Raw genomic sequence first — 52,256 nt, forward strand, 5'->3', positions numbered from 1 at the left:
GACGGCCGAGGCGACCTGCGCGATGATCGGCTGCTGGTAGTAGCCGGGCCCGGCCGGCCGGCCGTTGATGATGACGTGGGTGGCCATGACGGCCGGGTCGGTCAGCTTCACGCCCGACTTGAGGCCGAGGAAGATGATCCCGCTGAACATGACGACCGCGATGAGGCCCATCATCAGCAGCGTCGTCGCGGCGTTCCTGCTCTTGGGCTTGCGGAACGCCGGCACGCCGTTGCTGATCGCCTCGACGCCGGTGAGCGCGGCGCATCCCGACGAGAAGGCGCGCAGCACCAGGAACGCCATCGCGAATCCGGCGAGGTTGGTCTGCTGCCCGAGTATGTGATAGTCCGCGGTCGGCGCGCGCAGCTCGTCGCCGAGCACGACCAGCCGGAACAGGCCCCACGCCACCATCCCGATGACGGCGATCATGAACGCGTACGTCGGGACGGCGAACGCGACGCCGGACTCCCGGATGCCGCGCAGGTTCATGACCGTCAGCAGCGCGACGATGGCCACCGCGACCAGGGGCCGGTGCTCGGCGACGAAGGGAATCGTCGCGCCCACGTAGTCGGCGCCGTTGGCGACCGACACGGCCACGGTCAGCACGTAGTCGACGAGCAGCGCGCTCGCGACGGTCAGTCCCGCGGTCGGGCCCAGGTTGGTCGTCGCCACCTCGTAGTCGCCGCCGCCGCTGGGATAGGCGTGCACGGTCTGGCGGTAGGAGGCGACCACCGTGAGCATGACGAGGACGACGCCCGCGGCGACCCAGGGGCTGAGGCTGTAGAGGCCCCCCCCGCCGATCGACAGGATGACCAGGATCTCCTGCGGTGCGTACGCCACCGAGGACAGGGCATCACTCGCGAAGACCGGCAGTGCCACACGCTTGGGCAGCAGCTGATGGTGGAGCGCCGTGCTCCGCAGAGCCCGCCCCACGAGAAGCCGCTTGACAAGATCTGGCACCTTGGACACGTCTGATGAGCCTAGTCCCCCGGTGCCGCTCCCAAGTCATGCGGTGTGGGGCACTGGCGACATACTGTCTCCATTAGGAGACCGCCACAACCCACGGCGGGGGAGCATGCATATCGTGATCATGGGATGCGGACGGGTCGGCTCGACCCTGGCGCACATCCTTGAGGACAACGGGCACTCGGTCGCCGTGATCGACCGCGACCCGCAGGCCTTCCGTCGGCTGCGGGCGGGCTTCCGCGGCCGCAGGGTGACGGGCATCGGCTTCGACCGCGACGTTCTCGAAGAGGCCGGCATCGCCTCGGCCGCCTCCTTCGTCGCCGTGAGCAGCGGCGACAACTCCAACATCATCTCCGCCCGGGTGGCCCGCGAGATGTTCGGCGTGGACAACGTCGTCGCCCGCATCTACGATCCCCGCCGGGCCGAGGTCTACCAGCGGCTCGGCATCCCCACCGTGGCGACGGTCCGCTGGACCGCCGACCAGATCCTGCGCCGGGTGCTGCCCGAGGGCGCCGAGCCTCTCTGGCGCGACCCGACCGGCACGGTCGTCCTGGCCGAGGTTGCCTTCCACCAGGGCTGGATCGGCGTCCGGGCCAGGGAGATCGAGAACGTCACCGGCGCGCGCGTGGCCTTCCTCAACCGCATGGGCGAGGCGCTCGTGCCGAAGGACGCGACCGTCGTCCAGGAAGGGGACATCCTCCACCTGGTCGCCACCGAGAACGACATGGACCGCATCAACAAGACGCTGTCCGCCCCGCCGTCCGACGAGGAGCACTGATGCGCGTCACCATCGCCGGCGCCGGAGCCGTCGGCCGCTCCATCGCGGCGGAGCTCCTGGAGAACGGCCACGAGGTCCTGCTCATCGACATCGACCCGCACGCCATCAAGATCGACAGCGTGCCGCGGGCCGAGTGGCTGCTCGCCGACGCCTGCGAGATCTCCTCGCTGGACGAGGCCGGGCTGAACAGCTGCCAGGTCGTGATCGCCGCCTCCGGCGACGACAAGGTCAACCTCGTGGTCTCGCTGCTCGCCAAGACCGAATATGGCGTGCCTCGGGTGGTCGCCCGGGTCAACCACCCCAAGAACGAATGGCTGTTCAACGAGTCGTGGGGCGTGGACGTCGCCGTCTCCACCCCGCGCCTGCTGTCGGCCCTGGTCGAGGAGGCGGTCAGCGTCGGCGACCTGGTGCGCCTGATGACCTTCCGGCAGGGCCAGGCCAACCTGGTGGAGCTGACGCTGGCCGAGGACGCGCCGGTGGTCGGCCAGCGGGCGGGCTCGGTGCCGTGGCCCGTGGACTCCGCCCTCGTGGCGATCCTGCGGGAGGGCCGGGTGCTGGTGCCCTCGGCCGACGACCCGCTGGAGGCCGGCGACGAGCTGCTGTTCGTGGCCAGCCAGGAGGTCGAGCAGGAGCTCACCGAGCTGCTGTCGGCACACGAACGTCCCTGACCCGCGGACGTCCCTGACCCGCGGACGTCCCTGACCCGCGGACGGCTCAGGCCCCGGGCGGTGCGCCCGGGGCCTGAGCCGTTTCCGCGTGATCGTCAGACGGACGGCTGCGGTGGCGGCTGGATCGGGGTGCGGCCACGGGCGAGCACCCACACCATCGCGGCGAGCCCCGCGACCTGCAGCGGCCAGCCCAGGGCGATCTTGGCCACGCCGAGGGCGGTCACCTGGTCGGCCCAGTAGAGCGGCAGCTGGATCACCACCCGCAGCAGGCAGGGCAGGATGAGCAGCCACGTGAGCCGCGAGCACAGCCGCACCAGCGCGCTGTCGTTGTGCCAGGCCGTCGGGTCGCCGGTCACCGAGCCGATCAGGAAGCCGACGATCGGCCAGCGGACCACGATCGACAGCAGCATGCCGGCGGCGTAGGCCGCGTTGTAGAGGATGCCCGGCAGGAACACGTCCTTGGCGTCGCCGGTGCGGGCCGCGAAGAACGCGCCGATCCCGATGCCGACGAGGCTGTTGAGCACGAACTGCGGCGTGCTCCGCTGCGCGATCCGCACCAGCAGGAGCACCACCGCCGAGGCGATGCCGACGATCAGCGAGGTCTTCAGGTCGTGGGTGCCCATCCACGTGCCGGTGAAGGCGAGTGTGGGCACGGCCGCCTCGACGATCCCGCGTTTGCCGCCCAGCGCCTTGCTCATCTGTGCGCGCACCGCCGCCTCGACGGTGGCGTGCGCCGCGGGGGCCGTCATGTCCGCTGTGCTCATACGGTCTCCTGAGAGATCAAGGGCCACCGGCCGGGCGTAGCTCGTAGCGGGGATTGAACATCACTTTACGGCCGTCCTGGACGCTGACCAGCCCCTCGGCCCGCACCACCCGGCCCGGCTCGATGCCGGCGATCTTCCGGCGGCCGAGCCAGACCAGGTCGATCACGTCCGACCCGTCGTACAGCTCGGCCTCCAGGGCGGGCGCGCCGCCGCGCGGGCGGAGGGTCACCGTGCGCAGCGTGCCCGCGACGCACGTCCGCTGGCGCTCACCGCACCGCGCGATGGGAGTGGCCCCCTGCTCCTCCAGGTCCTCCTGGAGCTCGGCGGCCTCCAGCTCGGCCTGGCTGGTGGTCAGCCGTCGGAAGAAGCCCCGCAGTCCGCCGCGTTTGGCAGGCTCCGGCGTGCCCATCGGTCACTCACCCAGTTTCCTCGTTCGCGATCCCCTTCGGGGAATCGTCGTCCTGGCTTCCAGCCTAGGCCGGTCGTTTCCCACCGCAGCATACGTGAGCCGCTCAGAGGCCAGAAGGACGGTCAGGCAGGGCTTGCCTCCCGATTCGGTCAACCGGCACATCCCGGACGGATATCAGCGGATCTCGCTGATCTCCGGACCGCGTTCGAAGGGCCGGAACTCCTGCTGCCGGGACGCCTGCTGCTCCTCCATGGCCTGCCGGGCCTCGGCGGGCAGCCGGAGCTGGATCGCCTCCTTGGGCGGCATCGGCTCGTCGCCGCGCACGACGACGATGCCGCGCACGACGTCCTCCAGGGTCCGCGCCGCCTCCGGGTCGACCGCCGCCCTGCCGCTGATCACGGCGCGGAGGAACCAGCGCGGCCCGTCGACGCCGAGGTAACGCACCGGCTGCCGCCCCTGCGGCTGTCCCTGGCTCTGCACGGGCACCTCCGCCGCGATCTCGGGCCCGAACGGGCCGTCGCGGTCCTCGGCCGAGCCGCCCGCGGCCACCACCTCACGGGCGAGCTCGGCGCGCACCTCGTCCCAGATCCCGCTGCGCTTGGGCGCGGCGAAGGCGTTCACCTGCAGGGCGCTCTCCTCGACCAGGACGATCACACCGTCGACCTGGTCGCCCGCCATGCTGAGCTGGATCTCGAATCCGGGACCTACGGGCAGGCGCAGGCCCCCCAGGTCCACGCGCTCGGCCTCCGGGTAGTCGTCCGCGGCGTCCCAGGGGCCCGTCGTCCGCGCCGGGGCGTGGCTCTCCTCCCGCACGAAAGCTGGTGCGGTCTCCTCCTCCGCGCGTCGCCGGCGTCGCAACACTTCTCTCACTCTCCTCGCATCGTGGCCCGGTGTTCCCGGGCCCCGGGGTGTCAGCTCCCCGTCGAGCCGAACCCGTTCGTGCCCCGTACGGAGCCGGGCAACCGGTCGACCTCGTAGAACGCCGCCCGCTCCACCCGCTGGACGACGAGCTGGGCGATGCGGTCGCCGCGCCGGAACCGCACCGGGTCCTTCGCGTCAGTATTGATCATCGTCACTTTGATCTCGCCCCGGTAGCCGGCGTCGATCGTGCCCGGCGCGTTGACCAGCGTGACACCGTGCCGGGCCGCCAGGCCCGAACGCGGATGGACGAAGGCGGCGTACCCGTCCGGCAGCGCGATGGCGACACCGGTCCGCACGACCGCCCGCTCGCCGGGCAGCAGTTCCACGTCCTCCGCCGCGTACAGGTCGGCCCCGGCATCGCCCGGATGCGCGTACGACGGGAGCGGAAGGTCCGGGTCGAGCCGGTGGATCAGGATCTCGACGCTCATCGGGCGGCCTCGATCCCGCGAGCGGCGGCCGCGGCCCGTCTCGGGCCCGGCAGTCCGGAGTTCGGCAGTCCGGAGTTCGGCGCAGGGCAGCTCATGAGGCAAGACCCTACCCGTTGCGCTGGGGGGACACCGCCTCTCCGGTGCCGGATGACGGGCGCGCCGTTTCCTGCTTCCGCCCGCCCTCGTCGGAGGCGGCGGGCTGGGAGGTCGCGGGCTCCTCGGCACCGGGCTCCGTGGCACCGCTCTCCGCGGCACCGGACTCGATGGCGCCGGATTCCGGGCCCGGGGGTACGCCCTCGGGCGCAGGCTCGTCCCCGGCACCCGGTTCTCCGGTTCCAGGTTCTCCGGTTCCAGGTTCTCCGGTCCCCGGCTCCCCGGTCCCCGGCTCCCCGGCGCCGGGCGGGCCGCCTTCGGCCGCCTCGATGGCGCGCGGCCGGCCGCGGCGCAGCTCGGGCAGCGCGCGATAGATGACCGCCGTGAGCGGGACGGCCACCACGGCGCCCGCGATGCCGCCGAGCACGCCGCCGACCGCGAGGACGAGGATGATCGCGAGCGGGTGGAACTCCAGGGCCCGGCCCACGATGAGCGGCTGGAGCACGTGGTTCTCCAGCTGCTGCTCGACCACGAGGATGCCCACGAAGATCAGTGCCAGGAACCAGCCCCGGGAGCCGAAGGTCACCAGCGTCGCGATGGTGCCCGCGAACAGGATGCCGACGATCGGGATGAAGCTGGCCAGGAAGACCAGCACCGCGAGGGGCGCCCACAGCGGCACCTGCATCCCGGCGAGCACCACGCCGATCACGAGCCCGTGGATGGCCGCGACCGCGACCGTGCCGTGCACGTAGTGGGAGATCGTGGCCCAGGCCGCGCGGCCCGCGGCGTCGACGCGCGGCGTGGCGCTGCCGAAGGCGCGCAGGAACCAGGACCAGATCCGGTCGCCGTCCTTCAGCAGGAAGAAGGTGACGAACAGGATCAGCACGATGGAGGTGAGCACCTCGACGACGGCGGTGGCGCCGCTCAGCAGCGTGCTGGTGATCTGGGTGCGATATTGGGTGATCTGGCTGCTGAGCTGGTCCACGAAGTCGGCGATCTGCGCCTCCTTCAGATGGAGCGGCCCGTGGAGCAGCCAGTCCTGCACGTTACGCGCGGTCACCTGGATCTGCAGGACCAGCCGGGGGAACTCCTCGTTCGCCCGCACGCCGATCAGGAACCCGATGCCGACGATCAGCGCCAGGCCGAGCAGCATCGTGATCCATGTCGCATAGATCGGCCGGAGGCCGGTGGCGCGCAGCCGCCGGGTCAGCGGGTGCAGCAGGGCCGCGAGCAACAGCGCGACGACCACCGGCATGACGACGAAGCTGATTCTGTCGATGATCAGCCACAGGACGTAGATCATCCCGCCGAGCAGCAGCAGCCGCCAGCTCCACGCGGCCATCGTCGCCAGCGTCGGCGGGACTCTCTCGGTGGTACTGCGGTTAGACGGGATCACGGATCCAGACTGGCATGTCGGCGGGCGGGACGCGCAGCCGTTTTACGCGCGCCTGGCGGTCGTTTCGCCCTCAACCCTACGCAACCCCCGGGGCACGTGCCGGAACGCCCGGAAACGTCCTGGAACGTCCCAGAACTTCGCCGGCCGCCGTCGTCCCGACGGAGGGACGACGGCGGCCGGCGGTGGCCTCACACGATCAGCTCGGCGGCCTCACGAGGTCAGCTCGGCGACCGCGTCGAGCGGTCCTTCACCGGATTCGAGGACGAACTCCTCGACGTTGCCTGCCGCGCACAGGTCGTCCTGGGCCTGCCGGACGAGGTCCGCCTGGGCGCCCGACACGGTGAGCCGGGCGACCTCGGCCCGCATCGACAGCCGCGCCTCGGACTTGGCCCGCCGCACCCGGCGCAGCACCTCCGCCACGGCCTCCAGCACCGCCGGATCGCCGTGCCGCGCCTCGGGCAGCTCCTCGGGGGACGGCCACGGCGCGCGGTGCACCGAGCCCTCCCGCCACCACGACCAGACCTCCTCGGTCACGAACGGCAGGAACGGCGCGAACAGCCGCAGCAACACGTCGAGCGCCCGCCGCAGGGCCGCGACGGCCGAGGCGTCCCCGTCGTACGCGCGGGCCTTGACCAGCTCGACGTAGTCGTCGCAGAACGACCAGAAGAAGCGCTCGGTCCGTTCCAGCGCCCGGGTGTAGTCGTACGCCTCGAACGCCTCGCCTGCCTCGGCGACGACCGCCGCCAGCGAAGCCAGCATGGACAGGTCGACCGGCTCGGTGACCTCGCCGCCGCCCTCGGACCGGAAGCCGAGCACGAACTTCGACGCGTTGAGGATCTTGATGGCCAGCCGGCGGCCGATCTTGATCTGCCCGGTGTCGAAGGCCGTGTCGGTGCCGGGACGCCCGTTCGCGGCCCAGTAGCGGACCGCGTCGGAGCCGTACTCCTCCAGCAGGCCCATGGGCGTGACCACGTTGCCCTTGGACTTGGACATCTTCTTGCGGTCGGGGTCGAGGATCCACCCGGAGATCGCCGCGTGCCGCCAGGGCAGCCCGCCGTGCTCCAGGTGCGACCGCACGACCGTGGAGAACAGCCAGGTGCGGATGATCTCGTGGGCCTGGGGCCGCAGGTCCATCGGGAACACGCGGCGGAACAGGTCGTCGTCGCGCTCCCACCCGCCGGCGATCTGCGGAGTCAGTGACGAGGTCGCCCAGGTGTCCATGACGTCGGGGTCGCCGACGAAGCCGAGCGGCTTGCCCCGCTGGTCCTCCGAGAAGCCGGGCGGCACGTCGCTGGACGGGTCCATCGGCAGCGCCGACTCGGGCGGGACGATCGGCGCCTCGTAGACCGGCTCGCCGTCGGCGTCGAGCGGATACCAGACCGGGATCGGCACGCCGAAGAACCGCTGGCGGGAGATCAGCCAGTCGCCCGCCAGGCCCTCCACCCAGTTCTCGTACCTGACCCGCATGTGCGGCGGGTGCCACTCCAGCTCCCGGCCGCGCTCCAGCAGCTCGGCGCGGAGCTTGGCGTCCCTGCCGCCGTTGCGGATGTACCACTGGCGGGTGGTGACGATCTCGAGGGGCCGGTCGCCTTTCTCGTAGAACTTCACCGGCCGCTGGATCTTGCGCGGCTCGCCGTCCAGGTGGCCGGACTCGCGCAGCATCTCCACGATGCGCTCGCGCGCGCTGTGCACGGTCTTGCCGGCCAGCTCGGCGTACGGCTCGGCCGGCACGCCCTGCGGCGGCTCGGGGAGCAGGCGGCCGTCCCAGCCGATCACCGGCCGGGTGGGCAGGTCGAGCTCGCGCCACCAGGTGACGTCGGTGACGTCGCCGAAGGTGCAGATCATCGCGATGCCGGAGCCCTTGTCGGGCTCGGCGAGGTGGTGCGCCACGACCGGCACCTCGACCCCGAAGACCGGGGTGCGGACGGTGGTGCCGAACAACGGCCGGTAGCGCTCGTCGTCGGGATGGGCGACCAGCGCCACGCAGGCCGGGATCAGCTCGGGCCGGGTGGTCTCGATCCAGACCATCTCCCCGCCGGGCCGCTCGAACCCGATGCGGTGGAAGGCGCCGGGCCACTCCCGGTCCTCCAGCTCGGCCTGGGCGACGGCCGTGCGGAACGTCACGTCCCACAGGGTCGGGGCCTCGGCGACGTACGCCTCACCGCGGGCGAGGTTGCGCAGGAACGCCCGCTGGGACGCCGCCCGGGCGTTCGCGTCGATGGTCGCGTAGGTCATCGACCAGTCCACCGACAGGCCGAGACGGCGCCACAGCTCCTCGAACGCCTTCTCGTCCTCGGCGGTCAGCCGCTCGCACAGCTCGATGAAGTTGCGGCGCGAGATCGGCACCTGCCGCTTGGCGTCCGGCTTCTCCGGCGGCGTGAAGTCCGGGTCGTACGGCATCGAGGGGTCGCAGCGCACGCCGAAGTGGTTCTGCACGCGGCGCTCGGTGGGCAGCCCGTTATCGTCCCACCCCATCGGGTAGAAGACCTCGCGCCCCCGCATCCGCTGGTAGCGGGCGATCGTGTCCGTGTGCGTGTAGGAGAAGACGTGCCCCACGTGAAGGGACCCGGAGACGGTGGGCGGCGGGGTGTCGATGGAGTACACCTCGTCCCTGCTCCGGGACCGGTCGAACCGGTAGGTGCCCTCGGCCTCCCAGCGCGCTACCCATACCGCTTCCAAGCCGTCGAGTGTCGGTTTCTCGGGCATGGCTGCGTGGAGTCGCTGTTCGGTCATGCCACCACATGGTATGGCGTGGACCGTCACCCCGCGGGGAGACACTAAGGTCGTTATCGAGGAGGAATCATGGCGGACAAGGCGCGGGAGGCCGAGCGCGAACTCAGCGCGACGGACAAGCCCGACATGCAGTGGCGGATCGTCGGCGGCCTGCTCGGCCTGGCGGTCGGCTTCTGCTCGCGCAAGGTTCTGGCGTTCGCGTGGGAGAGGGCGACCGGCAAGAAGCCGCCGGCGAGCGTCGACTCCCCCGAGATCGGGCTCGGCGAGGCCATCGCGTACGCCGTGGTGATGGGCCTGGGCATGGAGATCACGCGAATCGTCGTCACGCGCTCGGCGGCGAAGAAGTGGCGCTCCTGGAAGGACGCCGCCCGGGACATCACTCCCTAGAGGCGGCAGGCTCCCCCGACTCCAGGGCCTGCAGGAAGTCGCTGGCCCACCTGTCCACGTCGTAGGTCGCGACCCTGCGCCTGAGCGAGCGCATCCGGCGCGCCAGCTCGTGCGGGGTCGCCCGCATCGCCGTCAGCATCGCCCGCTTCATGCCGGCGATGTCGTACGGATTGACCATGTACGCCTGGCGCAGCTCGTCGGCCGCGCCCGCGAACTCGCTCAGCACGAGCGCCCCGCGCAGGTCGTGGCGGCAGGCGACGTACTCCTTGGCGACGAGGTTCATGCCGTCGCGCAGCGGCGTGACGACCATGACGTCGGCCGCGCAGTAGAGCGCCGCCAGCTCCTCCTTGTTGTACGACTGGTGGAGATACGAGATCGGCATGCGGCCGAGCACGCCGTGCTCGCCGTTGATGCGCCCCACCCTCAGCTCGATGTCGTTGCGCAGCCGGATGTATTCGGCGACCCGCTCGCGGGTGGGCGTGGCCACCTGCACGAAGACCGCCTCGTCCGGCTTGATCGCGCCGTCGTCGAGCAGCTCGCCGAACGCCTTGAGCCGCTGGCCGATGCCCTTGGTGTAGTCGAGCCGGTCGACGCCGAGCAGCACGTGCTCGGGATCGCCCAGCTCGGCCCGGATCTCCTTGGCCCGCTGCTGGATGCGGGGCTCGCGGACGAGCTGGTCCATCTCACTGAAGTCGACCGAGATCGGGAACGCCTCGGCGCGGACCGTCCGGTCCTCGAGCTGGATCGCGTTGCGGAGGTGCGGCAGGCCGAGCAGCCGGCGGCACAGCCGCAGGAAGTTGTGGGCGCCTCCCGGCCGCTGGAAGCCCACGAGATCTGCCCCGAGCAGCCCTTCGAGGATCTCGTTGCGCCAGGGCAACTGGTAGAACAGCTCGCCCGGCGGGAACGGGATGTGCAGGAAGAACCCGATCTTCAGGTCGGGCCGCAGCCTGCGCAGCATCGCCGGCACGAGCTGGAGCTGGTAGTCCTGCACCCACACGACCGCGCCCGGCGCGGCGGCGTCCGCGGCCGCGCGGGCGAACCGCTCGTTGACGGCCCGGTAGGCGTCCCAGAGCACGCGCGAGTAGACGGGCGTGGCGACGACGTCGTGGTAGAGCGGCCACAGCGTGGCGTTGGAGAAGCCTTCGTAGTAGAGCTCGACCTCAAGCTGGGACAGCGGGATGGGGATCAGGTGCATCCCGTCGTGGTCGAAGGGCTTCAGCTCCTCCCCTGCCGCCCCGGTCCAGCCGAGCCAGGCCCCGTCACGCCGTTGCATGACGGGCGCGATGGCGGTGACGAGCCCGCCCGGGCTGCGCCGCCATTCGTTCTCGCCCACACGATCGACCGGCAGCCGGTTCGCGACGATCAGAAACGAGCTGGTGCCACGCATGAATCCCCTCCAGGTGGTCGCCTGTGACCACCATACGGAAAGTCACCAGTGCCCCCCATACCCGTAAGAACATGCACAATCCACGCCCATCACTGTGAGAATGATCTCATGCAGCTCATACAGGGTCGCCAAGAGGTTTAGACCAATCGGTGACACTTCTCTATCTGGAAGATCAGGGCGACCGGAGACTGCCGATTGGGACGGACGCCGGGGCGTCCGCCGGGCGGCGAGGTGCGCCGGGGGTGCCGGCCCAAGTCTGCCGGGGTGTCGATTGCGCGGGCTCGGGAATGTCGGCCCGGGTGCCTCGGGGATGTCGGCCCGGGTGTGTCGAGCGTGTCGGCTCGGGTGTCGCTGCGGAGGCCTCGAACGGGCGGTTCGGGGTCTTCGGGGATGTCGGCCCGGGTGCGTCGGAGGTGTCGGTTCGCGGGCTCGGGTGTCGGTACGGGGCCTCGAACGGCCTCGAACGGTCGGTTCGGGGGCGTCGGGGGCGTCGGTCAGCTCGGCGGCAGGGTGCGCTGGCGGCGCAGGTCCGCGCGCACCGCGGCGGCGAGTTTCCTGGTCGCGGCCCGGTTCAGCGCCCCGCCGGCCACGGCGCCGGTGAGGAAGGGGCCGAGGGTGGTGAGATGGCGGCCGAGCGTGCGCATCAGGCGGTTGCGCAGGGCGGTCTTCGCGGCGGTCCCGAGTGCGATCGTGGCCGAGCCGGGGGCGAGGGGGTTGACGCCCCGCTGCTTCGACCAGGCGAGCGCGAACGCGGCCGCCCTCTGGGTTCCGTTGCCGGGGACCTTCACGCCGTACACCTCGTGCAGCTCGGCGAGGAGCTTCACCTCGATGGCCGCGACGACCAGCGTCTCGGCCACGATCTGGGCGGGCGCGGAGAGCAGGAGCGGCGGGGCGGCGAACTCCGCCGCGGCGAGCGCTCCGCCGACCGCGCCGACCGCCGTCGTCGCCTTCGCCGCGGTGCGGACGAGATCGTCGGCGAGCTGCTCGCCGGTGAGCCCGTAATGGTGGTCCCGCAGCGTCTCGTAGTCCCTGACCGGTAACCGCGGGGCGATGTTCATGAAGACGTCGGCCAGCCATCGCCCCCGGCCGACGCCGCGTTCGCGTGTCTTCGCGGCGGACCTTGCCAAGGCCCCGCTGAGGCGGCCGAGCAGCCGACGCCGCTCGGCCCCGTCCGTCTCCTCAGGGGCGACGAGTTTGCCGACAAGGTCGGCTACCTCGTTGTTTGATTCATCCGCTGCTGAAGTCACGGACCCTCCCAAGGGTCTCCTAGGCGGCGCACTCGCGGCAGACCTGCTGGCCGTTCTTCTCCGAGGCCAGCTGGCTGCGGTGGTGCACCAGGAAGCACCGCGAGCAGGTGAATTCGTCGGCCTGCCGAGGAATCACCCGCAGCGAAAGCTCCTCGTTCGACAGATCCGCCCCCGGCAGCTCCAGCGACTCGGCCAGATCGGTCTCGTCGATGTCGATGCTGCCCGACGACTTGTCGCTCCTACGCGCCTGGAGTTCCTGAAGGCTGTCCTCGTTCAGATCGTCGTCGGTCTTACGCGGGCTGTCGTAGTCGGTAGCCATCTGCTACTCCATCCCCCTCATCTATCTGCCTGCGCCTGTGTCGCGCGTGGATAACGCTCGGAAGGCCGGTGTTGTGCCCGCGGGGGCCGCTAAATTGTGCATTCGGTACCCGCTTGAACGAACACTGAACCTCCCGACACGCGAGGGGCATCCCACCTGGGGCTGCGGTTAGCCAAATATGGCGAAAACCACAGTATCGGCGGTATCCCCACCGCGTTCGACGGCACATCCAACCACATGTACGGCGTGCACGCTCCATCAGCGCGCCGACTGTGGTGTCCCCGGAGACGCCCCGGCTCCGGAGAGACGCACCGTCACCACGAGACCACCCCCGTCGCGGGGGACGGCGGCGACCGTTCCGCCGTGCGCGCGTACGATCGCGCGCACGATGGACAGGCCGAGACCCGCGCCCTTGGCGGATTGAACCCGGTCGGCATTCAGCCGCCGGAACGGCTCGAACAGGCTCTCCACCTCGTACGCGGGAACGTGTGGTCCCGTGTTCGCGACCTGAACAACGGCACCCCCGTCCACAATTCCCGTCCGGACCCATACTTTTCCGGACTCGCCAAGGTTGTGCTTGATGCCGTTCTCGATGAGGTTGGACACGCAGCGTTCTATGAGAACGGGGTCGCCCGTCGTGGCCGCCGGGTGAAGGTCGTGCTCGACCGTGACGCCCTCTTCCTCGGCGAAGGGGGCCAGCTGCTCCACGGCGGTCCTGGCCACCTCCCGGACGTCCACGGGCTTTCGCACCGACAGCTCACGCTCGCTGCGGGCGAGCAGCAGCAGGCCCTCGATCAGCCGCTCGTTGCGCGCGGTGGTGCCGAGCAGCGTGCGTCCGAGCACCTTGAGATCCTCCGACGCCTCGGGGTCGGACAGCGCCACCTCCAGCACCGTACGGTTGATCGCGAGCGGCGTCCGCAGCTCGTGTGAGGCGTTGTCCACGAACCTGCGCTGGGCGTCGAAGGCGGTGTTGAGCCGGGTGAGCATCGCGTCGAAGGTGTCGGCCAGCTCCTTCAGCTCGTCGTCCGGGCCCTGGAGGGCGATGCGCTCGTGGGCGAGCGAGGTCTCCGACAGCTTCCGCGCGGTCGCCGTCATCTTCATGACGGGCCGCAGCGCCCGGTCGGCCACGAGATAGCCCAGCATCAGCGCCAGGATCCCCACGCCCAGCAGGGCCAGCAGGGCACGCTTCAGCAGCTCGGCCCGCGCCACGGCGGTGACCTCCGCCTGCGACTGGGCGAACTGGTGGTTGGCCTCGTCGATCCACTCCTGCGGCACGCTCCCGCGCGGCAGGAAGATCTGCGGCACGCTCTGCCAGCCGATGTCGATCGCCTGGCCGATCAGCACGTACATGACCATCACCAGCAGCGCGCCGGCGACGAAGACCAGCGCGGCGTACGTGAGGGTCAGACGCCACCGGATGCTGACGCGGTTCTGCAGCGACCTGATCTCGTTGAGCAGGTTGCCCCGCTGCACCGGATGGGCGACCAGGGGCGGCGGGCCGTCCCAGGCGGGCGGGCCGCTGGGCGGCGGCGGCACCTGGCTGCGGTAGGGACCGGTGCCCATCGGGCTCGACATCCGGCGGGTGGGACCCGCCGGGGCCGGGCCACCGGCCGAAGCCGGCGCGTCCGGAGCCGCCAGGTCAGGCGGGGGCACGTCCGGCGAGGACGCGGCGGCGTCCGGTTCCCCCGGCGGCGGAAGGATCTGGGGCGTCCTCCTCTCGGAGGCGTCACGCGGTTCGCTCACAGGGCCCCCTCCCCCGGGACATGACGGTGGCGCGGGTCGTCACAGCCGGTATCCGACGCCGGGCACGGTCTCGATGACCGGTGGATCGCCCAGCTTCTTGCGCAGCGTCATCATGGTCACCCTGACCACGTTGGTGAACGGGTCGATGTTCTCGTCCCACGCCTTGTCGAGCAGGTCCTCCTGGCTGACGACGGCGCCCTCGGCCCGCATCAGCTCCTCCAGCACCGCGAACTCCTTCTTGGTGAGGTGGACCTCGGCCCCGTCCCTGGTCACCTGCCGCCTGCCGGGGTCGAGCCGGATGCCGGCGCGTTCGAGCACGGGCGGCAGCGGCGGCGCGGACCTGCGGCCGAGCGCGCGCACCCGGGCCACGAGCTCCATGAACACGAACGGCTTGGCCAGATAGTCGTCGGCGCCGAGCTCCAGCCCCTCGACCTTGTCGTCCACGTCGCCCGCGGCCGTCAGCATGATGATCCGCGAGGCCGACCGCTGGGCGACCAGGCGGCGGGCCACCTCGTCGCCGTGCACCTTGGGCAGATCACGGTCGAGCACGATCACGTCGTAGTCGATGTAGGCGGTCTTCTCCAGGGCGGCGGCACCGTCGTAGGCGACGTCCACGGCCATCGCCTCCCGGCGGAGGCCGGTGGCGATCGCGTCCGCGAGCACCCGCTCGTCCTCCACCACAAGCACGCGCATCAAGTCCTCCTAGCTGGTACGAGGCCCCTCATTGTGGACTCACCCGGCGTAAGCCGCCGGTAAGCGGTTCCCGCGCTCTACGTGACGTAGAGCACAGAAATTCACAGGTTTACGGTCGCTCCGGACATGGGTAAAGCCCGTGACACCCTCCATTGTCGTGTGCCGGGGACGGGCGCGCCTCTCCACAGGATCCGTGCCGGAGCCCCCGTGACACGTTTCGCCCCCTGAGAAAGAAGGTGAGATGGGCGAGTTCACGACCACGATCGAAACCAGGCTCGACCAGGCCTACAAGGGTCTTGAAGAGGCCACCACGAGCGGGGACGACTTCCTCGCCGACACCCTCACCGCCGAGATCGAGGACCTGCACCGCCTCGCCGAAGATCACGGCATCGACATCCAGCGCTGACCGGAACCGAAACTGACGAGGGGGCCCGCCGCAAGGCGGGCCCCCTCGCCTGTACCCAGGGCGAACGCACCGCGAACTCCACCGAACTCCCCCGAACTCCCCCGAACTCCCCCGAACTCTCCCGAACTCCCCCGAACTCTCCTCGAACCCTTCTCGAACTCGACGCGAATTCACGCCGGCGGTCGAGGACGTCGCGCGGAGCCCGGCCCGGGCGCCAGGCAGCAACGCGATCAAGCTCCGCGATCGAGCGCCGCGATCGAGGCCGCGGTCGAGCGCCGCGATCGAACAGCGGCCCGGGCGGCCGACCGGCAGGCCGCCGCGCGCCATGCCCGGACGGCTCCCCGCCCCCCGGTCCGCTCCCGCGTCGCCATTCGTACGGAGGAGAAGCCGGGGCGCAGGAGTAGCCGGGGAAGAGGGCGCGGCCCGGGTGAACGCGTCAGTCGCGCTCGGGGTCGAGGGGGACGAGCAGGTCGTGCAGCTCCTCGAAGAGGCCCGGGGCCGCGCTCAGCGCCATGTCCGGGCCGACCGGTTTGCCCTTCAGACCGGCGACGCGGGCCCCGGCCTCCTGGGCGATCAGGCCCGCCGCCGCGTGGTCCCAGTAGTTGGTGCCGCGCTCGTAGTAGGCGTCTACCCGGCCCGCGGCGACCGAGCAGAGATCGATCGCGCACGAGCCGCCGCGCCGGATGTCCCTGACCTGGGGCAGCACCTGCGCCAGCACCTCGGCCTGCACCCGGCGCCGGCCGGCCGCGTAGCCGAACCCGGTGGCGACGAGGGCCTTGGCCAGCGGGACGCCGGTGTTGCAGCGCAGCCGCTCGCCCCTCAGCCAGGCGCCGCCGCCCTTCGACGCCGTGAACACCTCGCCGCGCGGCACGTTGTGCACCACTCCCGCGACGATCTCACCGTCCACCTCCACGCCGATGCTCACCGCCCAGTCGGGCAGGCCGTACAGGAAGTTGACGGTGCCGTCGATGGGATCGACGACCCACCGGACGACGCCCTCGCCGGGGGTGTCTCCGCCCTCCTCGCCGAGGACGGCGTCGTGCGGCCTGGCCTCGGCGATCCTGCCGCGGATCAGCTCCTCGGCGGCCCGGTCGAGCGCCGTGACGACGTCGGTGGGGCTCGACTTGGTGGCGAGCACCTCCGGTCGCGCGGGCCGCTTGGCAAGGAGCATCTGACCGGCCTCCTCGGCTATGCCGGTCGCCAGCTCCAGCAGCTCCTCCACCCGCGCGCGGTCATGCCGGTCCTCCCGCTGGTCCATCCTGGCCTGCCCCCTCCTCGTACGTGCTCACACCGAAACGGCCGGCGCGGGGCGCCGGCCGCACGGGTGACATCCTCCCAAACCAGGATGTACCGCCATTCAACGGTCAGCCCAGGGACGGCGGACGGGTCCACTCCTTGCCCAGGACGTGCTGCGCCAGGAAGGCCAGAACCGTCTCATACCAGGCGACCGCGTTGCCGGGCTTGAGCACCCAGTGATTCTCGTCGGGGAAGTAGAGGAACTTCGACTCGACCCCCGAGCGCTGGAGATCCCACCACAGCCGCAGGCCCTCGCCGATCGGCACGCGGTAGTCCTTGTCGCCGTGGATCACCAGCATCGGCGTCCTGATGTCGCCCAGCGACCGGTTGGGCGACAGCCGCTCGTAGCGGGCGGACCCGGGAGCGCCGAACTCACGCTGCCAGAAGTTGGCGCCGTCGGTGGTGCCGGCGAACTGGTCGAGGTTCCACAGCGAGGCGTGCGTCACGATGGCCCGGAACCTGTCGGTGTGTCCCGCGACCCAGTTGGCCATGTAGCCGCCGAACGAGCCGCCCATCGCCGCCGTCCGCTGCTCGTCGATCTCCGGCCGCTTGAGGCACTCGTCGGTGATCGCCATGAGGTCGGCGTGAGTCACCGGCCCCCAGTCGCCCCAGCCCCGCCGGATCATGTCCTGGCCGTAGCCCGTGGACATGCAGGGGTCGGGCAGCAGCACGGCGTAGCCGTGCCTGGCCATGATCCAGGGGTTCCAGCGCCAGCTCCAGTCGTTCCAGCTCGACACCGGGCCGCCGTGGATCCACAGCAGGAACGGCGCCGGGTTCTCGGCGGTCGCGTCCGCGGGGACGACCAGCCAGCCCCGGATCTCGGTGCCGTCCTCGGCCGTGGCGGTCACCTCGGTCAGCGTGCCGGGCAGGTCGAGCGGCGGCGTGGGCGAGGGCAGCGTGGTCACCGACCCGTCGGCGGCCACGCGCACCGGACGCGGCGGCGAGTCGATCGCGCCGCGCAGGGCGTAGACCGAACCGTCGGGTGCCGGGCACAGCTCGGCGTAAGCGCCGTCGTCGGAGGTCAGCCTGGTGACGTCGCCGTCCAAGGTGACGTGGAAGACCGGCCTGCGGCCCCGGTGGTCGGCGGAGAAGAACAGCTCCCGGGAGGAGGGCGCCCACGCGACAGACCCGGGGAAGATCTCCTCGGCGACCGCGCGCCCTTCGCCGGTGGCCAGGTCGACCACCCACAGGTCGAGCGCGATCGGCGTCTCCTCGGTGCCGTGGTGCTCCCGCAGGCAGGCGACGTGCCGCCCGTCGGGCGACACCCTGATCGGCCCCATGAAGTCGTGCCCCTCGGACGTCGCGAGCGTGCGCCGGGATCCGTCTTCGGCGTCGATCGCGACGAGGTCCCAGCGGAGGTCGCCGTTCCCCAGCGGAACCCGCCAGGTCGCGATCACGGTGCGGCCGTCCGGGGTGACGTCGAACGACATGTGCCCGTCCAGCGCGCCGCCGGGCTCCGGCGTGAGGTCGCGCACGTCCTCCAGGCCCTCGCCCCCGGCGCGGCCGGCGAAGAGCCTGGTCTGCGCCGGGCCGAGGTCGTGGTCCCAGTAGCGCACCGGATAGCCCTCGTGCAGGATCGCGCTGACCCCGGCCTCGTCGCGGGCCTTGCGGCGCTCCTCCTCGGTGGCCTCGTCGCCGGGCAGCACCTCGGAGGCGTAGACGACCGTGCCGCCGGCCGCCCGCACAGCGGAGACCCCGCCGGGGCGGGTGGCCACGCGCGCCGGCTCGCCACGCTCGGGCAGCAGCCACAGGGCGGCGGTCTCGCCGCCGCTCTCCTTCACCGTCTCGTCGGGCCTGCGGGAGACGAAGAACAGGGTCCCGTCGGGGGCGAACTCGGCCCCCGCCTCGCCCTTCGCCGACCGGGTCAGCCGGTGGGGCTCGCCCCCGGGCTCCTGGGGGATCTCCCACAGCGCCGTGCCGTACGACTTGCCGTCGGGGTTGAGGGACTGGACCACGGACACGAGCCGGGTCCCGTCGGGCGACAGCCGCAGGGAGTTCACGCGCGGCAGAGCCGTGTATTCGCGGATGTCCGGAAATTGGGTCACCGCTCGAACCTACTCTCTGACGCACGCACCACCCAAGCCGTCAGGCGCGCACGGAACCGTCGTACCCGCCGCGTAAGGTGTGGCGCATGGTGAGCACCAACGGATACGACGCCCTGCTCGTCGTCTCCTTCGGCGGGCCGGAGAAGCCCGACGACGTCATGCCGTTCCTGGAGAACGTCGTGCGCGGCCGGGGCGTGCCGCGTGAGCGGCTGCTGGAGGTCGAGGCGCACTACCAGGGGTTCGGCGGCGTCAGCCCGATCAACCAGCAGTGCCGCGACCTGATCGCCGCGCTCGACGTCGACCTGCCGGTCTACTGGGGCAACCGCAACTGGCACCCGTTCCTGGAGGACACGGTCCGGCAGATGAAGGAGGACGGCGTCCGCAAGGCGGCGGCCTTCGTCACCGCGGCCTACAGCTCCTACTCGTCGTGCCGGCAGTATCTCGACGACATCGCCCGTGCCCGTGCCGCCGTCCCCGACGCTCCGGAGATCGTGAAGCTCCGCCACTACTACGACCATCCCGGCTTCATCGCGGCGATGGCCGACCACACCCGCCAGGCCCTCGACCGGCTGCCCGCCGACGTCCGGGAGCAGGCCCGGCTCGTGTTCACCGCGCACAGCATCCCCGTCTCCATGGCCCGCACCGCCGGGCCCACCGGGGGCGCGTACGAGGCCCAGCTCAGGCGGGCCGCCGAGCTGGTGACCGCGCAGGTGGACGAGGGGCGGTCGTGGGACCTGGTCTGGCAGAGCCGCAGCGGCCCGCCGCAGGTGCCCTGGCTGGAGCCCGACGTCTGCGACCACCTGGAGGCGCTGCACGCCGAGGGTGTGCCGTCGGCCGTCCTGGTGCCCATCGGGTTCGTCTCCGACCACATGGAGGTCGTCTACGACCTCGACGTGGAGGCGGCGGCCACGGCCGAGAAGCTCGGCATGGCCCTCACCAGGGCCTCGACCGCGGGCACCCATCCGCGGTTCGTGTCGATGGTGTCCGAGCTGCTCGCCGAGCCGGAGCCTGCCCCGTGCGCGGCGACCTGCTGCCCCGCCCCCGTCCGGCCCGCCGCACGCCCCGGCCAATAGCGGCTCCACGACGGAACGGCCGGTGGCGGCCGCCGCGGCGGGACCCTCCGCCGGCAGGGGCTGTCAGGTCCCTCCGCCCGCAGGTCCGTCAGGTCCCCCGCGTGTCAGGACCCGCAGGTCCCCCGCGCGTCAGGAGGCGTACGCGCGGGCGTACGCGTCGGCGAGCGACAGCACCTTGTTCACGTAGTCCCAGGAGTGGTTGTAGAACCAGACGGCCTTCCTGAGCTTCTCGCCACCCGCGCCGGCCCCGTTGGCGCACAGGTATTTGGCGGCCGACGGCACGGCGTCGTAGGGGCTCCAGATGTCCGCCTCGCCGTCGCCGTCGCCGTCCACGCCGTACGCCTTCCAGGTGGCGGGCATGAACTGCATCGGCCCGAGCGCCCCCGCCGACGAGGGGCCGTTGTTGCGGCCGTGGCCGCTCTCGACCTGGCCGATGGCGGCGAGGACGGTCCACGACAGGCCGGGGCAGACGGTGGCGGACCGCTGGTAGAGGTCCAGGTAGCTCGTGGGCCGTCCCACCAGGGCATGTCCCGGGGTCGCCTGCGCCTGCGGCCGCGGCCGTACGGCAGCCGCGCCGACCCGCACGACCTGCGCGCTCTTGCCGAGCAGACGCGCGACCGACTTGTCGCTCACCTTGGCCGCGTCGCCGTGCACCAGCACCACGACGCCGGAGGGGAAGCCGAGCCTGCGGCCCAGGTCCCGGCTGACCAGGCCGTCCACGCCGGGCAGCCCGAGCGAGGCCGAGGCCGCCACGCGCAGCCTGGGGCCGCCGTCGATCTGGTATTCCGCGCCCAGCACCATGCCGAGACGTTTGATCGCCGCCGGGTCCGCGACCAGCTCGCCCCGCGCCAGCGCGCTCCACACCTCCGGGTGGTCGGCCACGTTCTTCGGCGTCCACGACCGGAACGTGGCCGGGTCGACCGCGAGCAGCCGCAGGGCCGTGCCGGACACGCGCACCTGGCCGCCGTCGGCGACCGCCACCTTCTGCACGTGCCGCAGCTTGGCGATCTTCAACAGCGTGCTCTGCGGCACCTGCTTGGGGGAGATCGCGATCAGGTGCGGCAGCGTGACCTGCACGCCGGGCCCGCCGATGACGGGCGCGCTCGACGGCAGCGTGCGGTCGGGCACGAGGCTCTGCGCCGTCGCCCGCGCGGCGGGACGGGGATCGCCGCCCCGCGCGCGGTCTTTCTCCGCCGGGCCGCCACCGGCCGCGAGCGCGCCGTCGCCCGGCCAGGTGGCCAGAAAGGCGGTGCCCGCGGCCATAACAGTGAAGATCACGACCGCGAGGCCGGTCACGATCGGGCGCAGCCGTGTGGAGGCGGAATGAGTGGACGACCTCACCTCAGACCCTCCACCCCCGGTGCGGAAAAATCACTTGCCTCATGATAAGCGGGTACGCGATGGTCAAACCGGAGACAAACGCCGTCCGCGTGTCCCGGGACCACTCGGGGCCGCCGCCGCAGTCGTACGGCCGGCCCGGACGCACACGCACGACAGTGCCGAGCACAGTGCCGAAGGGGAAACACAATATGGTCGGGCCGTATCGGGGGCTGTTCGGCACGCCCGGAGTCAAGGGCTTCGTCATCGCGGGGTTCATCGGCCGGGCGCCCATGTCGATGCTCGGCATCGGCGTCATCCTGCTGATCACCGCGATCACCGGCTCGTACGCGAAGGCGGGGGCGGTGGCGGCGACCTTCTCGATCGCGGTCGCCGTGGCCGGGCCCCTCACCGGGCGGCTGGTTGACCGGTTCGGCCAGGCGCGGGTGCTGGTCCCGCTGGTGCTGATGCACGCCTGCTCGCTCACCACCCTGATGCTGTGCGCCCACTCCGGGACGCCCGAGTGGACGCTGTACGCCGCCGGTGCGGTGTCCGGGGCCACCGGGATCTCGCTCGGCTCGCTGGTCCGGGCCCGCTGGTCGCACGTGCTCGCCGATCCCGCCAAGCTGCACACCGCGTTCTCGTTCGAGTCCGTGGCCGACGAGGTGATCTTCGTCGGCGGCCCGGCCTTCGTGACCGCGCTCACGATCGCGATCAACCCCTACGCGGGCCTGATCGCCGCGATCGTGCTGACCGTGTCGGGCACGCTGGCCTTCGCCGCGATGCGCGGCACCGAGCCGCCCGCCGTACGGCACCGGGGGGCGGCCGGGTCCCCGATCGCGATCCCGGGAGTGGCGCTGCTGTCGGCGGTGTTCCTGGCGATGGGCGCGGTGTTCGGCTCCGTCGACATCATCACCGTGGCCTTCGCGGAGGAGCACGGCAGCAAGGGCGCGGCCGGTCTGCTGCTCGCCTCGATCGCGTGCGGCAGCGCGGTCTCCGGCCTGTGGTACGGCTCGCGGCACTGGAAGATCAGCCTGCGCGCCCGGTTCGTCCGGGGGCTCTCGCTGTTCGCCGCCGGGCTCACACCGGTGCTGCTCATGCGCGACGTGCGGGTCATGGCGCTGGCGCTGTTCGTCGCCGGCCTGTCCATCTCGCCCACCATCATCACCGGGTTCTCGCTGGTGGAGCGCATGGTCCCGGCGGCCCAGCTCAACGAGGGCATGGCGTGGGTCACCACCTCGATCAACCTCGGCGTGGCCGTGGGCTCCTGGGCGGGCGGACGGCTGACCGACGCGTTCGGGGCGTCCAACGCGTACGGCTTCTCCTACGCCTGCGCGCTGCTCGCGGCGGTCGTGGGCCTCGCCGGCTCCGCGCTTGTCCGGGTGCGTCACCAGCACACGAACTGAGCGGCCCGTAGGCAGCGGGGCGTCTCATGAGTAGTGTTCATGTTCACCTCAGGGCTACGGTTTCGCCCCGGGGCACGGTTTCACCTTGGGGCACGGTTCACCCCCGGGGCACAGTTTCACCTTGGGCACTGTGCCGGGGCGAGGAGGAGCATGGACGCCTTCGTCAACTGGGCGCGCAACCAGTCCGTGAGGCCCGCCGAGATCCGCACCCCCGCGTCGGCCGCCGAGGTCGCCGACGCCGTACGGGACGCAGCGAAGACGGGCCGGCGGGTGCGCATGACCGGCACGGGGCACTCGTTCACCGGGGTCGCGCTCACCGACGGCATCCTCCTGCGGCCCGGCGCGCTCACCGGCGTCCTCGACGCGGGCGACGGGTGGGTGAAGGTCGCCGCGGGCACCCCGCTCCACGCGCTCAACGAGGAGCTCCACCGGCGCGGCCTGGCCCTGGCCAACATGGGCGACATCACCGCCCAGACCGCCGCGGGGGCGATCCAGACCGGGACCCACGGCACCGGCAGGCACGTCGGCGGCCTCGCCGACCAGGTCGTCGAGCTGGAGATGGTGCTCGCCGACGGCTCCGTGACGACCGTGCGCGAGGGCGACCTCTTCGACGCGGCCCGGGTCGGCCTCGGCGCGCTGGGCGTGCTGACCGCCGTCACGTTCCGGGTGGAGCCCGCGTTCCTGCTGCGCAACCGCCGCGAGCCGATGGCGCTCAGCCGGATCCTCGACACGCTGGACGACCTGACGGAGGCCGACGACCACCTCGACTTCTTCTGGCTCCCCCACACCGACACCTGCCTGGTCAAGCGCAACAACCGCGACACCGGCCCGGCCCGGCCGCCCGCCGCCTTCAAGCGCTGGCTCGACAACGTCTTCCTGGAGAACACGCTGTTCGGCGCGGCCTGCGCCCTCGGGGCCCGCTTCCCCGGCGCGGTGCCCTCGATCAACGGGATCTCCGCGCGCGTGCTCGGCACGTCGGAGTGCGTCGACACCTCTTACAAGATCTTCACGTCGGTGCGCGAGGTCCGATTCCTGGAGATGGAGTACGCCATCCCGCGCCACCACCTCGCCCAGGCCCTGCGGGAGACGCGGGACCTCGTGGAGAGGGCGGGCTGGCCGATCACCTTCCCGGTCGAGGTGCGGGTCACGCCGCCCTCGGACGCATGGCTCTCCACCGCGTACGGCAGGCCCTCGGCGTATGTCGCCTGCCACGTCTACCGCCAGGCGCCCAACCCGGCGTACTTCGACGGCGTGGAAGAGATCATGGTCAGGCTGGGAGGCCGGCCCCACTGGGGCAAACTGCACACCCGCGACGCGGACTACCTGCGCGGCGTCTATCCGCGGTTCGGCGATTTCCTCGCACTCCGCCGCGAAATGGACCCGGACGGGCTGTTCTCCAACGATTACCTCGACCGGGTGCTCGGCGCGTCGCGGGAAGGCTGACCCCATCCCCGCGTAAAGTCCCTCTCCACGGTCCGGCGTCTTCCGCGTGTCGCGTTGCCCGCGCCGGCCCTCGGGCAGGCACATTGCGGAGCACGGGCACACCTGAGCCCGGCGCGCCACTCGAACCCGAGGGAGCAAGCAGGAATGAGACCCTCCCGCAGGTCCGGCCGCACGGCGTACGGCACGGTCACGTCGCCGTGCGCCGCGCCCGTGCCGTACGGACGGGCGGTGGGCGCGCACCACCTGAGGAGACACGACCCTCGCTCTCGCCTTGTGGGCCGGATCGGCGGCACGGCCGCCGTCCACGGACTGCCGCTCCCACACGACCGACAGGTTGCGGAAAGGTGAACGCGAAAAATGTGACCGGCGTCACAACACCTGCCTCGCCCCCTGGCGAGGCGATGTTCGGACATGCCGGGTACGGTGCTGGAAGGCAACCGGCTCACGCGAGAGACTCAAGGGTCCGGGGGAAGACAGAGCACGACGACGAAGGGACTCGCATGCAGGAGCTCCGTCTCGTCGCGGTAAGTGAGGACGGAACGTACCTCGTCCTGGCGACGGCCGGGCGGGGCACGCGCTTCACGCTGCCCGTCGACGACCGGCTCCGCGCTGCGGTCCGCGGCAACTTCTCCCGTCTCGGCCAGTACGAGATCGAAGTGGAGAGCCCGTTGCGTCCCAAGGAGATCCAGGCGCGCATTCGTGCCGGCGAGACGGCGGAGGAGATCGCGGCCACCGCCGGTATTCCGGTGGAGAGAGTCCGCTGGTTCGAGGGGCCGGTGCTCCAGGAACGCGAATACATGGCCCAGCAGGCCCAGCGGGTCTCGGTCCGCATGCCTGGCGAGACGACCCCCGGGCCCACGCTCGGCGACCTGGTCGCCGAGCGGCTCACCCGGCGCGGCGTGCCCGCCGACGAGATCGACTGGGACTCCGCGAAGCGCGACGACAACCTGTGGCGCGTGCGGCTCGGCTTCGTCTGGAACGGCCACACCCGCCACGCCGAGTGGCTCTTCGACCCGCGCCGCCGCCACATCACTCCCAACGACGACGAGGCCATGCGCCTGTCGGCCGCCGAATACGTCGAGCCCGAGCGGGACGACGCCACCGTGCGTCCCTTCATGCCCCGCCTGGCGTCCAAGCTCGCCCCGGTGCCGCCGCTGCCCGTGGAGCCCTCCCCCCGCCGCGACGAGCCGGGTCTCAGCGTGCCCGCCGTACGCTCCGAGCCCGCCGTGATTCCCGAGCCCGTGCCGCCGCCGCGGCTGAGCCCGCCGCTGCGCGCGGAGACCGGCCGCCCCGAGCGGCCCGAGCCGTACGCGGACGAGCCCGCGGCGTACCGGCCCGAGCTGACCCCGGTGCCCTTCCGGCTGCCGCAGTCGCTCATCGCGAGCCCCGATGTGGCACTCCCGCCGCCCGCCGCCGAGACCAGGGTGGAGAGCCCGGCCCAGACCTCGTCCGCGGCCGAGGCCGCTCCTCCGCGTACGCCCGCCGGGGACGGCGCGGGCCGTACGGACGCTCAGGACATCGCGGGACGGCAGGCCGCGGCGCAGGCCGCTGCGGATGCGGCGCAGGGCGCCGTGACCGGCGGAGCCGGTGTCGCTCCTGCGCCGTCCCACCATGAGGCGCAGGAGGCCGCGCCCCCGGCGGCACCCGTGGAGCGGGCGGTTCCCGAGGACGCGACGACGACCACGAGCACCTCTGCCGAACCGACTGTGGGTTCGGGGACGGCGGACGCCGGGGCCACGGACGACGTGGCCGCTGTGGCGTCCGCCCAGAACGCCGAGGCCCACGCCGCCGCTCGCGAGAGCGTGGAGGCCACCGTGAAGGCCGCTGTGGAGGCCCCTGCAGAGGCCCCTGCAGAGGCCCCTGCGGAAGCTCCCGTGGAAGCCGCCATGGAAGCCGCCATGGAAGCCGCCGTGGAGGCCGCCGCACCTGCGGAGACCGCGCCAGCGGCCGAGGGACCGGCCGCCGCGCCTGCCTCGCAGCCGGTCGCCGACCCGGCCCCGGTCACGGCTGCCGACACGAACACGGCCGCGGACACGGCCGGGGGCGACGCGAGGGACGAAGCGTCCGCGGCTGCCGCCGTTCCCGTCACCGTGCCCGCGCCTGCTCCACCGGCGGAGTCCGCGAAGGAACCCGCTGCGAGCCCCGCGGCCGACGCGACAGCGGCGAGCGTGCCCGCGCCGAGCACGCCCGCGGATAGCACGCCTGCGGAGAGCGCTGCGGAAAGCACCGTGGCGTCCGCCTCTGCGCCCACTGCTGCGCCCACTGCTGCGCCCACACCGAAGCCCACTCCGGCGCCTGCCGCTCCTGCGGCGGACGCCACCACGCCCGCGGCCCCGGCGGCCCAGGTTCCAGCGGCACAGGCCGTGCCGCCCGCGCAGCCTGCGGCTGAGGCCGCGCCCGCTGCTCAGGCGCCCGCTGCTCAGGCGCCCGCAGCACAGGCACCCGCAGCACAGCCCGCGCCGCAGACACCCGCAGCACAGCCCGCTGCGCAGGCTCCCGCCGCCGCTCCGGCGCCCCGGGCGGGGGACGCGCGGAAGGCGCAGCGCACCGGCGACGCGTCCAAGGACGGGGCGAAGGAGACGCAGAAGGAAGCTCCGAAGGACACCAAGCCCGAGACGCCCGCGCCACCCGTGCCGAAGCCGGCTCCCCCGCGGCCCCGCAAGTCCCGCGGACGCCGGGCGTCGGTGCCGACCTGGGACGAGATCATGTTCGGGGCGCGCAAGCAGGACTGACCGCGCAGGACTCGGCGGCTTCCGCGTACTGACCACGCAGGACACGGCGGCTTCCATGTACTGAGCGCGCAGGACACGGCCGCTTCCGCGCACTGACCACGCAGGACACGGCCGCTTCCGCTCACTGACCGCACAGGGCACGGTGGCTTCCGCGTACTGACCGCACAGGGCACGGTGGCTTCCGCGCACTGACCACGCAGGACACGGGGGCTTCCCACGTGGGGTTGATCCGCGACAGCCTGCTGCTGGTGCGCGGGCGGGTCGTGGCGCTTCTCCTTGACATCGAGAGCCGTCACACCGAACCGGCGTGGTCACGACTCCACGTGTGAAGGCCGGTCGGCGGGTTCGCGAACTCGCCGAGCGGCCTTCCGCCGTCTGTCCGGGCCCCTGCTCACGATCCTGAGCGGGCGCATGTTCCGGTCCGGATGTTCTTCACGCGGCGTCCTCATCGCCCCCAGGACTCGTATCCGGGAAGACTCGGTTCGCGGCGGGACCGGACGCGCCCCTCGTGGCATCCCACGCGGCACGGACCGCATGGAGGCGTCCGGAACAGTTCCGCACATTCGTGGATCTTGTCCTGTGTCCCGTCCATCGAGGATCTTCCGTATTGCGCCCCCTCTTCCGGAGTACGGCCGGGGCTCGGGGCCTTCCCCATGGAGGTTCACCTTGCGTCGACGATCACGGTGGACACGCGTACGCGTGATCCCGGCGACCACCGTCGTGACCGCCCGCACGCTGGTCGCGCTTCCACGGACGGCGCACGCGGCGGTCACGGGGCCACCGCCGCAGGCGCCCGCGCACCTGTCGGCCGGCGGAGCGGCCTTTCACCGTCACCCGGACGGTCGCCAGGCAGGAGGGGCTGCGGCAGAACGGGACGGCTGAGCCGTTCGGCCTCATGTCCATGGCGCCGGCCGACGCGTCGATCGTCGTCCGAGGGGCGAAGCTCGATTCGCCGATCGACCCGTGGCGGCCGCGGAGCGCCAACAGGCCGCATGTCTGGTGCACCCACGCGCCGGGCCGTCGCCCGGGCGGCACCATCGAGCCCGGCAGCGTCGGCTACCGGCACTACCACGACCATGTCGTCGGCACCGGCCACGGCACTGGCGGCAGCAAGCCGTACGTGACCAAGCGCGGCCGGGCACAACGACAGAGCAAGCCGCAGCTCAGCAAGTGTCGGCCCCGCGCCCGCGGGGATGAACACCGGTCCGGGCGGGCGTCGCTCACTGCCACGACGTCGGCCCCGCGCCCGCGGGGCTGAACAGCGCACGTCGGCGTTCTTCGCCATGGCGTGGGAGTCGGCCCCGCGCCCGCGGGGATGAACATGTCCGACGAGGACATCAAGGATCCTGCTCATGCTCCTGGGCCGCCTCCAGCTCTCCGGACTGCGCGCTTACTCGGGGGGCTGCCTCGCGTCATCGATCTTTGTTAGTGTTTCGCCCGGATCGACGCCGAAGCGTGGCTTGGGAGGATCGTCGTGTCAGGGCCGTTCAGCGCGCCTCCCCAGCCGGACGGTCTCGCCTCCGCCGCCGAATTCGTCGCCGCGCTGCGCCGTCTCCGCCAGTGGTCCGGTCTGACCTACCGGCAGCTCACTGCCGCCGCCAAGGCGTCGGGAGACGTGCTGCCCAGCAGCACGATCGCCGGGGCCCTCGGACGCACGACCCTCCCCAGGGAGGAGTTCGTGGCGGCCTTCGTACGGGCCTGCGGGCTCGGTGAGGCCGAGACGGCGCGCTGGGTGGCGCACAGGAAACGGCTGGCCGCAGGCATGGTGCCCCCGGCCGATCCGCACGACACGGCCGTAGGCCGGAACCGCCCGACCGGACCGCCGGAGCAGCCCCGCCCTGATGTCCGGCGCGACGAGGCCGGCAGCGCCGACCCCGGCGGTCTCGGCGAGCGCGACCAGGCCGATCACACGGTCCAGGCCGGAACCGCCCGCCAGGCCGATTCGACGGCCCGAGCCGATCCCACCGGCCGGACCGGCCCCGCAGCGCGGGCCCACTCCACGCGCCAGGCGGAACGCGCAAGGCGGGCCGATCCCAGCGCTCCGACGGACCCCGCAGGCCAGGCCGATTCCCCAGGCGACGCCAGTCCTGGAGCCCAGGCCGGTCCCAGGGCTCAGGCCGACATCGCAGGCGAGGTCGATCCCACAGCCCAGACCGATCCCGCCGCACCCGCCGGGGCGGGCGGTCCGCCAGGACCTGACGCGGCAGCCGTACGGCTGGGGACACGGGCACTGCGGCGGCTCACCGTGGCAGGGGCCGTCGCCGCGGTCCTGCTCCTCGCCACGGGCGCGGTCCTGGCGCAACTGCGCATCTCCTGGGCCGGCGGCGACGCGCGGCCCTCGGCCGCTCCCGAGGAGCACCACACCCCGCCCGCCACCTCCCTCGCCGTCCCGACGGCCGGAAGCAAGCGCCCCCCGCGCGACGGGTGGTATCACGTCGTCCCATTGCACGTCGCCGACCGTGACCTGTGCCTCGGGGAGGGACGCGAACGCAACGGGAGGACCGACCGGCCACTGGCCGTGCAGCGTCCCTGCCAGGATCTCGTCCCCGACACCTACCTGCGGGCGGCCGGCGGCGGCGCCTACGAGATCCAGTGGCACCATCCCAAGGAGGGCGTCGGTTGCCTCACGGTCGACGAGGCACTGCGCGGCCCGGGCGCGCTGGTCGCCCCCGAGAACTGCACCGGAGCCCGGCACCAGCGCTTCGTGCTGGTGCCCGCCGGGGCGGGGTTCGCACTGCGCCCCCTGCACAGCGGGCTGTGCCTCGGAGCGCTGTACGGCGAGCCCGACGTGGTCCCCGGCGCCGAGCTCGCCCAGCAGTCGTGCACCGGGCAGCGCGACCAGGTGTTCCTCTTCCGCCCGGTTCCCGTCCCCCCGTGGACGCGCGCAAATCGCACCAGCGCGGACCGCGCGTCTCACGCTCTCTTTCCCGCTGGGGTCACGAAGCGAGGAACGGCGCAGCCCGTACCTGCGTGACGCGCGCCGCGCCTGCGTGACTCGGAGCACGCCCGCGAACTCGGGCCATACCCGCGCGGAGCATGCCCGCATGGCTCGGGCCATACCCGCGCGGAGCGCGCCCGCATGACTCGGAGTGTGCCCGCGTGAGCTCGGCGGCGAAGGCGACGCCGTGCACCCCCTCGCTGCCCTCCCCTGCGTGTTCGCGTAGGCCCGCCGGCCGCTGTCAGCGATATGTCAGCGGCCGGCGGCCGCCCTCAGTGAGGTGTCAGCGCCGCTCCGCACAGTGGAGGACGCAGCGGAGACGCAGCGAAGGCGCACACGAACGGAGGAGACGCCATGGGATATGCGATCCAGGCCGAGGGGCTGACGAAACGGTACGGCGAGACGAGGGCGCTCGACGGAGTGGACCTGGAGGTGCCGCGGGGCCGCCTCCTGGGCGTCCTGGGCCCGAACGGGGCCGGGAAGACCACAGCGGTGCGGATCCTGGCGACGCTCGTGCGACCGGACGGAGGCAGGGCGCACGTGGCGGGGTTCGACGTGGTCCGGCAGGCGCACCAGGTGCGTACGCTCGTCGGGCTGACCGGGCAGTACGCGGCCGTCGACGAGACCCTGACCGGGGTAGAGAACCTGGTGATGATCGGCCGCCTGCTGGGCCTCACGAGAGCGGAGGCACGGCGGCGGGCCGACCGCCTGCTCGGCCGCTTCGCTCTCACCGACGCGGGCGGCCGGGCGGCCAAGACCTACTCGGGCGGCATGCGGCGCCGGCTCGACCTCGCCGCGAGCCTCGTGGGCCGTCCCCAGGTGCTGTTCCTGGACGAGCCGACGACCGGCCTCGACCCGCGCAACCGCACAGAGCTGTGGGGCGTCGTCCGCGACCTCGCGCTGACCGGCCACCGTGCCGAGGCCCCGGATGAGGCGGACGACGGGCAGGACACGGGAGCCGCGGCGTGAGGTCGCGACGAGAGCCGCAGGACGCACGAAGCGACGAGGAGAGACGATGACCACGATCACCCGCGCCACGCCCGCTGTCGCGGTGTCCTCCCGGCCGGGCGCCGGGGCGGCCCTGCGTCACACGGCGACGCTCGCCTGGCGCAGCCTGGTGCAGATCAAGCACAACCCGATGGAGCTGATCGACCTCAGCGTGCAGCCGATCATGTTCCGCTCGTCGCCCGACTCCGCCAGGCGCTCCGCGGCGTACGCCCTGATCGTCTCCAGCATGCGGTAGCGGTCGCCGTCGAACACGACCAGCGACTTGTCCACCAGCCTGCCGAGCACGTCGACGTCGCCCTCGCAGACCTGCTCGGCGGCCTCCAGCGTGGCCCCGCCCGCGAACACCGCCCGCGAACACCGCCAGCCGCGCCGCGAGGACGCGTTCGCGGGCGTCGAGCAGGTCCCAGCTCCACTCCACGACCGCGCGGAGCGTCTGGTGGCGGGGCATCGCCGTACGGCTCCCGGCGGTGAGCAGGCGGAACCGGTCGCCGCGCCGTTCGGCGACCTGCCCGGCCGACAGCGTGCGGAGCCGGGCGGCGGCCAGTTCGACGGCGAGCGGCATGCCGTCGAGCTCGCGGCAGATGCGCTCGACGGCGTCGCGCTCGCCGTCCACGAGGTAGCCGGGCCGTACGGCGGCCGCCCGCTCGGCGAACAACCGTACGGCGTGGTCTGCGCCGAGCGGCCCGACCGGCCACAGCCTCTCACCGGTGATGCCGAGCGGCTCCCTGCTGGTGGCGAGGACGCGCAGGCCGGGGCACTCGGCGAGGAGCCGGTCGGCGAGCACGGCGGCGGGCTCGGCCACGTGCCGCAGTTGTCCAGCACGAGCAGCGTGTCGCGCGACGCCAGAGCGGCGACGAGCCGGGCCACCGGGTCGGCCTCCCCGCCCGGCCCGCCCGGCATGGCGGGCACGGCGCGCACGGGCACCAGGCCGGTGTCGCGCAGGCCGAGCGCGGTGAGGGCGGCCTGCACCACCTCCGCCGCGTCGTTGACCGGCGCGAGCTCGACCAGCCACACGCCGCCGGCCACCCACGAGGCGATCGCCTCGGCCGACTCCACCGCCAGCCTCGTCTTGCCCGCCCCGCCCGGGCCGAGCAGCGTGACGAGGCGGTCGGCGGCGAGGAGCGCGCCGATCCTGCCGACGTCGTCGTCCCGGCCGACGAAGCTGGTCAGCCGGGCCCTCAGGTTGCCCCGGCGCGCGGCACGCGGCGGCGCCTGCGCGACGGGGGAAGTCCCCTGCTCCACCCCGGCAAGTCCCTGGAACGCGGGGGTGAGACCCGGGGGCGGCCGGGTGTCCTCCCGGGAGGGCTCGCCCCTCAGCATCGCGAGGTGGAGCTCGGCCAGCGCGGGCGAGGGGTCGGCCCCGAGCCGGTCGGCGAACACCGACCGGGCCTCTTCGAAGGCGGCGAGCGCCTCGACCCGGCGGCCCGCCCCATAAAGAGCACGCATGAGCTGCCCGTACGGCCGTTCCCTGAGCGGGTGGGCCGTGACGAGCAGCCGCAGCTCCGAGACCAGGTCCGCGTGCCGGCCCAGGGCCGGCTCGGCCTCGATCCTGTCCTCCGTCGCCGCCTGCCTCAGCTCCTCCAGCCGGGCCACCTCGACCTCGGCGTACGGCAGGTCGGTCAGCGGAGCGCCGCGCCACAGCCCGAGTGCCTCACGCAGCAGGGCGGCGGCGCGGCCCGGATCGCCCGCGGCCAGCGCCGCGGCGCCCTTCCGCGCCAGGCGGGCGAACCGATGGAGGTCCACCTGATCGGGGAAGACGGCCAGGCGATAGCCGGACGGCCCGCCGGCCACCAGGTCACGGCCGACCGTGGCCCGCAGCCGGGACGCCAGCGCCTGCAGGGCGTTCCCCACGCCGCTCGGCGGGCGGTCGTCCCACCCCCCCGCCACGAGCGCCTCGGTGGAAACGGTGCGGCCGGCGTCCAGCAGCAGGAGCGTCAGCAGGGCTCGCAGCCGCCGCCCGCCGACCTCGATCGGCCGCCCGTCGCGCCGTACGTCGAGGGGGCCCAGAACGGCGAAGCTCATGCCCGATCCCGGCGTGTCCCCCTGCATGCCTAGATTGTGGCGGATAAGGGCGCCCAGGGCCGCACATCCCCACTTGACGGTCCTCGACCCGTACGAGTCGATTCGGGCAAACACAGAGGTCAGCGGCTCGCAGCGGGCCGGTCATCGGTACGGATCACCGCGATCCGGTCGGGGCACCTGTCCAATCCGCGTAGCATCATCGGGCATGGGATCGCCGAGAAAATCAGCGGTCACGCGAGCCGCCGTCACGGTGACGGCTCTCACGCTGGCCGCGTCGGGCTGCGGAATCCTGGGCGGGGGATCGCCGAGGAACCTCGACGTCATCAACGTGTCGAGCCCGCAGTTCCGCGACGGCGCCCCCCTGCCGGACGACTACTCCTGTAAGGGGGGGCAGGGCAACCCGCCTCTCCGCTGGTCGGGCACGTCGGGCGCCAAGTCGGTGGCCCTCGTGGTCGACGACAACAGTCCCCGCAGCGGCCCGGAGGTGCACTGGGTGGTGTTCGACATCGACCCCGCGACGACCGAGCTGGGCATGAACGACGTCCCCCGAGGGGCCCGGCAGGGCAGGAACTCGAGCGGGAAGGTGGGCTATGCGCCCCCATGCCGGGCCGACGGCAGCTACCGTTTCACTGTCTACGCACTGAACGCGAAGCTCGACCTGAAGCAGGGCGCCGACCTCGCGGAGACCCTGGAGGGCATCGCGAGTCACACCATCGCCCGTGGGCGCCTCACGGCGAACACGATCGAGTGACATGCTGAGCACCGGAGGTAGTCGTGCTACACCAATCTTCACCTAGGGTGTGACAACGGTCATTGTGGTCGAGCAGAATCGGATCCAATTGCTGAGCGCAGGTGACCAGAGGGGGCAGGTCGCGTCGATGGCCGCGCGATCTCACCGGCGCCGCAGAAAGGCCATGGCCTTGAGGGTGGTGCTATGACTGCGGTCATTTCGGGTCTTGTCGCCGTCGTGCTTCTCGTGCTGCTGGTCGTGGCGCTGGGCATGCGGTCGATGAACCGCAGGGAGAGTGCTCTCTCCGCCGAGCGCATCAAGGCGATGGCCGAGAACAAGGGCCCCAAGCCCCGGCGGCCCGCCGAGGAGACGTTCTTCGAGAGCTTCCCCAAGGGGTTCGACGCCTTCGAGGAGCCGGAGAAGCAGAAGCCCGCGCCGCGTCCCGCCCCCCGTCCCGGCGGGCGGCAGGCGGCGCGTCCCGCTCAGCGCGGCGGCAAACAGCCCGCCGCCGCCCGCGGCAAGCGCGGCGTGGACGAGTGGGGCGAGGCCGACGACTACGACGACGACTACTGGTCGCGCGTACGCGCCGACGATGGCGGCTTCGGGGGGACGATCGCCGCGAAGATGGCCGCCCCCCGGCCGGTGGACGAGCCCACCGGCGCGCCCGGCGCGACGGCCCGGGGAGCCGACCCCGACGCCGCGACCGTGCAGGCTCCCCTGCCCTCCCGTCCGAACCGCCCCCGCCGCGCCGGTGCCGACGAGCCCGCGCGTCCCGCCGCTCCCGTCCCCGCCTCGGCCATCGCCGACCAGAAGACCGTCACCTTCTCCGCGCCGACGCCCGACCTGCTCGACGCGTCCGCGGCTCCGGCCGGCTCCCCCACGACCGGTCCCTTCGACGCGAACCGCGCGACCGGCCCGTTCGACTCCCCCGCCGTGAGCGGCGCCGCCGCGTCCGCGGCGAGCGATCCCTTCGCCGCCGCGGGGCCCCAGCCCAGCACGCCGGGCGCCGCGGGCACGCCGGGCGCGTCCACCCGCAGGCCGAGCAGGTCCGGCCGGTCGTCGCGGGCCGCGGCCCGCCGCGCCGCCGCCTCGGCCGCCGGCGGCGACACCGGTCAGACGGGCGCCTCCTACGACACCCGGCGCTCCACGGGCTCGTTCCCCTCGACCCCCGCGACCGGCTCGTACGGCACGCAGCCGGCCGCCGATCCCCTGGGGATCTCGGCGAGCACCGGCCCGTTCGGGGCTCCCTCCTACGACTCGCCCGCGGCCACCGGGCCGTTTGCCACGCAGGGCGGCGCGGGCTCCTCCGACGTCCGTGCGACGGGCGGCTACGACACGCCGTCCTCCTCCATCCCGGCCACCGGGTCCTTCGCCACCGGCTCGTACGACCCGGCCCGCACCAGCGGCGCGTTCGAGGCCGCGACGCCCGCCGCCTCTCCTGCCGACGCCCTCGCCGACCCCGCGCCCCGCGCGACCGGTGGCTCCTTCGACGCCTGGGCGGCGACGAGCTACGAGACCCCTCGGTCCGACGCCTACGACGCGTCCCGCACCGCGACGGGCCCGTTCCGCGCGGCCGACGCCTCGGCGTCGTACCCGCCCGACCCGGCGGTGACCGGCCCCGAGACCGGCGGCACCGACCCCGGCTGGCCGGTCGCGGGCAGCTACCCGCCGGTCGCCGCGGCCCCCACGACGGGCTCCTCCTCCTGGCCGAACGCCCGCGACGTGCTCGACGACCCGGAGCCGCCGCGCGGCGCGTCCTCCTGGCCGAACGCGGAGACCTACCAGACCCCCGCCTACGACGGCTACGCGTCCACCTACCCGGCCGGCTCGCAGCCGCCGTCGCCCGCCGCGCCCTCCACCCCGTCGTACGAGGTGAGCACGGGCTGGGCGACGATCGACGCCTCCGACACGGTGACCGGTCCGGGCTCCGCGACCGCCTCGCCGTACGAGTCGGCGGGCTATGACGCGCCGTCGGGACAGAGCCAGTACGGCTACGACCAGCAGCAACAGCAGGGATACGGCGGCACCCATCCCTCGTGGCCCGAGCAGCCGGCCGCCGGCGGAAGCTGGCCCGCCTACGACGAGGTCTACGGCGACGCCCCCACCTCGGCGAGCGGGCGGCGGCGGGGCAGCCGCCACCGCGACCCGGAAAGCGATTATCCCGACTACTACCGGTGATATTCCCGTTGCCTGCCTGGTGACCGTCTCCGCGGCTGACCTATTGTCAGCCCATGACAATCAGTGACGAGACGATTACGCCGGGTAACTGGATGTCCGTACTCCGGCATGACGTGCCCGCATCGCTGGTGGTCTTCCTGGTGGCGGTGCCGCTGTCGCTCGGCGTCGCGGTGGCGTCCGGTGCGCCGGTGGCGGCCGGGCTCGTCGCCGCCGTGGTCGGCGGCGTGGTGGCCGGCGCCCTCGGCGGCTCCGTCGTCCAGGTCAGCGGGCCGGCCGCGGGTCTGTCCCTGGTGGTCGCCGAGCTGGTCCACACCTACGGCTGGCGTGCCACGTGCGCCATCACCGTGATGGCCGGCCTGCTCCAGCTCGCGCTCGGCGGGCTGAAGGTCGCGCGGGCGGCGCTCGGGGTCTCCCCCGCGGTCGTCCACGGCATGCTCGCCGGGGTCGGCGTGGTGATCGCGCTGTCCCAGCTGCACATCGTGCTCGGCGGTTCCCCGCGGCGCTCCGCGCTGGAGAACGTGCTCGAACTTCCCGCCCAGATCCTCGACAACCACACGCACGCCGTCATGATCGGCGTGCTGACGATCGGGGTCCTGCTCGTGTGGGGCCGGATCCCCCGGCTGCGCGCCGTGCCCGCGCCGCTCGCCGCGCTGATGATCGCCACGCTGACGGCCGCGGTGTCGGGCTGGGATCTGACGAAGGTGGACCTCCAGGGCGGGTTCGCCTCCGTTCAGGGACCTGTGATGCCGCAGGGCGACTGGCACGCGATCGCGGGAGCCGTCCTCCTCGTCGCCCTCCTCGCCGGAGTCGAGTCGCTGCTGACCTGCGTGGCGTCCAACCGCCTGCACGACGGTCCCCGCGCCGACCTCGACCGCGACCTCACCGCGCAGGGCGTGGCGAACATGGTGTCCGGCGCGCTCGGCGGCCTTCCGGTGGCGGGCGTCGTCGTACGCACGACCACCAACGCGCGGGCGGGCGCCCGCACCCGCTGGTCCTCGGTGCTCCACGGGGTGTGGGTGCTGCTGTTCACCGCGCTCTTCGCCTGGATGATCGCGCTGATCCCCCTGGAGGCGCTCGCGGCGCTGCTGCTGTTCATCGGCGTGCAGATGGTCAACCTCGGGCACGTCCGCAACCTGCACAACCACCGCGAGGTGCCGGTCTACTTCGTGACGATGGCCGGCGTCGTGCTGATCGGCCTGGCCGAGGGCGTGGCGATCGGCCTCGGGCTGGCCGCCCTGCTCGCCCTGCGCCGCCTGGCCTGGGTCTCCGTCGACGTACGGCCCACGGGCGAGCGGCGCTGGCGGGTCGTCGTCACCGGGTCGCTGACGTTCCTCGGCGTGCCCCGGCTGACCGAGGCGCTGCGCGGCATCCCCGCGGGGGCCGCGGTCGAGCTCGACCTGCACCTCGACTTCATGGACAACGCCGCCTTCGAGGCGCTGCACGCCTGGCGGCTTGAGCACGAACGCACCGGCGGCGTGATCGACGTGGACGAGCCGCACGCCGAGTGGTACTCCGCCGCGATCAACGGCGTCCGCCTGTTCCCGGCCAGGATTCCGCCCCGGCACGACCGCTGGTGGCTGCCCTGGGCCTACCGGCGCCGCTCCCGTTCCCTGGCTACGGCCGGGTCCTACGCGGTGATCGGCGCCGACGGCGGGAAGCACGACGACATCTCCATGCTCTGCGAGCCGCAGGGCGTGCCCGATCTGCTGGAGGGGACACGGGAGTTCCAGCGCAGGACCGCGCCGATGGTCCGCCCGGTGCTGCACCGCATGGCCCGCAAGCAGTCGCCGTCGCACCTGTTCATCACCTGCGCCGACTCGCGCATCGTGCCCAACATCATCACCGCGAGCGGCCCCGGCGACCTGTTCACGCTGCGCAACATCGGCAATCTCGTGCCGCGCGCCGGCGCCGTCCCGGCCGACGACTCGGTGGCGGCCACGATCGAGTACGCCGTGAAGGTGCTCGGCGTACGCACGATCACGGTCTGCGGGCACTCGGGATGCGGCGCGATGGCCGCCCTGCTGGGTGAGGTGCCCGACCTGCCCGCGCTGCGGAGCTGGCTGCGGCACGGACGGCAGAGCCTGGCCAGGTTCGTGGCCGCCGAGCCGCATGACGACGACACCGGGCCGCTCGACCGGCTCTGCCGGATCAACGTCATCCAGCAGCTCGACAATCTGCGGACCCATCCGTTCGTGGACACCCTCGTACAGGCCGGGAAGCTGGAACTCACCGGCCTGTACTTCGACATCGGCGCGGCGCGGGTGCACGTGCTGGAGCAGGAACGCTTCACGCCGGTCCCCGAGCTGCGCACCGGCTGAGCTCCGGCTAAGCGCCGGCTGAGTCACGGCGGGGCCGGGCCGGGTCGAGCGGCCCGGCTTCGCTGTCAGCGGATCATGTCCGCCGACCGTGAAACCGGGCGGAGGTGCGACGCGGGCGGGCCAAGGATTGACCGTATGAAAATTCTGGTCATCGGCGGTTCGGTGTTCCTCGGACGCGCCATCGTGGACGAGGCGCTGCGGCGCGGTCATGAGGTCACGGCGTTCAACCGGGGCAGGAGCGGGACGGACCTGCCCGGCGTGGAAGCGGTGCGCGGCGACCGCGAGAGCACCGACGACCTGCGGCGGCTCGCCGACGGCAGGCAGTGGGACGCGGTGATCGACGTGTGCGGCTTCGTTCCCCGCGTCGTCCTGGAGTCCGTACGGACGCTGTCGGGGCACGCTCCGCACTACACGTTCATCTCCAGCATCTCCGCCTATCCGGACTGGCCCGGCAAGCCGGGCGTCGACGAGACCTTCCCCCGCCACGAGTGCCCGCCGGACGCGGACGCCGAGTTCGGCGACTACGGCGTGCTGAAGGCCGGGTGCGAGCGGGCGGTCGAGCAGCACTTCGACGGCGGCGCGCTGGTCATCCAGCCCGGCCTGATCCTCGGCCCGCACGAGAACGTGGGCCGGCTGCCCTGGTGGCTCACCCGCATCTCCCGAGGCGGGCGGGTGCTCGCACCCGGCAACCCGGCCTTCCCGATGCAGCTCATCGACGCCCGGGACATCGCGGCGTTCGCCCTCGACCATGCGGCCAAGGGCACCACCGGCCGCTACATGACGGGCGGGGTGCAGGGCAACACGACGTACGGCGACTGGCTGAACGACTGCGTGGAGGCCACCGGCTCGGACGCGGAGCTGGTGTGGGTCGACGACGCCTTCCTGGTGGAGCAGGGCGTGGAGATGTGGACCGAGCTGCCGCTGTGGGCCCCGGAGGCGGACAACCCGGGCGTGTGGACGCACTCCTCCGCCAAGGCCATCGCCGCGGGTCTCACCTGCAGGCCGGTGCGGGAGACCGTCCGCGACACCTGGGAGTGGCTGAAGGACATCCCCGAGGAGCGGCGCAGCTTCGGCGGCCGGATGCGCCACGGCATCGACCCGGACAAGGAGGCCCGCATCCTCGCCGCCTGGGACGCCCGCTCCTGACCTCGACCACCCTGCGGCCGGGCGGGAGTGGGCGCCGGGCCGCGCGCTCGCCCGCACCGCCCAGGCGGGCTCAGCCGAAGCGACGGCGACACCGAGCGCGCCGGGCGAGGGTGGGCGAGTCCGCTACCGGAGCGGGCTCGCCCAGGGCGGAGGCGAAACCGAGCGCGCCGGGCGGGGGCGGTGGACTCCCCTGGCGGAGGGGGTCGTGGGGAGCCGTAGGCTGTCGGCCATGATCTGGGTGGGTGTGATCGTGGCCGTGCTGGTCGTGTTGGGAGTGCTCGGGATGACCGGGCGCCTGCCGGGGACCTCGCGGCGGCGGTCCGCGCCGCGCCCCTCTTCGCGTCCCTCGCCGGGCCGCGCCGGCCGGACCACGGCGCCCGGGGGGCGTGCCCCGGCCGGGGCCACGCGGCCGGGCACCAGGCCCGGCGGTCCGGCCCCCCACACGACGCGCGGCACCGGCACCGGCTCCGGGGCCCGCGACGGAGGCCGGGGTCGCGGCCCAGGCAGAGGCACGAGCGGAGGCACGGGCAGAGGTCCGGGTGGAGGGCGCAGCGCAGGCGGCGCGGTCACCCAGGCCGATCCGCGTCCGGGCGAGATCTGGTGGGCCGACGTGCCCTACGAGGACGGGCCGGGCCACAAGGTGCGCCCCTGCGTGGTGCTCAGGACGCACCGGGGCGGCGCCGAAGTCCTGAAGATCACAAGCCAGGATCGCAGCGACCGCTCCGACCACGTGGAGATCCCCACCCGCACCTGGGACCCGGACGCCGACCACAACAGCTTCCTCGACCTCACCGGCCCGGTCCGCGTGCCCGTCGGCGACTTCCAGGACAAGGTGGGAACGCTCGACGCGCGCATCTGGCGGCAGGTCTGCCGCCTCCACGAGATCACCCCGAACTGAGCCGCACCTCCGCAGGCCTCGCCCCGAGGCCGGGCCCGCCTCCGAAACCGGCCCCCGAAACCGCCCCTGAGACCGACCCCGCCGCCTCAGGACCACGCCCGGCCCCGTGACCCCCGCGCCCCGAGGCCGCGTTCTCCTTCACGACCGCGCTCTCCCTCACGACCGCGCTCTCCCTCACGACCGCGCTCGATCGCGAAACCGCGTCCGAGACCGTGGCCGCCTCCGGGGCCGGCCGTCCGTGTCACTGTGACCCTGCGGGGTCTTCCGCGCCGCCGCGCGGTGGCAGCCCGGCGGCCAGGCCGTCGAGCAGCCTGTCGAGGCCGTACGCGAAGCGGTCGTCGGCGCCCAGGAGTCGCCGGCCGGCCTCCTTCGTCATCCGCTCCAGCATGGGAAACTCACCGGTCGCGATGAGCGACTGCACGAAGGACATGTGCTGCGCCAGCCGCTGCTGCAGGGTCATCCCCGACCGCCGCATCGCCTCGGCCTCGGCCAGTTCGCCCTGGGTGTAGCCGTTCACGTACGCGAAGACCGCGCCGACGAAGGTCAGCATCTCGTCGATGCCCAGGCCGAGACCGTCGAGCATGCCGAGAGCGGTCTCCATCAGGCGTGCGCTGTTCGGGCCGACCTGCGGTCGAGCGGCCGCCAGCGGCGCCAGCCACGGATGGCGGAGCATGGTGCGCCGGGCCTGCCAGGCGAGCAGGCGGAGCCCTTCGGCCCAGTCATCCGGCGGCTGCTGGTCCTCCGGCAGATACTCCCGCACCGCGGTGTCGACCATGAGGTCGAGCACCTCGTCCTTGCTCGTCACGTAGCGATACAGGGACATCGTGCCCGCGCCGAGATCGGCGGCGATCCGCCGCATGGAGATCGCCTCCAGTCCCTCGGCGTCGGCGATGCGGATCGCCGCATCGGCGAGGGCGGCGTGGCTGAAGCTCGGCCGCGGCCCGCGAGCAGGGCGCTCGGGTCGCGTCCACAGGTTCTCGTGGCCCGTCATCGTCAGTCGTCCCGGATCGTCGCAGGTCTCGCGGGTCGTCGCCGCTATTGCGTACACGGTACCCGGTATGTAGGCTCGCCTCGATAAAGTGAGTACGGCATACGCAGTTTCTTGCCGCGCATCGAGGGGATTGTCCATGCCCGCGATCCTCGCCAGGGACGACTTCAGGGCTCCCGGTGTCGAGCTGTTCGACTTCCCGCCGCTCTGGCCGGGCGCGCCATATTGGCTGACCAAGCCCGTGGTGCTGGCCGCGGTCGGCGTGGTCCTGCTGTGCGCGTTCGCGTGGGGGGCCTTCGCGCGGCCGGCCCTCGTGCCGCGCGGCCTGCAGCACCTCGGCGAGTACGGCTACCTGTTCGTCCGCGACCAGGTGGCCCGGCCGTTCCTGGGCAAGGACGCCGAGCGCTGGATGCCGTTCCTGCTCAGCCTCTTCTCGGTGATCCTGCTGTGGAACCTGCTGGGCGTGGTCCCGGGAGTGCAGTTCCCGGTGAACGCCCACATCGCGTTCCCTGTGGTGTTCGCCCTGATCGTGTATGTCATCAAGCTCTGTCTCGGCTTCCGGCACCACGGGGTCGGCGGATATCTCAAGAGCCTGATGTTCCCGCCTGGCCTGCCGAAGCCGCTCGCCCTGGTCCTCTACGCGCCGCTCGAACTGCTCTACGTCTTCGTCACCGCGCCGTTCACGCATGCCGTACGGCTGTTCGCGAACATGTTCGCGGGGCACCTGCTGCTGGCGTTCTTCAGCGCGGTGGGATTCTGGTTCCTCGTCGAGCAGCCCACGGCACTCGGGGCCCCGGTGGGCCTGCTCGGCGTGGCCATGGCCGTCGTGATGACCGGCCTGGAGATATTCATCCAGTTCCTGCAGGCGTTCCTGTTCACCATGCTCGCGGCCATGTACATCGGCAACGCCCTGCACCCGGACCACTGAGCGGGTGCTCGTACTCACCGGTAACTGAGTATCGGCGCTCATGTCCGGCAGCCGCACGCCGCGGACGATGGCATCATGACGCAACCGGTGAAACCCACGACGACGACCGCCTTCTACGTCCAGGCCATCCTCTCGTTCGCGATCTCCGTCGCGGGCCTGGCCGTCGGCATCCTCTATCTTCCGGTCACGACCTGGGTGCGCTCCTTCCTCGCCCTCGGGCTGATGTACGTGGTGACCTCGACGTTCACGCTGGCCAAGTGCGTACGGGACCGGCAGGAGGAGTCGACCGTCCTCAGCCGCGTGGACCAGGCCCGGCTCGACAAGCTCCTCGCCGAGCACGACCCCTTCCGTGCCGACTGAGGGCGGCCACTCGGACATGGGGACGGCGGGATTCCCGCCCCGCTCCCCCGCGTGCACGGTTCCGGTGAGGCACCGGGCTCGTCCGTACGCCGTCGCACGCCGGGCCGCCCGACCAGGCCCGTACGGACGACGGCCGAAGGTCAGTAGGGTGCGCCCATGACCGGCGACATACGCGAGCGCGGGCGGGCGGCCGTCACCGTCGCGGCCGAAGCACAGGCGGCTCTCGACTACTACCTGATCACGCCGGCGGCGGACGGGGACGAAGCCCCGGCCGAGGCGATCGTTGTGGAGGAGTTCACGCTCACCGACGACTTCAGGGCCATCGGCCTGGACACCGCCGGATGGACGGCGGCCGCCGGCGACTGGTGGAGTTCCGCTGCCTTCGGACGCGCGATGCGCGAGGATCCCGGCCTGCGCGCCCGGGTCCGCGCGGTGAGCCGCCCCGAGGCCGAGGCCGCCTACCACGGTCTCGGCGGGGGCGAACTGCCCGGCGAGACGCGGCTGCGGGCTCTGTTCCGCGATCACCAGCCTCTGCCGGACTCCCCTCCCCTGCGCCTCACCCCGCCCAGCGTCCCCGACGGGTTCCACGACACGCGGGTCTACCGCGTGCTGTTCGCCGGTGAGCCACACCTGTCTCTTCTCGCGGACGTGGTGACGCTCGCCGGGGAGGCCGGCGACCCGGGGACCCGGATCGTCGGCTCTGGCGTACTGCGCGCGGACCCGGACGTCTTCACCTGGGAGGTGCGCCGCATAGGGCCCGGCGTCGCCTGCTGCCTCGATCTCACGGCCCACCTGGGGACCGCGTCCGCCCAGGTCCTCGGGCCGCTGCTGCGGCGGCTGACGACGGCGATGCGCCATGCGGGACCGATTCCCGTGACCGTCGAGCGGTTCTCCTGAGCCCGGACGGCTCGGGCTGCCGGAGGGTACGCGACACAGCCGGCCCGGGGGCCGACCCGCTTGGCGCGGCGGGCCGGCTCCCTTTCGAACGGGCCGGTCTTCAGCGGCGCGCGGCCCCCGCGCCGGTGACGACTCCCATGAGCACAGCCTTCCGGGCGGCCGTTCGCATCGCGGAAATCGCCGGAGGCCACGTCCACATCTTCTGAACACACGCGGGGGTGGTGCTGACGACCGGTCAGGCCGGCGGGAGCCGGACGACGAAGGCGGCACCGCCGGCCGATGACCGCTCCACGTGCACCTCGCCCTCGTGGCCGTTCACGATGTTCCGCACGATGGCCAGGCCGAGGCCGGTCCCGCCGCGGTCGCGGGATCGGGCGGCGTCGAGGCGGGTGAAGCGATCGAAGACGCGCTCCCGGTCCTCCTCGTCGATCCCGTCGCCGTCGTCGGCCACCACAAGCTCCGCCGCGTGGGCCGTACGCCGGACATGGACGAACACGACCGACTTGGCGTGCCGCTGCGCGTTGTCGAGCAGTTCGGACAGCACTCGGCGGAGCCGCGCGTCCACGCCGCGCACCAGAGCCCCGCGCACGGCCTGCACCTTCACGTCGTGCCTGTCCGTACGCCGGGCCACTTCGCTCTGCACGAGATCGCCGAGGTCGAGCATGGCCAGGTCGGACGACTGCGCGGCGGCGTGCAGCTGGGCCAGCAGGTAGAGATCGTCGACCAGCGCATGCAGCCGTTCCACGTCGTTGAGCGCTCGTTCGATCAGGCCGTTCACGTCGATCTCGGCGGGATGCAGCCGGGCCTCCTCCAACTGTGCCCGCAGTCCCGCGATCGGGGTACGCAGCTCGTGCGACACTTCGGCCCCGAACCGCCGCTGCCAGTCGATGGCCTGATACAGCTTGCCGCACATGCTGTCGATGCCGTGCTTGATGCCGCGCTCCAGCTCATCGAGTTCGCCGAGACAATCACGGAGGTGGCGGAGCGAGGTCACTCCTCCGGCATTCCCGAGCCGGTCCGTGACGATCCCCATGAACATCTAAAATCACCGTATACACCGCTTTTCCGGAGTTATTCTTTCCCCTATCCCCGTCCGAGGCCCTTGAAGAAGTCAGCGAAGCCGGTTCTGGCCGGGACCGGCGCGAGCGTCATCGGCGAAGCCGGATCGGGACAGCGCGAATCAGCCCGCCCGAAACCACGATCGACCTGTGATTTCATCCTCGTCTTCGCTCCCGGCATCAGCGCGGGTCAAGGGTCTGTTGATATTGAGCAGGATTGACCGGCCGGGACCGATGATAAGGATTGTCGATATGACGTATTCCCAGGGCACGGCCCGGCGCTTTCCGTACGCGCTGGTGAAGCTGGTCGTGCTGACTCTCGTGCTGGGCGCCGGGATCGGAGGGGGAATTTTCTTGGCGCTGGCGCTGATGTGGAATTCGGTGTGGGGCGACGGGCTCATTCCCTTCCCGGGCGATCCCATCCCCGGCGATCCGTAAACGGCCGGAATTCCGCCGCCGTTCGTACAGGCGGCCCCCATGCGCTTCCCGTGCCACGCTGCGCTCGCGGTGGTGGGCTCGTGCTTCTCGATCAGCCCTCGTACCGGTTCGTGAGGGGACTCACAGGTAGGCCAGCAGGGCGTCCAGCGGTCGCGGCACGCGATCGGGCTCCAGTGCCGCGACGAGCGGGCTCGCGTAGCGGATCTTGCGGCTGCCGCCTGATCCCATGAACCGGCGGAGCTGGTCGTGGGTGCTGCGCCCGCGCCAGCCGGGCTGCTTCTGCAGCGTGCGAAACGAACGGAGCTCGCCCTCGGCGTCCACGACCCGTTCGACCGTGGCGGTGCCGAGGGCGCGGATCAGCTCGTCTTCCAGGTCGGCCACGCACACGAAGAATCCGAGCGCCTCCAGATCGCTTCTCGTGAGATCGGACCCGAAGCCGGCGCGCTCGAGCCCCCTCCGGAAGGCGCCCTCCTCCCCGGCGTCGCACAGACCGGCCAGCCGGAGATCGCGGCCCGAAGGGCCGAACTTTCCGACGTACGCGCCGATGTTCGTGGCACCGCCCATCGCGACGACCTCGATGCCTTCGGCCGTGAGGCTCCTGCCCCGGCGCTCGGCCAGCGCCTCGACGGCCGACTTGTCGCTGAGCCCCTCGACGAGGACCACCGTGTGCGTATCGTCCACACCGCTCAGCTTCGCAGCGAATCCGGCGAAGTTCGTACTCATTTTTCCTGCGCTGAAGGGACCCGGACGCCGCGTTCGCGCTGTCGCGGGGCCAGCACACACAACTCGTGGCCGCACGGCATGTAGTGCATCTGCACCAGGAGCCGTGCGGTGCTGGTCCGCGTGCACCAGGGGAGAACGGGTCCTGGAGACGATGTCCGGGCCGACATCGCGAGCGAGTGTGGGAAGCCGCGTGCATCGCACGCATTTCCCAACCTGCCTAGCGATGTCTGGAGTGAACGACAGGTGGCGGTCTTCTTCTACCGAGTCGGGCGATGGGCCTTCCGAAGGCGCCGGCTCGTGGGCGTCCTGTGGGTCGGCGTCCTCCTCGTGGTCGGCTTCCTCGGTGTGCGGGCACCGTCGTCGGGGGACGAGGCCCTCCGCATGCCCGGAACCGAGTCGCAGCAGGCCTTCGACCTGTTGGCGGAGCGGTTCCCCGGGACCAACCCCGAGGCCGCCGAGGCCCGCCTGGTGTTCCAGGCATCAGACGGCCGGCAGGTGACGGCCAGGGCGAACAAGGCGGCCATCGAGAAGGCGCTCGGCACGCTGGAGGGAAGTGCCCAGGTCGATTCGGTCAGCGACCCGTTCAGCTCGGGTGCCGTCAGCAAGGACGGCACCATGGCGTACGCCCGGATCAACTACACCGTGGGCGCCGACGACCTGACGCAGGAGGCCAAGCAGACCCTCCAGGCCGCCGCGGATCAGGCCAGGGGCGCGGGGCTGACCGTGGAGTTCGGCGGCACGGCCCTGCTGACGCAACCGCAGACAGGCGCTTCGACGGAGCTCATCGGCCTCGGCGTAGCCGCGGTGGTGCTGTTCCTCACGCTCGGCTCGGTGATCGCGGCAGGCCTGCCGCTGATGACCGCGCTCGTCGGCGTGCTCATCTCACTCATGGGGATCTTCGCCCTGGCTCGGCCCCTGGGCCTGACCTCCACCGTCTCCATCCTGTCGCTCATGCTGGGCCTCGCGGTCGGCATCGACTACTCGCTGTTCATCACCTCCCGCTTCCGCGACGAGCGTGCTCGGGGCAGGGAGCCGGCCGAGGCCGCAGGCCGCGCGGTCGGTACGGCGGGCTCCGCCGTCGTCTTCGCCGGCGCGACGGTCTTCGTCGCCCTGGCCGGACTGAGCGTCGTCGGCATCCCCGAGCTCACCAAGATGGGCCTGGCCAGCGCCGGCACCGTGCTCATCTCCGTCATCATCGCGTTGACCCTGGTCCCTGCGTTGTTCGGCTTCCTCGGCGACCGGCTGCTGCCTCGCGCGGTCCGCAGGAGCCTGGGCGTGGGTCGCGGCGGCAGGGGCCGCCGGTCCGCAGGCATCGGGGGCACGGTCGCGAACGAACCGTTCGCCAGGGACGTCACCAGCGCGGCGGCTGCCGGATCCTTCGCGGCTTACGGAAAGCGGCCCGGTATCGCCGTCCGCTGGGCCCGCTTCCTGGTGCGCCGACGCCTCGCGGCGCTGCTGGTGGGGGTGATCGGCCTCGGTGTGATCGCCATACCGGCGTTCAGTCTCGAGCTCGGCATCCCCGGCGACGAGTCCAAGCCGGTGACGAACACCCAGCGCCGGGCCTACGACCTGCTGTCCGAAGGCTTCGGCCCCGGCTTCAACGGGCCGCTGACCGTGGTCGTCGACGCCTCGCGGGCCGCCGACGCGCAGGCTGCGGCGGACACGGTCGCCAGGACCGTACGCGACGTGGACGGGGTCGTCTCGGTCGGCGCCCCCGTCTTCAACCCGGCGAAGGATACGGCCGTCCTCACGGCGATCCCCGCGTCCGCTCCGAACACGGCCGAGACCAGGGACCTGGTGCATCACATCCGCAGCGCCGTCGACGCCGTGGAGGACGACACGCACACCTCCATCGCGGTCACCGGCCGTACTGCCGTGATCGTCGACGTCTCCGAGTCCATCTACAGTGCACTCGTGATCTACCTGGCCGTGATCATCGGCTTCGCGGTGATCCTGTTGCTGGTGGTCTTCCGCTCGATCCTGGTGCCCCTCAAGGCGGCCCTCGGCTTCCTGCTGTCCGTGGGTGCGGCGTTCGGCGTCGTCGTCGCGGTCATCCAATGGGGCTGGGCGTCGAGCCTGTTCGGCATCGACCAGACCGGACCGGTCATGTCGATCATCCCGATCTTCGTCATCGGTGTCGTGTTCGGACTCGCCATGGACTACGAGGTCTTCCTCGTCTCCCGGATGCGCGAGGAGTACGTGCACGGTGCGACCAGCGAGGACGCGATCGTCACCGGGTTCCGGCACAGCGGACGCGTCGTCACCGCGGCGGCCGTCATCATGATCAGCGTTTTCGCCGGGTTCATCGGAATCGCCCAGACCAACATCCGGACGACGGGTCTCGGCATGGCCGCCGCGGTCGCCTTCGACGCCTTCGTGGTTCGCATGGCCATCGTCCCGGCCGTGCTGGCCCTCTTCGGGGACCGGTCCTGGAAACTGCCCCGTAAGCTGGAACGCGTGCTTCCGAACGTCGATGTCGAGGGTCGGTCGCTGGACGCTTACCTGTCACCGCAGACGACCGCGCCGGACAAGGAGGCGACCCCGAACCCCGTCGGTGGATGCTGAGCCGGCATGACAACCCTGGAGGGCTTTCTCCCGCGACCGCGCGCAGAACGGTCGCGGGAGGCGGTGATCACGGCGGCGGCGTTCGTGCTCTTCCTGCTCGGCAGCGTCGTGCGGGGCGACGAGTCGCTGACGGCGCCGCCGATCGCCGCGTATCTGCTCGCCGTGGTGTCCTGTGCCGCGCTGCCGCTGCGGCACAGGACACCGCTGCCCGTCATGGTGGTCACCACGCTGTGCAGCGTGCTGGCGATGGTCGCGGGCCTGATGCTGACCCCGTTGGTAGTGGTCCCCGCCATGATCACGGCGTACACGATCGCGGTCCGGACCGAGCGGCGTACGACGGCCGCGGTCCTGCTCATCTCCGCCGCACTCCTCATGGCAGCGGGGCTGGTGTTGCAACCGCTGTCCTGGTCCACGGTCACCAGGACCTGCTCGACGGTCATCTTCCCGCTGGCGGCCGGCGTGCTCGGGCACTCGGCCCAGAACCGGCGTGCCTACCTGGCGGCGGTGGAGGAGCGCGCGTTGCGGGCCGAGGAGAGCCGGGAGAGCGAGGCGCGCCGGCGCGTGGCCGAGGAACGGGTGCGCATCGCCCGGGAACTGCACGACCTCGTGGCCCACGAGATCACCCTTGCCAACGCACAGGCCACGGTCGCCGCGCACTTCTTCGACAGCCGCCCCGAGCAGGCCCGCACCAGCCTGCGGCAGCTGGTGGAGACGACACGCCAGGCGCTGGACGAGCTGCGTGCCACGGTCGGGCTGCTGCGCGAGTCGGGGGACCATGCCCAGCCCGCCGAACCGGCGCCCGGGTTGGCTCAGCTGCCCACGCTCATCGAGTCGTTCCGCCGTGCGGGCCTCACGGTATCGGTGCACGAGGAGGGGCCGGCGGGGACACTGCCGCCGGGCCTGGACCTCACCGCCTACCGGATCATCCAGGAGGCGTTGACCAACGTGACGAAACACGCCGGTATCGGCCGGGCCCGGGTGGGCCTGGCCTGGACCCGCGACCTCGTGACCCTCACCATCACCGACGACGGGCCGGGGGACCACACGATCCCGGGCCCGTCCGCGGGATCGGGCGGCTATGGGCTGATCGGGATACGCGAACGTGTCACTGCGGTCGGCGGCCGGCTTGTCGCAGGCAGGCGGCCCGAGGGCGGATTCCGTGTCGTCGCCGAACTGCCTCGCCCGGCACGGGAGACGACCCGAAGTTCCGCCGCGGTCGACCGGGAGCAGACGGGTGTGACGACGACCGCTCGATCGACGGCGGACGCCGAACTGCCGGCGGGTGAAGCTCTGCCGAGCGGTGAGGCGCCGGACGACGCCGCACGGCGCGGGGACGTCGCATGACGCTGCGCGTCCTGCTCGCCGATGATCAGGCCCTGCTGCGCGGAGCCTTCCGGATGTTGCTCGACAGCACCGACGACATCACGGTCGTCGGTGAGGCGGCCGACGGCCGGGAGGCGGTCCGGCTCGCCCGGGAACTGCGCCCGGACGTGGTGGTCATGGACATCCGTATGCCCGGGGTGGACGGGATCACCGCCACCGCGCAGATCTGTGCCGATCCGGAGCTACAGGACTCCCGCATCCTGATCCTCACCACGTACGAGACCGACGAGTACGTCGCGCAGGCGCTGCGCGCAGGGGCCAGCGGTTTCATCGGCAAGGGGATCGGGGCCGAGGACCTGGCGGACGCGGTGCGAACCATCGCGGCCGGCGACCCCCTGCTGTCCCCGGCCGCGCCCCGCTCCCTGGTCGCCCGTTTCCTGGCGACACCGGAGAACCCCGCACGTCGGCCCCGCCAGTCCGAACGGCTCGCCGAGCTCACCCCGCGCGAGCGCGAGATGGTGGCGCTGGTCGCTACCGGCCTGTCCAACCAGGAAATCGCCGAGCAGATGTACCTCAGCCCGTTCACCGTACGCGCCCACGTACAGCGGGCCATGACGAAGCTCCAGGCACGCGACCGCGCGCAGCTCGTCGTCATCGCCTATCAGACGGGCCTGGTGCAGGTCACCGCGGACGACGACAGCCCGGAATGGTCCGCCTGAGGGCAGGGCAGGTCCGGCGAAGTTCGTACCCGTTTTTCCTGCGCGGTAGGGGCCGCGGAGTCTATTGCGGGGGCAGCACGCAGAACTCGTGGCCGTCCGGATCGGCCATGACCACCCAGTCGGCCTCGCCCTGACCGATGTCGATGCGCGTCGCCCCGAGGGAGATGAGACGGTCGACCCTCCGCCTGCTGATCACCGTCGGCGGGTGGAGCGAGGTCGAAATGCAGCCGCTCCTTCCCTGTCTTCGGCATGAGCGGCGGACCACCCCAGGTGATCTTCGGGCCGCCGTGCGGCGAGCGGACAGCGGTCTCCTGGTCCTGATCCCAGACCAACGGCCAGCCCAGCGCCTTGCACCAGAAATACCCGGCCTCCTGCGAACCATCGCACGCCAGCGCCCCGATGAATCCGCAGCCGGCGAGGAACTGGTTGTCCGGCTCGATGACGCAGAACTCGTTGCCCTCCGGGTCGGCGAGCACGACGTGAGCCTCGTCCGGCCGCTGGCCGATGTCGATGTGCCGGGCGCCGAGTTCGAGCGCCCTCGCCACCGTCTGCTGCTGGTCCTCAAGGGACGTGCTCGTCAGATCGAAGTGCGCCTGGTTCTGGCCGGTCTTCTGCTCCTGACTCGGAACAAAGCGGATCCGGAAGCCGGTGTCATCGCCCGGCAGGAGCGTGATGCCCTCCCGGGGATCGTCGGCCATCTCCCAGCCCAGGACACCGGCCCAGAAGCGCGCGAGACGGAGCGGGTCGTGCGCGTCGAAGCAGAGCGCGACAAGGTGACAGGCCATCCCGCTCCAGACCTCCCTTTCGGTTGAATGAGTATTGGGAGGTGGTCGACCATATCCTCGGAACGGAAGAGATGCTCCGGGAGCATATCTACGGCCGGCAACCCTGATGCCGTTCACTGTTCCCGTTCACGGCGATGACAGCCCGCGCGGGCAGGCCCTGCATATGATCGTTACTGGCCTATGCGTCCGTCGATCCGTTCGCGCAACAGGTCGACGTGACCCATGTGGCGGCCATACTCCCAGATCATTCCGACCAGCACCTCGCGCAGCGACATCGATCCTCCACCGCTGCCATGCTGGTTCAAGGGATCGTCGCCGGTGATATCGAGACCGGGCGCCTCGGCTACGAAGCGCTCGGCGAAGTCCACCTCCGCACGCCATGCGGCCCACGCCTCCGCGACCACCTCCGGGTCGGGAACGGCACCATCGAAATCGCCGTCACGGTCGGTGTCCGAAGTGAAAAGCCGGGGCACGTCCTGTCCCGCCATCATCACCCGGAACGTCGCACGCTCCCCCTCTGCCAGATGTCGCACCAGCCCCAGGAGCGACATCGTCGAAGGCTCGACGGAACGCCGCGCCATGGCCTCGGCATCAAGGCCTTCGCACTTCATCTCCAACGTGAGGCGCGCACAACGCAGGGCTTCGACCAGCGTCGTGCGCTCATCGCCCAGCGTTGGTCCGTTCTCACGTGGATCATCGTCGGACGGCTTGCCGTCCGCAGTGAACATGTCGGCTCGTCGCGTCGTTGCCATGGCCGCAATCATTGGCGCGCACACTGCGGTCGGCAACTGATTTACGCCACCTGCACTTTTGGCCACCAGGGCCGGGCACGGCCATCGCGGGATCCTCCACAGCGCGCATCAGACCGTGGTTCAGTCGGCCCACGGGCTCGGCCCCTGCTTCAGCACGACGAGCCCGGCTGACCCTCTGGATGGCCACAGGTCGATCTGATAGAGGAAATGCTCGCCGATTTCGTAGGGGCCGGCTTGCTCTGGAGGATCAGCAGGAAGGTAAGACACCCGCACTCTGTACCGTCCACCGGCAATGACGATGAGTTGCTCGTCTCCGGGATCGTCAACCGGGCTGTATACGCAGAGATTCCCTGTGGGCAGGTCGAGGTCGGCCTCAACAACGTGCTCGGCCTCGCTGAGGTCAGCTCGGACCGCGGCGCGATGTAGCCGTAGCCTGACGATGACGATATCGCTGCGTGCCGTTCCAACCGCGATCGAATATGGATCGACAGCGATTCGGTGAAGCTGTACAGCCTCATGGGTCCAACCGGCTGGCGGCAGATCCCGCTCGGCCGGTGAATCACGAACCCAGGCGCCGTAAGGCTCAGGGTCCTGGAGAACGAACTGCCCGTGGTCAGCGTGAACGGTGAGATCGAGCACCTTGAGGGCAGCATCGGCCATGCGCCGACGCTACCGTTCGGCTCTGCCCTGATCTCTCGTCTACCGCTCGAGCAACAGCCCCTCTCCTGCCGATCCCGAGGATGTCCCGACGTTCGTGGAACTTGATCGGCGGTCCCGCGGTCAGGCGACGTTCTCGTTGTAGCAGTTTGAGGTCGGGTTCTGGGCTGCGACGTGC

General features: G+C 71.8%; 44 protein-coding genes and 2 pseudogenes (1 of these 46 cut by a window edge). 23 read left to right on the forward strand and 23 right to left on the reverse strand.

From position 1 onward, the window contains the following. Positions 1–966: the beginning of an APC family permease gene (locus tag FLV34_RS04435; protein ID WP_147942435.1), read on the reverse strand. 1,077 nt of this gene lie to the left of the window's left edge; 966 of the gene's 2,043 nt are visible here — the first part of the coding sequence; its start codon is at positions 964–966; the stop codon falls past the left edge of the window. 106 nt (positions 967–1,072) lie between these two features. Here FLV34_RS04435 and FLV34_RS04440 point away from each other — a divergent pair, with 106 nt between their 5' ends. Next, a complete protein-coding gene (locus FLV34_RS04440) occupies positions 1,073–1,741 on the forward strand; it encodes a TrkA family potassium uptake protein (protein ID WP_142645505.1) in 669 nt (222 codons plus the stop codon). Next, the gene (locus FLV34_RS04445; protein WP_142645506.1) at positions 1,741–2,409 is read left to right on the forward strand and encodes a TrkA family potassium uptake protein; all 669 of its coding nucleotides are present in this window, start codon (positions 1,741–1,743) and stop codon (positions 2,407–2,409) included. The genes FLV34_RS04440 and FLV34_RS04445 overlap by 1 nt, the downstream gene beginning before the upstream one ends. A gap of 95 nt (positions 2,410–2,504) precedes the next feature. On the opposite strand, the gene FLV34_RS04450 is transcribed toward FLV34_RS04445, so the two are convergent. The 6 genes from FLV34_RS04450 to valS all read right to left on the reverse strand — a co-directional run bounded on the left by FLV34_RS04450 (position 2,505) and on the right by valS (position 9,153). Next, a complete protein-coding gene (locus FLV34_RS04450) occupies positions 2,505–3,173 on the reverse strand; it encodes a DUF3159 domain-containing protein (RefSeq protein ID WP_142645507.1) in 669 nt (222 codons plus the stop codon). 16 nt (positions 3,174–3,189) lie between these two features. Then, complete coding sequence (locus tag FLV34_RS04455) at positions 3,190–3,582, reverse strand: OB-fold nucleic acid binding domain-containing protein (RefSeq protein ID WP_142645508.1); 393 nt, start codon at positions 3,580–3,582, stop codon at positions 3,190–3,192. Positions 3,583–3,756: 174 nt separating this feature from the next. Next, positions 3,757–4,443 (reverse strand): DUF3710 domain-containing protein, encoded by a 687-nt coding sequence (locus FLV34_RS04460; RefSeq protein WP_142645509.1) that lies wholly within the window; start codon positions 4,441–4,443, stop codon positions 3,757–3,759. Between the two features lie 50 nt (positions 4,444–4,493). Beyond that, positions 4,494–4,931, reverse strand: a complete 438-nt coding sequence (gene dut / locus FLV34_RS04465) for a dUTP diphosphatase (RefSeq protein ID WP_142623350.1) — start codon at positions 4,929–4,931, stop codon at positions 4,494–4,496. 106 nt (positions 4,932–5,037) lie between these two features. Then, entirely contained in the window at positions 5,038–6,366 is a 1,329-nt protein-coding gene (locus FLV34_RS04470) for an AI-2E family transporter (RefSeq protein WP_147942436.1), read from the reverse strand. A 264-nt stretch (positions 6,367–6,630) separates the two neighbouring features. Then, the gene (gene valS / locus FLV34_RS04475; protein WP_147942437.1) at positions 6,631–9,153 is read right to left on the reverse strand and encodes a valine--tRNA ligase; all 2,523 of its coding nucleotides are present in this window, start codon (positions 9,151–9,153) and stop codon (positions 6,631–6,633) included. Positions 9,154–9,222: 69 nt separating this feature from the next. On the opposite strand from valS, the gene FLV34_RS04480 reads away from it, so the two are divergent. After that, on the forward strand, positions 9,223–9,540 hold the full coding sequence (locus tag FLV34_RS04480; RefSeq protein WP_142645512.1) for a DUF4235 domain-containing protein: 318 nt from the start codon (positions 9,223–9,225) through the stop codon (positions 9,538–9,540). Here the strand turns inward: FLV34_RS04480 and FLV34_RS04485 are convergent. From FLV34_RS04485 to FLV34_RS04505, 5 genes are all read right to left on the reverse strand, one after another. Continuing rightward, positions 9,530–10,927: a trehalose-6-phosphate synthase gene (locus FLV34_RS04485; RefSeq protein ID WP_142645513.1), complete on the reverse strand. Its 1,398-nt coding sequence runs from the start codon at positions 10,925–10,927 to the stop codon at positions 9,530–9,532. The genes FLV34_RS04480 and FLV34_RS04485 overlap by 11 nt on opposite strands. Positions 10,928–11,421: 494 nt before the next feature. Beyond that, the gene (locus tag FLV34_RS04490) at positions 11,422–12,174 is read right to left on the reverse strand and encodes a hypothetical protein (RefSeq protein WP_260617100.1); all 753 of its coding nucleotides are present in this window, start codon (positions 12,172–12,174) and stop codon (positions 11,422–11,424) included. Positions 12,175–12,193: 19 nt separating this feature from the next. Next, positions 12,194–12,493 carry a DUF4193 domain-containing protein gene (locus FLV34_RS04495; protein WP_030505490.1) on the reverse strand — a complete coding sequence of 100 codons (300 nt, stop codon included), beginning with the start codon at positions 12,491–12,493 and terminating at the stop codon, positions 12,194–12,196. Positions 12,494–12,751: 258 nt separating this feature from the next. Further along, complete coding sequence (locus tag FLV34_RS04500; RefSeq protein ID WP_260617101.1) at positions 12,752–14,236, reverse strand: cell wall metabolism sensor histidine kinase WalK; 1,485 nt, start codon at positions 14,234–14,236, stop codon at positions 12,752–12,754. A gap of 39 nt (positions 14,237–14,275) precedes the next feature. Further along, entirely contained in the window at positions 14,276–14,929 is a 654-nt protein-coding gene (locus tag FLV34_RS04505) for a response regulator transcription factor (protein ID WP_142645514.1), read from the reverse strand. Between the two features lie 241 nt (positions 14,930–15,170). Between FLV34_RS04505 and FLV34_RS40190 the strand changes: the two genes are divergently transcribed. Beyond that, positions 15,171–15,335, forward strand: coding sequence for a hypothetical protein (locus tag FLV34_RS40190; protein ID WP_167530612.1), 165 nt, complete (start codon positions 15,171–15,173; stop codon positions 15,333–15,335). A 436-nt stretch (positions 15,336–15,771) separates the two neighbouring features. Here the strand turns inward: FLV34_RS40190 and FLV34_RS04510 are convergent, their stop codons facing one another. Next, positions 15,772–16,593 carry an inositol monophosphatase family protein gene (locus FLV34_RS04510; protein WP_142645515.1) on the reverse strand — a complete coding sequence of 274 codons (822 nt, stop codon included), beginning with the start codon at positions 16,591–16,593 and terminating at the stop codon, positions 15,772–15,774. 106 nt (positions 16,594–16,699) lie between these two features. Beyond that, positions 16,700–18,676 carry a S9 family peptidase gene (locus tag FLV34_RS04515; RefSeq protein WP_142645516.1) on the reverse strand — a complete coding sequence of 659 codons (1,977 nt, stop codon included), beginning with the start codon at positions 18,674–18,676 and terminating at the stop codon, positions 16,700–16,702. 86 nt (positions 18,677–18,762) lie between these two features. On the opposite strand from FLV34_RS04515, the gene FLV34_RS04520 reads away from it, so the two are divergent. Then, the gene (locus FLV34_RS04520; protein WP_147942438.1) at positions 18,763–19,749 is read left to right on the forward strand and encodes a ferrochelatase; all 987 of its coding nucleotides are present in this window, start codon (positions 18,763–18,765) and stop codon (positions 19,747–19,749) included. Positions 19,750–19,878: 129 nt separating this feature from the next. On the opposite strand, the gene FLV34_RS04525 is transcribed toward FLV34_RS04520, so the two are convergent. Continuing rightward, entirely contained in the window at positions 19,879–21,090 is a 1,212-nt protein-coding gene (locus tag FLV34_RS04525) for a lytic transglycosylase domain-containing protein (RefSeq protein WP_260617102.1), read from the reverse strand. A 188-nt stretch (positions 21,091–21,278) separates the two neighbouring features. Between FLV34_RS04525 and FLV34_RS04530 the strand changes: the two genes are divergently transcribed. The 6 genes and pseudogenes from FLV34_RS04530 to FLV34_RS04555 all read left to right on the forward strand — a co-directional run. Then, on the forward strand, positions 21,279–22,472 hold the full coding sequence (locus tag FLV34_RS04530; protein WP_142645518.1) for an MFS transporter: 1,194 nt from the start codon (positions 21,279–21,281) through the stop codon (positions 22,470–22,472). Positions 22,473–22,622: 150 nt separating this feature from the next. Then, complete coding sequence (locus tag FLV34_RS04535) at positions 22,623–23,915, forward strand: D-arabinono-1,4-lactone oxidase (RefSeq protein ID WP_147942439.1); 1,293 nt, start codon at positions 22,623–22,625, stop codon at positions 23,913–23,915. 500 nt (positions 23,916–24,415) lie between these two features. Beyond that, a complete protein-coding gene (gene sepH, locus FLV34_RS42190; RefSeq protein WP_261985653.1) occupies positions 24,416–26,647 on the forward strand; it encodes a septation protein SepH in 2,232 nt (743 codons plus the stop codon). Between the two features lie 895 nt (positions 26,648–27,542). After that, a complete protein-coding gene (locus FLV34_RS41290) occupies positions 27,543–27,905 on the forward strand; it encodes a hypothetical protein (protein ID WP_222709407.1) in 363 nt (120 codons plus the stop codon). A gap of 216 nt (positions 27,906–28,121) precedes the next feature. Continuing rightward, a complete protein-coding gene (locus FLV34_RS04550) occupies positions 28,122–29,621 on the forward strand; it encodes a helix-turn-helix domain-containing protein (protein ID WP_147942440.1) in 1,500 nt (499 codons plus the stop codon). 318 nt (positions 29,622–29,939) lie between these two features. After that, positions 29,940–30,482 (forward strand): annotated as a pseudogene (locus FLV34_RS04555) (ATP-binding cassette domain-containing protein); the annotation flags it as partial. A gap of 189 nt (positions 30,483–30,671) precedes the next feature. Here the strand turns inward: FLV34_RS04555 and FLV34_RS04565 are convergent. Further along, positions 30,672–32,642, reverse strand: a complete 1,971-nt coding sequence (locus FLV34_RS04565; protein ID WP_222709408.1) for an AfsR/SARP family transcriptional regulator — start codon at positions 32,640–32,642, stop codon at positions 30,672–30,674. Between the two features lie 178 nt (positions 32,643–32,820). On the opposite strand from FLV34_RS04565, the gene FLV34_RS04570 reads away from it, so the two are divergent. From FLV34_RS04570 to FLV34_RS04590, 5 genes are all read left to right on the forward strand, one after another. Next, on the forward strand, positions 32,821–33,366 hold the full coding sequence (locus FLV34_RS04570) for a YbhB/YbcL family Raf kinase inhibitor-like protein (protein ID WP_142645521.1): 546 nt from the start codon (positions 32,821–32,823) through the stop codon (positions 33,364–33,366). 183 nt (positions 33,367–33,549) lie between these two features. Then, positions 33,550–35,523, forward strand: a complete 1,974-nt coding sequence (locus FLV34_RS04575; RefSeq protein ID WP_147942441.1) for a hypothetical protein — start codon at positions 33,550–33,552, stop codon at positions 35,521–35,523. A 53-nt stretch (positions 35,524–35,576) separates the two neighbouring features. Beyond that, positions 35,577–37,841, forward strand: coding sequence for a SulP family inorganic anion transporter (locus tag FLV34_RS04580; RefSeq protein WP_147942442.1), 2,265 nt, complete (start codon positions 35,577–35,579; stop codon positions 37,839–37,841). Between the two features lie 135 nt (positions 37,842–37,976). Then, positions 37,977–38,987: an NAD-dependent epimerase/dehydratase family protein gene (locus tag FLV34_RS04585; protein ID WP_147942443.1), complete on the forward strand. Its 1,011-nt coding sequence runs from the start codon at positions 37,977–37,979 to the stop codon at positions 38,985–38,987. A 229-nt stretch (positions 38,988–39,216) separates the two neighbouring features. Then, on the forward strand, positions 39,217–39,885 hold the full coding sequence (locus FLV34_RS04590; protein WP_222709409.1) for a type II toxin-antitoxin system PemK/MazF family toxin: 669 nt from the start codon (positions 39,217–39,219) through the stop codon (positions 39,883–39,885). 241 nt (positions 39,886–40,126) lie between these two features. On the opposite strand, the gene FLV34_RS04595 is transcribed toward FLV34_RS04590, so the two are convergent. Continuing rightward, on the reverse strand, positions 40,127–40,933 hold the full coding sequence (locus FLV34_RS04595; RefSeq protein WP_222709410.1) for a TetR/AcrR family transcriptional regulator: 807 nt from the start codon (positions 40,931–40,933) through the stop codon (positions 40,127–40,129). Between the two features lie 79 nt (positions 40,934–41,012). On the opposite strand from FLV34_RS04595, the gene atpB reads away from it, so the two are divergent. From atpB to FLV34_RS04610, 3 genes are all read left to right on the forward strand, one after another. Continuing rightward, the gene (gene atpB, locus FLV34_RS04600) at positions 41,013–41,801 is read left to right on the forward strand and encodes a F0F1 ATP synthase subunit A (RefSeq protein WP_205829793.1); all 789 of its coding nucleotides are present in this window, start codon (positions 41,013–41,015) and stop codon (positions 41,799–41,801) included. A gap of 75 nt (positions 41,802–41,876) precedes the next feature. Further along, on the forward strand, positions 41,877–42,161 hold the full coding sequence (locus FLV34_RS04605; protein WP_142645526.1) for a YiaA/YiaB family inner membrane protein: 285 nt from the start codon (positions 41,877–41,879) through the stop codon (positions 42,159–42,161). Positions 42,162–42,317: 156 nt separating this feature from the next. Beyond that, on the forward strand, positions 42,318–43,058 hold the full coding sequence (locus FLV34_RS04610) for a hypothetical protein (protein WP_147942444.1): 741 nt from the start codon (positions 42,318–42,320) through the stop codon (positions 43,056–43,058). Between the two features lie 235 nt (positions 43,059–43,293). Here FLV34_RS04610 and FLV34_RS04615 read toward each other — a convergent pair whose 3' ends face one another. Further along, positions 43,294–44,091, reverse strand: coding sequence for a sensor histidine kinase KdpD (locus tag FLV34_RS04615; RefSeq protein ID WP_187280536.1), 798 nt, complete (start codon positions 44,089–44,091; stop codon positions 43,294–43,296). Between the two features lie 277 nt (positions 44,092–44,368). Between FLV34_RS04615 and FLV34_RS04620 the strand changes: the two genes are divergently transcribed. Further along, on the forward strand, positions 44,369–44,554 hold the full coding sequence (locus tag FLV34_RS04620; protein ID WP_147942446.1) for a hypothetical protein: 186 nt from the start codon (positions 44,369–44,371) through the stop codon (positions 44,552–44,554). Between the two features lie 120 nt (positions 44,555–44,674). On the opposite strand, the gene FLV34_RS04625 is transcribed toward FLV34_RS04620, so the two are convergent. Further along, on the reverse strand, positions 44,675–45,235 hold the full coding sequence (locus tag FLV34_RS04625) for a TOPRIM nucleotidyl transferase/hydrolase domain-containing protein (RefSeq protein ID WP_142645530.1): 561 nt from the start codon (positions 45,233–45,235) through the stop codon (positions 44,675–44,677). 339 nt (positions 45,236–45,574) lie between these two features. Here FLV34_RS04625 and FLV34_RS04630 point away from each other — a divergent pair, with 339 nt between their 5' ends. The 3 genes from FLV34_RS04630 to FLV34_RS04640 are packed head-to-tail and all read left to right on the forward strand — an operon-like array spanning position 45,575 to position 49,884. Further along, on the forward strand, positions 45,575–47,842 hold the full coding sequence (locus tag FLV34_RS04630; protein ID WP_261985654.1) for an MMPL family transporter: 2,268 nt from the start codon (positions 45,575–45,577) through the stop codon (positions 47,840–47,842). 6 nt (positions 47,843–47,848) lie between these two features. Then, positions 47,849–49,186: a sensor histidine kinase gene (locus FLV34_RS04635; protein WP_147942448.1), complete on the forward strand. Its 1,338-nt coding sequence runs from the start codon at positions 47,849–47,851 to the stop codon at positions 49,184–49,186. After that, positions 49,183–49,884 carry a response regulator transcription factor gene (locus FLV34_RS04640; RefSeq protein WP_147942449.1) on the forward strand — a complete coding sequence of 234 codons (702 nt, stop codon included), beginning with the start codon at positions 49,183–49,185 and terminating at the stop codon, positions 49,882–49,884. The genes FLV34_RS04635 and FLV34_RS04640 overlap by 4 nt, the downstream gene beginning before the upstream one ends. A 61-nt stretch (positions 49,885–49,945) precedes the next feature. Here FLV34_RS04640 and FLV34_RS42195 read toward each other — a convergent pair whose 3' ends face one another. From FLV34_RS42195 to FLV34_RS04655, 4 genes and pseudogenes are all read right to left on the reverse strand, one after another. After that, positions 49,946–50,080: a VOC family protein gene (locus FLV34_RS42195; RefSeq protein ID WP_261985655.1), complete on the reverse strand. Its 135-nt coding sequence runs from the start codon at positions 50,078–50,080 to the stop codon at positions 49,946–49,948. Between the two features lie 49 nt (positions 50,081–50,129). After that, positions 50,130–50,669 (reverse strand): annotated as a pseudogene (locus FLV34_RS04645) (VOC family protein); the annotation flags it as partial. 170 nt (positions 50,670–50,839) lie between these two features. Further along, on the reverse strand, positions 50,840–51,397 hold the full coding sequence (locus tag FLV34_RS04650) for a DinB family protein (RefSeq protein WP_222709411.1): 558 nt from the start codon (positions 51,395–51,397) through the stop codon (positions 50,840–50,842). Positions 51,398–51,541: 144 nt separating this feature from the next. Next, a complete protein-coding gene (locus FLV34_RS04655; protein WP_147942451.1) occupies positions 51,542–52,081 on the reverse strand; it encodes a hypothetical protein in 540 nt (179 codons plus the stop codon). Positions 52,082–52,256 lie beyond the last annotated feature (175 nt).

Source organism: Microbispora sp. CSR-4 (assembly GCF_008033685.1).
GTDB lineage: Bacteria > Actinomycetota > Actinomycetes > Streptosporangiales > Streptosporangiaceae > Microbispora.

Bases quoted from the DNA above. Each gene is read 5' to 3' on its own strand.
- FLV34_RS04440 (WP_142645505.1), top strand. From the start codon at position 1,073: ATGCATATCGTGATCATGGGATGCGGACGGGTCGGCTCGACCCTGGCG.
- FLV34_RS04445 (WP_142645506.1), top strand. From the start codon at position 1,741: ATGCGCGTCACCATCGCCGGCGCCGGAGCCGTCGGCCGCTCCATCGCG.
- FLV34_RS04450 (WP_142645507.1), bottom strand. From the start codon at position 3,173: ATGAGCACAGCGGACATGACGGCCCCCGCGGCGCACGCCACCGTCGAG.
- FLV34_RS04455 (WP_142645508.1), bottom strand. From the start codon at position 3,582: ATGGGCACGCCGGAGCCTGCCAAACGCGGCGGACTGCGGGGCTTCTTC.
- dut (WP_142623350.1), bottom strand. From the start codon at position 4,931: ATGAGCGTCGAGATCCTGATCCACCGGCTCGACCCGGACCTTCCGCTC.
- FLV34_RS04470 (WP_147942436.1), bottom strand. From the start codon at position 6,366: ATGGCCGCGTGGAGCTGGCGGCTGCTGCTGCTCGGCGGGATGATCTAC.
- valS (WP_147942437.1), bottom strand. From the start codon at position 9,153: ATGACCGAACAGCGACTCCACGCAGCCATGCCCGAGAAACCGACACTC.
- FLV34_RS04480 (WP_142645512.1), top strand. From the start codon at position 9,223: ATGGCGGACAAGGCGCGGGAGGCCGAGCGCGAACTCAGCGCGACGGAC.
- FLV34_RS04485 (WP_142645513.1), bottom strand. From the start codon at position 10,927: ATGCGTGGCACCAGCTCGTTTCTGATCGTCGCGAACCGGCTGCCGGTC.
- FLV34_RS04495 (WP_030505490.1), bottom strand. From the start codon at position 12,493: ATGGCTACCGACTACGACAGCCCGCGTAAGACCGACGACGATCTGAAC.
- FLV34_RS04505 (WP_142645514.1), bottom strand. From the start codon at position 14,929: ATGCGCGTGCTTGTGGTGGAGGACGAGCGGGTGCTCGCGGACGCGATC.
- FLV34_RS40190 (WP_167530612.1), top strand. From the start codon at position 15,171: ATGGGCGAGTTCACGACCACGATCGAAACCAGGCTCGACCAGGCCTAC.
- FLV34_RS04510 (WP_142645515.1), bottom strand. From the start codon at position 16,593: ATGGACCAGCGGGAGGACCGGCATGACCGCGCGCGGGTGGAGGAGCTG.
- FLV34_RS04520 (WP_147942438.1), top strand. From the start codon at position 18,763: ATGGTGAGCACCAACGGATACGACGCCCTGCTCGTCGTCTCCTTCGGC.
- FLV34_RS04530 (WP_142645518.1), top strand. From the start codon at position 21,279: ATGGTCGGGCCGTATCGGGGGCTGTTCGGCACGCCCGGAGTCAAGGGC.
- FLV34_RS04535 (WP_147942439.1), top strand. From the start codon at position 22,623: ATGGACGCCTTCGTCAACTGGGCGCGCAACCAGTCCGTGAGGCCCGCC.
- sepH (WP_261985653.1), top strand. From the start codon at position 24,416: ATGCAGGAGCTCCGTCTCGTCGCGGTAAGTGAGGACGGAACGTACCTC.
- FLV34_RS41290 (WP_222709407.1), top strand. From the start codon at position 27,543: ATGTCCATGGCGCCGGCCGACGCGTCGATCGTCGTCCGAGGGGCGAAG.
- FLV34_RS04565 (WP_222709408.1), bottom strand. From the start codon at position 32,642: ATGCAGGGGGACACGCCGGGATCGGGCATGAGCTTCGCCGTTCTGGGC.
- FLV34_RS04570 (WP_142645521.1), top strand. From the start codon at position 32,821: ATGGGATCGCCGAGAAAATCAGCGGTCACGCGAGCCGCCGTCACGGTG.
- FLV34_RS04575 (WP_147942441.1), top strand. From the start codon at position 33,550: ATGACTGCGGTCATTTCGGGTCTTGTCGCCGTCGTGCTTCTCGTGCTG.
- FLV34_RS04580 (WP_147942442.1), top strand. From the start codon at position 35,577: ATGACAATCAGTGACGAGACGATTACGCCGGGTAACTGGATGTCCGTA.
- FLV34_RS04585 (WP_147942443.1), top strand. From the start codon at position 37,977: ATGAAAATTCTGGTCATCGGCGGTTCGGTGTTCCTCGGACGCGCCATC.
- FLV34_RS04590 (WP_222709409.1), top strand. From the start codon at position 39,217: ATGATCTGGGTGGGTGTGATCGTGGCCGTGCTGGTCGTGTTGGGAGTG.
- atpB (WP_205829793.1), top strand. From the start codon at position 41,013: ATGCCCGCGATCCTCGCCAGGGACGACTTCAGGGCTCCCGGTGTCGAG.
- FLV34_RS04605 (WP_142645526.1), top strand. From the start codon at position 41,877: ATGACGCAACCGGTGAAACCCACGACGACGACCGCCTTCTACGTCCAG.
- FLV34_RS04610 (WP_147942444.1), top strand. From the start codon at position 42,318: ATGACCGGCGACATACGCGAGCGCGGGCGGGCGGCCGTCACCGTCGCG.
- FLV34_RS04615 (WP_187280536.1), bottom strand. From the start codon at position 44,091: ATGGGGATCGTCACGGACCGGCTCGGGAATGCCGGAGGAGTGACCTCG.
- FLV34_RS04620 (WP_147942446.1), top strand. From the start codon at position 44,369: ATGACGTATTCCCAGGGCACGGCCCGGCGCTTTCCGTACGCGCTGGTG.
- FLV34_RS04635 (WP_147942448.1), top strand. From the start codon at position 47,849: ATGACAACCCTGGAGGGCTTTCTCCCGCGACCGCGCGCAGAACGGTCG.
- FLV34_RS04640 (WP_147942449.1), top strand. From the start codon at position 49,183: ATGACGCTGCGCGTCCTGCTCGCCGATGATCAGGCCCTGCTGCGCGGA.
- FLV34_RS04650 (WP_222709411.1), bottom strand. From the start codon at position 51,397: ATGTTCACTGCGGACGGCAAGCCGTCCGACGATGATCCACGTGAGAAC.
- FLV34_RS04655 (WP_147942451.1), bottom strand. From the start codon at position 52,081: ATGGCCGATGCTGCCCTCAAGGTGCTCGATCTCACCGTTCACGCTGAC.